Annotated in this window: 49 protein-coding genes and 2 tRNA genes (2 of these 51 running past the window's edge); 17 read left to right on the top strand and 34 right to left on the bottom strand. The window is 66.6% G+C overall.

Annotated features, from left to right (window positions below):
* From AC1G9C_RS04820 to rlmE, 8 genes are all read right to left on the bottom strand, one after another.
* Positions 1 to 32: transfer RNA gene (locus AC1G9C_RS04820), tRNA-Met, on the bottom strand (it extends 45 nt beyond the left edge of the window).
* Between the two features lie 95 nt (positions 33 to 127).
* Positions 128 to 213 (bottom strand) — tRNA-Leu (locus tag AC1G9C_RS04815).
* 7 nt (positions 214 to 220) lie between these two features.
* Positions 221 to 598 carry a preprotein translocase subunit SecG gene (secG, locus tag AC1G9C_RS04810; protein ID WP_021444604.1) on the bottom strand — a complete coding sequence of 126 codons (378 nt, stop codon included), beginning with the start codon at positions 596 to 598 and terminating at the stop codon, positions 221 to 223.
* Between the two features lie 3 nt (positions 599 to 601).
* Entirely contained in the window at positions 602 to 1357 is a 756-nt protein-coding gene (tpiA, locus tag AC1G9C_RS04805) for a triose-phosphate isomerase (protein ID WP_021444605.1), read from the bottom strand.
* A 65-nt stretch (positions 1358 to 1422) separates the two neighbouring features.
* On the bottom strand, positions 1423 to 2760 hold the full coding sequence (gene glmM, locus AC1G9C_RS04800; protein ID WP_480409586.1) for a phosphoglucosamine mutase: 1338 nt from the start codon (positions 2758 to 2760) through the stop codon (positions 1423 to 1425).
* Between the two features lie 13 nt (positions 2761 to 2773).
* Complete coding sequence (gene folP / locus AC1G9C_RS04795; protein WP_480409585.1) at positions 2774 to 3625, bottom strand: dihydropteroate synthase; 852 nt, start codon at positions 3623 to 3625, stop codon at positions 2774 to 2776.
* A gap of 6 nt (positions 3626 to 3631) precedes the next feature.
* Complete coding sequence (ftsH, locus tag AC1G9C_RS04790) at positions 3632 to 5545, bottom strand: ATP-dependent zinc metalloprotease FtsH (protein WP_021444608.1); 1914 nt, start codon at positions 5543 to 5545, stop codon at positions 3632 to 3634.
* A 173-nt stretch (positions 5546 to 5718) separates the two neighbouring features.
* Positions 5719 to 6342, bottom strand: coding sequence for a 23S rRNA (uridine(2552)-2'-O)-methyltransferase RlmE (rlmE, locus tag AC1G9C_RS04785; protein WP_021444609.1), 624 nt, complete (start codon positions 6340 to 6342; stop codon positions 5719 to 5721).
* Positions 6343 to 6433: 91 nt separating this feature from the next.
* Between rlmE and yhbY the strand changes: the two genes are divergently transcribed.
* A complete protein-coding gene (yhbY, locus tag AC1G9C_RS04780; RefSeq protein ID WP_031303274.1) occupies positions 6434 to 6745 on the top strand; it encodes a ribosome assembly RNA-binding protein YhbY in 312 nt (103 codons plus the stop codon).
* 9 nt (positions 6746 to 6754) lie between these two features.
* Here yhbY and AC1G9C_RS04775 read toward each other — a convergent pair whose 3' ends face one another.
* The 8 genes from AC1G9C_RS04775 to grpE form a co-directional block, all read right to left on the bottom strand.
* Positions 6755 to 7195 carry a DUF4149 domain-containing protein gene (locus AC1G9C_RS04775; protein ID WP_397486320.1) on the bottom strand — a complete coding sequence of 147 codons (441 nt, stop codon included), beginning with the start codon at positions 7193 to 7195 and terminating at the stop codon, positions 6755 to 6757.
* Positions 7173 to 7649 (bottom strand): transcription elongation factor GreA, encoded by a 477-nt coding sequence (greA, locus tag AC1G9C_RS04770; RefSeq protein WP_021444612.1) that lies wholly within the window; start codon positions 7647 to 7649, stop codon positions 7173 to 7175. Before greA ends, AC1G9C_RS04775 begins: the two co-directional genes overlap by 23 nt.
* Positions 7646 to 10867: a carbamoyl-phosphate synthase large subunit gene (gene carB, locus AC1G9C_RS04765; protein WP_480409584.1), complete on the bottom strand. Its 3222-nt coding sequence runs from the start codon at positions 10865 to 10867 to the stop codon at positions 7646 to 7648. The genes greA and carB overlap by 4 nt, the downstream gene beginning before the upstream one ends.
* Positions 10868 to 10898: 31 nt before the next feature.
* Positions 10899 to 12047, bottom strand: a complete 1149-nt coding sequence (gene carA / locus AC1G9C_RS04760; RefSeq protein WP_480409583.1) for a glutamine-hydrolyzing carbamoyl-phosphate synthase small subunit — start codon at positions 12045 to 12047, stop codon at positions 10899 to 10901.
* 209 nt (positions 12048 to 12256) lie between these two features.
* Entirely contained in the window at positions 12257 to 13060 is an 804-nt protein-coding gene (gene dapB / locus AC1G9C_RS04755; protein WP_457787895.1) for a 4-hydroxy-tetrahydrodipicolinate reductase, read from the bottom strand.
* A 63-nt stretch (positions 13061 to 13123) separates the two neighbouring features.
* Positions 13124 to 14251 carry a molecular chaperone DnaJ gene (gene dnaJ, locus AC1G9C_RS04750; RefSeq protein WP_031303276.1) on the bottom strand — a complete coding sequence of 376 codons (1128 nt, stop codon included), beginning with the start codon at positions 14249 to 14251 and terminating at the stop codon, positions 13124 to 13126.
* A 134-nt stretch (positions 14252 to 14385) separates the two neighbouring features.
* On the bottom strand, positions 14386 to 16302 hold the full coding sequence (dnaK, locus tag AC1G9C_RS04745; protein ID WP_480409582.1) for a molecular chaperone DnaK: 1917 nt from the start codon (positions 16300 to 16302) through the stop codon (positions 14386 to 14388).
* Positions 16303 to 16401: 99 nt separating this feature from the next.
* Complete coding sequence (gene grpE / locus AC1G9C_RS04740) at positions 16402 to 16971, bottom strand: nucleotide exchange factor GrpE (RefSeq protein WP_021444618.1); 570 nt, start codon at positions 16969 to 16971, stop codon at positions 16402 to 16404.
* A gap of 158 nt (positions 16972 to 17129) precedes the next feature.
* Between grpE and recN the strand changes: the two genes are divergently transcribed.
* Complete coding sequence (gene recN, locus AC1G9C_RS04735; RefSeq protein ID WP_021444619.1) at positions 17130 to 18806, top strand: DNA repair protein RecN; 1677 nt, start codon at positions 17130 to 17132, stop codon at positions 18804 to 18806.
* A gap of 124 nt (positions 18807 to 18930) precedes the next feature.
* Here the strand turns inward: recN and fur are convergent, their stop codons facing one another.
* Positions 18931 to 19335: a ferric iron uptake transcriptional regulator gene (gene fur / locus AC1G9C_RS04730; protein WP_031303278.1), complete on the bottom strand. Its 405-nt coding sequence runs from the start codon at positions 19333 to 19335 to the stop codon at positions 18931 to 18933.
* A 94-nt stretch (positions 19336 to 19429) separates the two neighbouring features.
* Here fur and AC1G9C_RS04725 point away from each other — a divergent pair, with 94 nt between their 5' ends.
* Positions 19430 to 19948: an outer membrane protein assembly factor BamE gene (locus AC1G9C_RS04725; RefSeq protein WP_021444621.1), complete on the top strand. Its 519-nt coding sequence runs from the start codon at positions 19430 to 19432 to the stop codon at positions 19946 to 19948.
* Between the two features lie 59 nt (positions 19949 to 20007).
* Here the strand turns inward: AC1G9C_RS04725 and AC1G9C_RS04720 are convergent, their stop codons facing one another.
* The 3 genes from AC1G9C_RS04720 to AC1G9C_RS04710 are packed head-to-tail and all read right to left on the bottom strand — an operon-like array spanning position 20008 to position 22159.
* Positions 20008 to 20328 (bottom strand): RnfH family protein, encoded by a 321-nt coding sequence (locus AC1G9C_RS04720; RefSeq protein ID WP_021444622.1) that lies wholly within the window; start codon positions 20326 to 20328, stop codon positions 20008 to 20010.
* Positions 20321 to 20755: a type II toxin-antitoxin system RatA family toxin gene (locus AC1G9C_RS04715; RefSeq protein WP_021444623.1), complete on the bottom strand. Its 435-nt coding sequence runs from the start codon at positions 20753 to 20755 to the stop codon at positions 20321 to 20323. Before AC1G9C_RS04715 ends, AC1G9C_RS04720 begins: the two co-directional genes overlap by 8 nt.
* Positions 20756 to 22159, bottom strand: a complete 1404-nt coding sequence (locus AC1G9C_RS04710) for a sodium-dependent transporter (protein ID WP_480409581.1) — start codon at positions 22157 to 22159, stop codon at positions 20756 to 20758.
* A 126-nt stretch (positions 22160 to 22285) separates the two neighbouring features.
* Between AC1G9C_RS04710 and smpB the strand changes: the two genes are divergently transcribed.
* The gene (gene smpB, locus AC1G9C_RS04705; protein ID WP_021444625.1) at positions 22286 to 22768 is read left to right on the top strand and encodes an SsrA-binding protein SmpB; all 483 of its coding nucleotides are present in this window, start codon (positions 22286 to 22288) and stop codon (positions 22766 to 22768) included.
* Positions 22769 to 22847: 79 nt separating this feature from the next.
* Here the strand turns inward: smpB and AC1G9C_RS04700 are convergent, their stop codons facing one another.
* Positions 22848 to 23621, bottom strand: a complete 774-nt coding sequence (locus AC1G9C_RS04700; RefSeq protein ID WP_021446392.1) for an FCD domain-containing protein — start codon at positions 23619 to 23621, stop codon at positions 22848 to 22850.
* Positions 23622 to 23929: 308 nt separating this feature from the next.
* On the opposite strand from AC1G9C_RS04700, the gene AC1G9C_RS04695 reads away from it, so the two are divergent.
* From AC1G9C_RS04695 to dld, 3 genes are all read left to right on the top strand, one after another.
* Entirely contained in the window at positions 23930 to 25624 is a 1695-nt protein-coding gene (locus AC1G9C_RS04695) for an L-lactate permease (protein WP_021446393.1), read from the top strand.
* A gap of 83 nt (positions 25625 to 25707) precedes the next feature.
* Complete coding sequence (gene lldD / locus AC1G9C_RS04690; protein WP_021446394.1) at positions 25708 to 26847, top strand: FMN-dependent L-lactate dehydrogenase LldD; 1140 nt, start codon at positions 25708 to 25710, stop codon at positions 26845 to 26847.
* Positions 26848 to 26850: 3 nt separating this feature from the next.
* Positions 26851 to 28584 (top strand): D-lactate dehydrogenase, encoded by a 1734-nt coding sequence (dld, locus tag AC1G9C_RS04685; RefSeq protein ID WP_480409580.1) that lies wholly within the window; start codon positions 26851 to 26853, stop codon positions 28582 to 28584.
* Between the two features lie 137 nt (positions 28585 to 28721).
* Here the strand turns inward: dld and clpB are convergent, their stop codons facing one another.
* From clpB to AC1G9C_RS04665, 4 genes are all read right to left on the bottom strand, one after another.
* Complete coding sequence (gene clpB / locus AC1G9C_RS04680) at positions 28722 to 31286, bottom strand: ATP-dependent chaperone ClpB (RefSeq protein ID WP_021446396.1); 2565 nt, start codon at positions 31284 to 31286, stop codon at positions 28722 to 28724.
* A 121-nt stretch (positions 31287 to 31407) separates the two neighbouring features.
* Positions 31408 to 32145, bottom strand: a complete 738-nt coding sequence (locus AC1G9C_RS04675; RefSeq protein WP_480409579.1) for a nitroreductase family protein — start codon at positions 32143 to 32145, stop codon at positions 31408 to 31410.
* Between the two features lie 96 nt (positions 32146 to 32241).
* Positions 32242 to 32727, bottom strand: a complete 486-nt coding sequence (locus AC1G9C_RS04670) for a glutathione peroxidase (RefSeq protein ID WP_457787903.1) — start codon at positions 32725 to 32727, stop codon at positions 32242 to 32244.
* Between the two features lie 239 nt (positions 32728 to 32966).
* Positions 32967 to 33452 (bottom strand): FKBP-type peptidyl-prolyl cis-trans isomerase, encoded by a 486-nt coding sequence (locus AC1G9C_RS04665; RefSeq protein WP_021446399.1) that lies wholly within the window; start codon positions 33450 to 33452, stop codon positions 32967 to 32969.
* A gap of 12 nt (positions 33453 to 33464) precedes the next feature.
* On the opposite strand from AC1G9C_RS04665, the gene AC1G9C_RS04660 reads away from it, so the two are divergent.
* The 4 genes from AC1G9C_RS04660 (at position 33465) to AC1G9C_RS04645 (ending at position 38230) form a co-directional block, all read left to right on the top strand.
* Entirely contained in the window at positions 33465 to 33761 is a 297-nt protein-coding gene (locus tag AC1G9C_RS04660) for a DUF3565 domain-containing protein (RefSeq protein ID WP_397497961.1), read from the top strand.
* On the top strand, positions 33762 to 34949 hold the full coding sequence (locus tag AC1G9C_RS04655) for an acetate kinase (RefSeq protein WP_122109071.1): 1188 nt from the start codon (positions 33762 to 33764) through the stop codon (positions 34947 to 34949). It begins immediately after the preceding gene.
* A gap of 56 nt (positions 34950 to 35005) precedes the next feature.
* Positions 35006 to 37099 (top strand): phosphate acetyltransferase, encoded by a 2094-nt coding sequence (gene pta, locus AC1G9C_RS04650; protein WP_397497959.1) that lies wholly within the window; start codon positions 35006 to 35008, stop codon positions 37097 to 37099.
* A gap of 234 nt (positions 37100 to 37333) precedes the next feature.
* Entirely contained in the window at positions 37334 to 38230 is an 897-nt protein-coding gene (locus tag AC1G9C_RS04645) for an acyltransferase (RefSeq protein ID WP_480409578.1), read from the top strand.
* A 33-nt stretch (positions 38231 to 38263) separates the two neighbouring features.
* On the opposite strand, the gene AC1G9C_RS04640 is transcribed toward AC1G9C_RS04645, so the two are convergent.
* The 7 genes from AC1G9C_RS04640 to AC1G9C_RS04610 all read right to left on the bottom strand — a co-directional run bounded on the left by AC1G9C_RS04640 (position 38264) and on the right by AC1G9C_RS04610 (position 50153).
* The gene (locus tag AC1G9C_RS04640; RefSeq protein ID WP_480409577.1) at positions 38264 to 40435 is read right to left on the bottom strand and encodes a putative bifunctional diguanylate cyclase/phosphodiesterase; all 2172 of its coding nucleotides are present in this window, start codon (positions 40433 to 40435) and stop codon (positions 38264 to 38266) included.
* 44 nt (positions 40436 to 40479) lie between these two features.
* On the bottom strand, positions 40480 to 44202 hold the full coding sequence (locus AC1G9C_RS04635; protein ID WP_480409576.1) for a response regulator: 3723 nt from the start codon (positions 44200 to 44202) through the stop codon (positions 40480 to 40482).
* A 199-nt stretch (positions 44203 to 44401) separates the two neighbouring features.
* Positions 44402 to 45661, bottom strand: a complete 1260-nt coding sequence (locus AC1G9C_RS04630; protein WP_397497955.1) for a cyanophycinase — start codon at positions 45659 to 45661, stop codon at positions 44402 to 44404.
* Between the two features lie 103 nt (positions 45662 to 45764).
* Positions 45765 to 46526, bottom strand: coding sequence for a transporter substrate-binding domain-containing protein (locus tag AC1G9C_RS04625; RefSeq protein ID WP_480409575.1), 762 nt, complete (start codon positions 46524 to 46526; stop codon positions 45765 to 45767).
* Positions 46527 to 46674: 148 nt separating this feature from the next.
* On the bottom strand, positions 46675 to 47955 hold the full coding sequence (locus tag AC1G9C_RS04620; RefSeq protein ID WP_480409574.1) for an OprD family porin: 1281 nt from the start codon (positions 47953 to 47955) through the stop codon (positions 46675 to 46677).
* A gap of 42 nt (positions 47956 to 47997) precedes the next feature.
* A complete protein-coding gene (locus tag AC1G9C_RS04615) occupies positions 47998 to 48321 on the bottom strand; it encodes a hypothetical protein (RefSeq protein ID WP_122109050.1) in 324 nt (107 codons plus the stop codon).
* A gap of 65 nt (positions 48322 to 48386) precedes the next feature.
* Complete coding sequence (locus tag AC1G9C_RS04610) at positions 48387 to 50153, bottom strand: cyanophycinase (protein ID WP_480409573.1); 1767 nt, start codon at positions 50151 to 50153, stop codon at positions 48387 to 48389.
* 468 nt (positions 50154 to 50621) lie between these two features.
* On the opposite strand from AC1G9C_RS04610, the gene AC1G9C_RS04605 reads away from it, so the two are divergent.
* From AC1G9C_RS04605 to AC1G9C_RS04580, 6 genes are all read left to right on the top strand, one after another.
* Positions 50622 to 51398, top strand: a complete 777-nt coding sequence (locus AC1G9C_RS04605) for an ABC transporter substrate-binding protein (RefSeq protein WP_480409572.1) — start codon at positions 50622 to 50624, stop codon at positions 51396 to 51398.
* Positions 51399 to 51490: 92 nt separating this feature from the next.
* Positions 51491 to 52180: an ABC transporter permease gene (locus tag AC1G9C_RS04600; protein WP_021442336.1), complete on the top strand. Its 690-nt coding sequence runs from the start codon at positions 51491 to 51493 to the stop codon at positions 52178 to 52180.
* Between the two features lie 12 nt (positions 52181 to 52192).
* A complete protein-coding gene (locus AC1G9C_RS04595) occupies positions 52193 to 52888 on the top strand; it encodes an ABC transporter permease (protein ID WP_480409571.1) in 696 nt (231 codons plus the stop codon).
* Between the two features lie 9 nt (positions 52889 to 52897).
* Positions 52898 to 54010 carry a succinylglutamate desuccinylase/aspartoacylase family protein gene (locus tag AC1G9C_RS04590; RefSeq protein WP_480409570.1) on the top strand — a complete coding sequence of 371 codons (1113 nt, stop codon included), beginning with the start codon at positions 52898 to 52900 and terminating at the stop codon, positions 54008 to 54010.
* An 18-nt stretch (positions 54011 to 54028) separates the two neighbouring features.
* A complete protein-coding gene (locus tag AC1G9C_RS04585) occupies positions 54029 to 54796 on the top strand; it encodes an ABC transporter ATP-binding protein (RefSeq protein ID WP_480409569.1) in 768 nt (255 codons plus the stop codon).
* An 85-nt stretch (positions 54797 to 54881) separates the two neighbouring features.
* On the top strand, positions 54882 to 55808 hold the full coding sequence (locus AC1G9C_RS04580; protein ID WP_397497947.1) for a MurR/RpiR family transcriptional regulator: 927 nt from the start codon (positions 54882 to 54884) through the stop codon (positions 55806 to 55808).
* A gap of 105 nt (positions 55809 to 55913) precedes the next feature.
* Here the strand turns inward: AC1G9C_RS04580 and AC1G9C_RS04575 are convergent, their stop codons facing one another.
* A complete protein-coding gene (locus tag AC1G9C_RS04575) occupies positions 55914 to 56570 on the bottom strand; it encodes a YiaD family glycine zipper/OmpA-like lipoprotein (protein WP_480409568.1) in 657 nt (218 codons plus the stop codon).
* A 134-nt stretch (positions 56571 to 56704) separates the two neighbouring features.
* Positions 56705 to 56783, bottom strand: partial view of a YiaD family glycine zipper/OmpA-like lipoprotein gene (locus tag AC1G9C_RS04570; protein ID WP_480409567.1) — the 3' end only. It continues 590 nt past the right edge of the window; 79 of the gene's 669 nt are visible here — the last part of the coding sequence; its start codon lies beyond the right edge, outside the window; it ends in the stop codon at positions 56705 to 56707.

Here is a 56783-nt window from a genome sequence, read left to right as displayed (position 1 = left end):
CCCGACGAGCTACCAGACTGCTCCACCCCGCGTCAAAGCTGGGCCGGAATTATACGGCTGCCCCCCTCGAGGGTCAACCGAGACTCCAGCAACAAGAAAGCCCGCGAACTGCGGGCTTTCTTGAGTATGGTACCGAGGAGGGGACTCGAACCCCTACAGCCTATGGCCACTACCACCTCAAGGTAGCGTGTCTACCAATTCCACCACCTCGGCAAAACTGTTACTGCTCGGGAGCCTCCGGCACATCCGACGAATCGGCTGCGGGCGCTTGCTCTTCGAGCACCGGCACATCTTCTGCTGCCGGCTTTTGTTGAACTTCCAGAACCGCTGGATCTGGCAGACCAACCTGGGTCATTGCATCAGCTTTTTCTTTAGCAAAGAACGCTAAGCCCAAGCTAGTAATGAAAAAACCGGTGGCGAGTATAGCAGTAAACTTACTCAGAAAGGTAGAGGAACCTTGGCTTCCGAATACGGTTGCCGAAGCCCCCGAACCGAACGATGCACCAGCATCGGCACCCTTGCCCTGCTGCAATAGCACCAGCACCACTACACCGATCGCACCCAGCAGGTGCAGAACCACAATGACTGTTTCCAGCATTCTTCAGTTTCCTGCAGCGCGACAGATCGCACCGAATTCATCCGCATTCAGAGAGGCTCCACCCACAAGCCCCCCATCGATATCCTGCATGCCGAACAACTCGGCTGCACTGGCGGCCTTCACACTGCCGCCATAAAGAATTCTCAGACCGCTCGCCACCTCGGCATCCGCCTGCGCAACCTGGGCGCGGATCGCCGCGTGCACTTGCTGGGCCTGCTCGGGCGTAGCGGTCAGCCCGGTACCTATGGCCCAAACCGGCTCGTAAGCCACCACCGCCTTTGCCAGCGACTCGACACCCAGAGCGTCGATCACGGCAGCCAACTGAGCACCCACCACATCCAGCGTCGCACCGGCCTCGCGCTGCTCGCGCGTCTCGCCGAGACAAAGCACCGGCACCAGCCCCGCGACCTGCGCCGCGGCGAACTTGCGAATCACCGCTTCGTCGCTCTCGCCCAGGATCAGGCGCCGCTCGGAGTGGCCAACCAACACCAGCTCGCATCCGGCATCGACCAACTGACTCGTCGCCAGCTCACCGGTCAAGGCGCCCTGCTCCGCCTGTACTGCACAATTCTGCGCACCCACTTTCACAGCGCCAGCAGCCAGACCGGCCACGACCTGGGCTATATGCAAGCTGCCAGGGAATACCGCGACTTCGACCTCAGCCGGAAACTCCAGCTGGCGAAGCTCTTCGATCAGCTCTGCGACGCTGGCGCGGGTACCGTGCATTTTCCAGTTACCGGCGACCAAGGGGCGACGCATGTTTTACCTCGTCGATCAAAGAGGGCGCAGATGTTACCCAAGAGCACCCTCGGTAGCAAGCTCAATCAAGCACAGACTTCGGCAACAATCTTAGCCAATTCATCGGCATAGCCGCGCACCAAGCCTTCCTCGTCGCCCTCGACCATCACCCGCACCAACGGCTCGGTTCCCGACTTGCGCAGCAGCACCCGGCCGCGACCGGCCATGCGCTCGGTCACCCGATTGCAGGCTTCCTGCACCGACGGGTGCGCGAGCGGATCGACATCGCCGCCCAGGCGCACATTGACCAGCACCTGCGGGCACTTCTTCAGCCCACCGCGCGCCTCGGCCAGGCTTTGCTCGCGACGCTTGAGCGCCATCAGCACCTGCAGCGCGGCGATGATCGCGTCGCCGGTGGTGGTGTGCTGGAAGCACACCAGGTGCCCGGAATTCTCCCCCCCCAGCTGCCAGCTGCGCGCCAGCAGCTCGGCGATCACGTAGCGATCGCCGACCTTGGCCCGCACGAAGGGGATGTTCAGTTCGGCCAGGGCCAGCTCCAGGCCCAAGTTGCTCATCAGCGTGCCGACCACGCCGCCGCGCAGACGACCGCGTTCCTGCAGATCGCGGGCGATGATGAACAACAGCTCGTCGCCGTCGACCACCGCGCCGTGCTGATCGACCATCAACACCCGGTCGGCGTCGCCGTCGAAGGCGATGCCCAGATCGGCCTGCTGCGCGACCACTTCGGCCTGCAGGGCGGCGATATGGGTCGAGCCGCAAGCGTCGTTGATGTTCAGCCCGTCGGGCTGCGCCGCCATCACCCGCACCTCGGCGCCCAGTTCGCGGAACACGCTGGGGGCGACCTTGTAGGCGGCGCCGTGGGCGCAGTCGACGACGATCTTCAGCCCCTTGAAGCTGGTGCCGCTGGGGACGCTACCCTTGCAGAACTCGATGTAGCGCCCCGAGGCATCGTTGATCCGCGAGGCCTTGCCGATGCCGGCAGACTCCACCACGGTCATCGGCTGATCGAGCAGCTCCTCGATCAACAGCTCCACATCGTCAGGCAGCTTGGTGCCCTCGCGGGAGAAGAACTTGATGCCGTTGTCGTCGTGCGGATTGTGCGAGGCGCTGATGACGATGCCGGCATCGGCCTGGAAGGTACGCGTCAGGTAGGCGATGGCCGGCGTCGGCATCGGCCCGAGCAACTGCACGTCGGCACCGGCAGCGGCCAGACCGGCCTCCAGGGCGGATTCGAACATGTAGCCGGAAATTCGCGTGTCCTTGCCGATCAGGATGCGGCACTTACCCTGCTTGCGGAAGGCCATGCCCGCCGCCCAGCCGAGCTTGAGCATGAAATCCGGAGTGATGGGGAATTGCCCGACGCGGCCACGAATGCCGTCGGTGCCGAAGTATTTTCTAGCCATACCGCTTTCCTTGTTAGTGCGCCGCTTCCACCGCGGCGATCATCCGCACCACGTCCACCGTTTCGGCGACGTCGTGCACACGCAAAATATGGGCGCCCTTGGTCAGCGCCAGGGCCGCCAGCGCCAGGCTGCCATACAGGCGCTCGCCCACCTCGTGACCGAGCACCTTGCCGATCATGCTCTTGCGCGACACGCCAACCAGCAGCGGGCGGCCGAGGACGGAGAGCTCGCCCATTCGCTTGAACAGGGCCAGATTGTGCTCCAGGGTCTTGGCGAAACCAAAGCCCGGATCGAGCACGATCCGCTCGGCGGGAATACCGGCCGTCGCGCAGGCTGCCATGCGCTCTTCGAGAAAGTCGCGCACCTCGACCAGGATATCCGGGTACTGCGGGTCGTCCTGCATATTGCCGGGCTCGCCGCGCATATGCATCAGGCACACCGGCAGGCCGCTGTCGGCGGCGGCATCCAGCGCGCCATCGCGCTGCAGCGAGCGCACGTCGTTGATCAACCCGGCACCGAGTCGCGCCGTTTCGCGCATCACCGCCGGGGTCGAGGTGTCGACCGAGATGATCACGTCCAGCTCACGGGCGATGGCCTCGACCACCGGCGCCACGCGCTCCAGCTCCTCGGTCGGCGAAACCACGCGCGCGCCAGGACGCGTCGACTCACCACCGACGTCGATCAGCGTCGCCCCTGCCGCGGCCATGGCCGCGGCATGGCGCAGCGCGGCGTCGCGCGCAGTGAAGCGGCCGCCATCGGAGAAGGAATCGGGGGTGACATTGAGGATGCCCATCACCTGCGGACGGGACAAATCAAGAAGCCGGCAGCCACAGGGCAGCCGGCTTGGGTATTGCGCGAGGGACATAGGCGATCAGTGCTCTGCCGCCGGCCCGCCGATGGGCTTCTCGGGACGATCGACCTCGTCGACCTTGGCCTGCGGCGCACCGGAGTCGCCGCCGCCATCCCAACCGCGCGGCTCACGCGGCTCGCGGCCATTCATGATGTCGTCGATCTGATCGGCGTCGATGGTTTCGTACTTCATCAGCGCCTCGGCCATGGCGTCGAGCTTGTCGCGGTTCTCCACCAGCAGCTTCTTGGCGGTGGCGTAGCACTCGTCGATGATGCGCCGCACTTCCTCGTCGATCAACTTGGCGGTTTCGCCGGACACATTGCTGTGCTGGCTGCCCATGCTGCGACCGAGGAACACCTCGCCCTCTTCCTCGGCATACATCAGCGGACCGAGTTTCTCGGACAGGCCCCACTTGGTCACCATATTCTTGGCCAGCTGGGTGGCGCGCATGATGTCGTTGGAGGCGCCGGTGGTGACACCGTCGAAGCCCAGGGTCATTTCCTCGGCGATACGGCCGCCGAACAGCGAGCAGATCTGGCTGATCAGCGCGCGCTTGGACAGGCTGTAGCGATCCTCTTCCGGCAGGAACATGGTCACGCCCAGGGCGCGACCGCGCGGAATGATCGACACCTTGTAGACCGGGTCGTGCTCGGGCACCAGACGCCCGACGATGGCGTGACCGGCCTCGTGGAACGCAGTGTTGAGCTTCTCCTTGTCGGACATGACCATGGTCTTGCGCTCGGCGCCCATCATGATCTTGTCCTTGGCCAGCTCGAACTCCTTCATTTCCACCACGCGCTTGCCAGCGCGGGCGGCGAACAGCGAGGCCTCGTTGACCAGGTTGGCCAGGTCGGCGCCGGAGAAGCCCGGGGTGCCGCGGGCGATCACCGCCGGCTGCACGTCGTCGCTCATCGGCACCTTGCGCATATGCACCTTCAGAATCTGCTCGCGGCCGCGGATGTCCGGCAGGCCGACCACCACCTGGCGGTCGAAACGACCGGGGCGCAGCAGTGCCGGGTCGAGCACGTCGGGACGGTTGGTGGCGGCGATGACGATGATGCCGTCATTCATTTCGAAGCCGTCCATCTCCACCAGCAGCTGGTTGAGGGTCTGCTCGCGCTCGTCGTGCCCGCCGCCCATGCCGGCGCCGCGATGGCGACCGACGGCGTCGATTTCGTCGATGAATATGATGCAGGGCGCGTGCTTCTTGGCCTGATCGAACATGTCGCGTACGCGGGAAGCGCCCACGCCGACGAACATCTCGACGAAATCGGAGCCGGAGATGGTGAAGAACGGCACTTTTGCTTCGCCGGCCACGGCCTTGGCCAGCAGCGTCTTACCGGTACCTGGCGAGCCGACCATCAGCACGCCACGCGGGATACGTCCGCCCAGACGCTGGAACTTGCCCGGGTCGCGGAGGAATTCCACCAGCTCGCTGACTTCTTCCTTGGCCTCGTCGCAACCGGCGACGTCGGCGAAGGTGGTCTTGACCTGGTCTTCGGAGAGCAGGCGCGCCTTGGATTTGCCGAAACTCATCGGCCCGCCCTTGCCGCCAGCGCCTCCCTGCATCTGACGCATGAAGAACATGAACACGGCGATGATCACCAGAATCGGGAAGCTGGCCACCAGCAACTGGGTCCAGATGCTCTGCTGCTCGGGCTGCTTGCCCTCGATGACCACGTTGTTGTCGATCAGGTCGCCGATCAGGCCGCCGTCCTGGATCGCCGGACGAATGGTCTTGAAGCCTTCGCCGTCGGTGCGCTTGCCGGTGATCACGAAACCGTCGACGGTGACGCGCTCGACGCGCCCCTCCTTGACCTGCTCGATGAACTGCGAGTAGCTCAGGGTCTGTGGCTCGCTCGGGCTGGAGAAGTTGTTCATCACGGTGACCAATACGGCCGCGATGATCAGCCACAGGATCAGGTTCTTTGCCATGTCGTTCAATTAGCTACCCTCTGAAGCAGGCCTCGTGGCGAAGCAGGCTTCCCATGACGACCAGTGATATACCGACCTAACTTACACCAAACGCCCGCATCTGGCAGGCACCGTCTGTAACCCTTTATTAGGTCTCTAACATTGAGACCCGCTCCGGGCGCGCCGGTTTCACCCTAGACCCCGCGAAATCCGCGGGCCAGCAGGTACTGCTCGCGGGAGCGATCGCGCGACGACAGCGGCTTGCGCATCTGCACCTTGTCGAACGTCTCACGCACCTGCTTGTGGTAGGCGTCGAAACCTTCGCCCTGGAAAATCTTGATCAGAAAATCGCCGCCCGGACGCAGCACGCGCCCGGCCAAATCCAGCGCCAGCTCGCACAGGTACATGGCGCGCGCCTGATCGGCGGTTCTCACCCCACTCATATTGGGGGCCATGTCGGAAATCACAAGGTCCACCGGGTTTTCCCCGATGGCTTCGAGAATCCGCGCGAACACCGCATCGTCGGTGAAGTCGCCCTGGATGAAGGCAACGTCGGGAATGGCGTCCATCTCCAGGATATCGGAGGCGATCAGCCGACCTTTGTCGCCGATCACCCGACTGGTCACCTGCGACCAGCCGCCCGGTGCGGCGCCCAGGTCGACCACGGTCATGCCCGGGCGCAGGATGCGGTCCTTGTCCTGGATCTCCAGCAGCTTGTAGCTGGCGCGCGAACGATAGCCGTCCTTCTGCGCCATCTTCACGTAGGGATCATCGAAATGTTCTTTCAGCCAACGCTGGCTGGTCTTGGAACGGGCCACGCAAAACCTCGGATTTAACGGGTCATGAATAACCGCGCCGGCTCGGGTAAGATAGGCGCCGTTTTTCCAGACCGAACTTAGGGGTCAGATTATGCCGCTCACTCAAGAGCAGAAGAAACAGTTCAAATCTATCGGCCACCACCTGAAACCTGTATTGATCGTGGCCGACAACGGTTTGACCGAAGGCGTGCTGGCCGAATTGGAGCGCGCCCTGAACGATCATGAACTGATCAAGGTGCAGCTGCGCGTCGCCGAGCGCGAAGACCGCCTGGCCGCCATCGAGGCGCTGTGCCAGAGCGGCCGGGCCGAACTGGTGCAGGTGATCGGCAAGATGGCCCTGCTCTATCGCAAGAACCCCAAGCCGAACCGCAACCTGTCCAACGTGATTCGTCACCAGGGCTGAGCCGCGGCATCAAGCCCCGCGCGTTTGCCCCGGCACGGGCTGCAGCACCAGCAGCAGCCCGCAGAATGCCATCACCAGGTAGCTGAAGCGTAGCCACTGCCCGGCCTCCGGCCAGTAGCGCAGCACCACGCCATAACTCAGCGCCATGACCGCCACGGTCAGCAGCAGCTGACCGCGCAAGTCGCGCCAGAGGCTGACCAACCCCTCGCCGCGCAGCAGCGCCACCACCTGCACGCCGACGCAAACGGCAGTCATCCCCACCAGCAGCGGCACCAGCCGCGTGGCGATCTCCTCGACCAGCAGCGGCGCCAGGCCAAGCTGGCCGATGGCCGGCAGGATGACGAACTGCAGCAACCACAGGCCACCGACCCAGAGCGTCTGGGCCAGCTGCCAGCTGACGGCGCCGGCCCGCGACGGCTGGCTCAGCTTATAGGTGGCGGACTTCGACAATCTCGTACTCGATCAGGCCGCTGGGCGTCTGCACGGTCACCACGTCGCCCTCTTCCTTGCCCACCAGGGCGCGGGCGATGGGCGAGCCGACGGAGATCTTGCCCTGCTTGATGTCGGCCTCGTCCTCGCCGACGATCTGGTAGGTCACGCTTTCGTCGGTCTCGACGTTGGCGATTTCCACCGTGGTGCCGAAGATCACCTTGCCGGTGTGGGCGATGCTGGTGACGTCGATGATCACCGCATTCTGCAGGCGGCCTTCGATGTCACGGATACGCGCCTCGACCATGCCCTGCTGCTCGCGCGCGGCATGGTATTCGGCGTTTTCCTTGAGGTCGCCAAGCTCGCGCGCCTCGCCGATGGCCTGACTGAGCTGCGGGCGCAGCACCTTGGTCAGGTGCGCCAGCTCCTCTTCCAGGGCGCGCGCGCCCTGGACGGTCATGGGGTATTTATTCATGCCTTGATTCCTGCATGCAGATCCTGCAGCCGGCGCACGGTCTTCTCGGGACCGAACTTGAGCGCCTCGCAGACCGCCTGCCCCGCCGCGATGGTGGTGGTGCAGTAGATCTTGTGCTGCAGAGCGTTACGACGGATCGAGTAGGAGTCAGCGATGGACTGACGCCCCTCGGTGGTGTTGATGATCAGGGTGACTTCGTCGTTCTTGATCATGTCGACCACATGCGGACGACCTTCGGTCACCTTGTTGACCCGACGCACCGGCAGCCCGGCGGCCTCGATCACCTTGGCGGTGCCGGCGGTGGCGACCACCTCGAAGCCCAGCGCCACCAGGTCGCGGGCGACCTGCACGGCTTCCGGCTTGTCGTCTTCGCGGACGCTGATAAAGGCACAGCCGGAGTTCGGCAGGATCTCGCTGGCGCCCAGCTGGGCCTTGGCGAAGGCCTCGCCGAAGCTGTCGCCGACGCCCATGACTTCACCGGTGGACTTCATTTCCGGGCCGAGGATGGGGTCGACGCCCGGGAACTTGGCGAAGGGGAACACCGCTTCCTTGACGCTGAAGAAGGGCGGGATGATTTCCTTGGTGTAGCCGACCTCGGCCAGGCTCTTGCCGGCCATGACCCGAGCGGCCACCTTGGCCAGGGACTCACCGACGCACTTGGAGACGAACGGCACGGTACGCGAGGCGCGCGGGTTCACTTCGATGACGTAGATGTCCTCGCCCTGCACGGCCATCTGCACGTTCATCAGGCCGACCACGCCGAGCTCCAGGGCCATCTTCTTGACCTGCTCGCGGATCTCGTCCTGGATGTGCGCCGGCAGCGAGTAAGGCGGCAGCGAGCAGGCGGAGTCACCGGAGTGCACGCCGGCCTGTTCGATGTGCTGCATGATGGCGCCGATCACCACGGTCTCGCCGTCGCACACCGCATCCACGTCCACCTCGATGGCGCAGTTGAGGAAGCGATCGAGCAGCACCGGGCTGTCATTCGAGACTTTGACGGCCTCGCGCATATAGCGCTTGAGCTCTTCTTCCTGGTAGACGATCTCCATCGCCCGGCCGCCCAGCACGTAGGACGGACGCACGACCATCGGGTAACCGATGCCCTTGGACAGGGCCAGGGCCTCGTCTTCGCTGCGCGCGGTGGCGTTGGCCGGCTGGCGCAGGCCGAGGCGCTGGACCATCTGCTGGAAGCGCTCGCGGTCTTCGGCGCGGTCGATGGCCTCGGGGCTGGTGCCGATGATCGGCACACCGGCCTCTTCCAGGGCGCGGCAGATCTTCAGCGGGGTCTGGCCGCCGTACTGCACGATCACGCCCTTGGGCTGCTCGACGCGGACGATTTCCAGCACGTCCTCCAGGGTTACCGGCTCGAAGTACAGGCGGTCGGAGGTGTCGTAGTCGGTGGAGACGGTTTCCGGGTTGCAGTTGACCATGATGGTCTCGTAGCCGTCTTCCCGCATGGCCAGCGCCGCATGCACGCAGCAGTAGTCGAACTCGATGCCCTGGCCGATACGGTTGGGACCGCCGCCAAGGATCATGATCTTGTCGCGGCTCGACGGCGCGGCCTCGCACTCTTCCTCGTAGGTCGAGTACATGTAGGCGGTGTCGGTGGCGAATTCGGCGGCGCAGGTGTCGACGCGCTTGTACACCGGCAGCACTTTGAGCTTGTGACGGTGGGCGCGCAGGCTCTTCTCGGAGACGCCGAGCAGCTTGGCCAGACGCGCGTCGGAGAAACCCTTGCGCTTGAGCTTGAACATCAGCTCAAAGTCGATGGCGGACAGACCGAGGGTCTTGACCTTCTCCTCTTCCCTGACCAGGTCCTCGATCTGCACCAGGAACCACTCGTCGATGCGGGTCAGCTCGAACACTTCGGCGACGCTCTTGCCGGCGCGGAAAGCATCGGCCACGTACCAGATGCGGTCGGCACTGGGCACGGTCAGCTCGCGACGCAGGGTGCTCTCGGCTTCCGGGTCATTGAGGTCGAGCTTCGGATCGAAGCCGGCAACGCCCACTTCCAGGCCGCGCAGAGCCTTCTGCACCGACTCCTGGAAGGTACGGCCGATGGCCATGACTTCACCCACGGACTTCATCTGGGTGGTCAGGCGGGCGTCGGCCTTGGGGAACTTCTCGAAGGCGAAACGCGGAATCTTGGTCACGACGTAGTCGATGGCCGGCTCGAAGGATGCCGGGGTGCGACCGCCGGTGATGTCGTTGGAGAGCTCGTCGAGGGTGTAACCCACGGCCAGCTTGGCGGCGATCTTGGCGATCGGGAAGCCGGTGGCCTTGGAGGCCAGCGCCGAGGAGCGCGACACGCGCGGGTTCATCTCGATCACCACCATGCGCCCGGTGTTCGGGCAGATGCCGAACTGCACGTTGGAGCCGCCGGTTTCCACACCGATCTCGCGCAGCACCGCGAGCGAGGCGTTGCGCATGATCTGGTATTCCTTGTCGGTCAGGGTCTGCGCCGGCGCGACGGTGATCGAGTCGCCGGTGTGCACGCCCATCGGGTCGAAGTTCTCGATGGAACAGACGATGATGCAGTTGTCCTTCTTGTCGCGGACCACCTCCATCTCGTATTCCTTCCAGCCGATCAGCGATTCGTCGATCAGCAGCTCGTTGGTCGGCGACAGATCCAGACCACGGGCGCAGATTTCCTCGAATTCCTCACGGTTGTAGGCGATGCCGCCGCCGGTGCCGCCCATGGTGAAGCTCGGGCGGATGATGCAGGGAAAGCCCACCATCTCCAGCACGCCGTAGGCTTCTTCCATGCTGTGGGCGATACCGGAGCGCGGGCAGGCCAGGCCGATGGATTTCATCGCCTTGTCGAAGCGCGAACGGTCTTCGGCCTTGTCGATGGTGTCGGCGTTGGCGCCGATCATCTCGACGCCGAACTTCTCCAGCACGCCGTGGCGCTCCAGGTCCAGGGCGCAGTTCAGCGCGGTCTGGCCGCCCATGGTCGGCAGCAGGGCGTCCGGGCGCTCCTTCTCGATGATCTTGGCCACGGTGGCCCACTTGATCGGCTCGATGTAGGTGGCGTCGGCCATCGACGGGTCGGTCATGATGGTGGCCGGGTTGGAGTTCACCAGGATGACGCGGAAACCTTCTTCCTTCAGCGCCTTGCACGCCTGGGCGCCGGAGTAGTCGAACTCGCACGCCTGGCCGATGACGATGGGGCCGGCGCCGAGGATCAGGATGCTTTTGATATCTGTACGTTTTGGCATGGGGTAACTCTCGAATTCCTGGACTCAGCGATCAGCGACGGGCCGCCATGGCGGAGATGAAGCGGTCGAACAGCGGGGCCACGTCGTGCGGGCCGGGGCTGGCTTCCGGGTGACCCTGGAAGCTGAACGCCACCTTGTCGGTACGCTCGATGCCCTGCAGGGTGCCGTCGAACAGCGACTTGTGGATCGGCCGCAGGTTGCCCGGCAGGCTGTTCTCGTCCACGGCGAAACCGTGGTTCTGGCTGGTGATCATCACCACGCCGGAATCCAGATCCTGCACCGGGTGGTTGGCGCCGTGGTGGCCGTGGCCCATCTTCAGGGTCTTGGCGCCGGAGGCCAGGGCCAGCAGCTGGTGGCCGAGGCAGATGCCGAACACCGGAATCTCGGTCTCGAGGATTTCCTTGATCGCGGCGATGGCGTAGTCGCAGGGCTCGGGGTCGCCGGGGCCGTTGGAGAGGAACACGCCGTCCGGGTTCAGCGCCAGCACGTCCTTGGCCGGGGTCTGCGCCGGCACCACGGTCAGGCGGCAGCCGCGGGCGACCAGCATGCGCAGGATGTTCAGCTTGACGCCGTAGTCGTAGGCGACCACGTGGTACGGCAGTTCGGCCGCGGCGATTTCCGGGTGGCTGTCGCTGTCCAGGTTCCACACGCTGGAGCGCCACTCGTAGGGCTGCTCGCAGCTGACCACCTTGGCCAGGTCCATGCCCTTGAGGCCCGGGAAGCTGCGCGCCAGCTCCAGCGCCTTTTCCTCGGTGGCGCCTTCGCCCACCAGGATGCAGCCGTTCTGCGAGCCCTTCTCACGCAGGATGCGGGTCAGGCGGCGGGTGTCGATGCCGGCGATGGCGACGGTGCCGTTTTCCTTGAGGTATTCGTCCAGCGGCTGCTTGTCGCGCCAGTTGCTGGAGATCAGCGGCAGATCGCGGATGATCAGGCCGGCGGCCCAGACGCGGTTGGACTCGGCGTCCTCCGGCGTGGTGCCGGTGTTGCCGATATGCGGGTAGGTCAGGGTGACGATCTGCTGGGCATAGGAAGGATCGGTGAGGATTTCCTGATAGCCGGTCATGGCGGTGTTGAACACCACCTCTCCGATGGTCTGGCCATCGGCCCCGATGGATTCGCCGCGAAAGATGCTGCCGTCAGCGAGGGCCAGAATGGCGGGTTTAGGGGCTGGCTTAGTCAAGAAGACCTCCGTCTCGATCAAGGCTTGAAGCAAACGCAGATTGTAAAAAAGCGGGATGACGTGTGAAGGTCATCCCGCTTTTTTATCAGAGCCATTTCTGCGTAACTTTTAGTGGACACACTAAAGCGGGAAGCTTACAGGAAAAGGCCTTTTCGGTCCACCGCAAGATGGCGAGCGGACATAAATCCACTGCCATGCGACATCCTGCCTCAGCGCAGCTCCAGCACATCCTGCATGTCATACAGCCCTGGCTGGCGCTTTTGCAGCCACAGCGCCGAACGCACCGCCCCCTTGGCGAAGGTCATGCGGCTGGAGGCCTTGTGGGTGATCTCCACCCGCTCGCCGTCGGCGGCGAACAGCACGGTGTGGTCGCCGACCACGTCGCCGGCACGCACGGTGGCGAAGCCGATGGTTTCGCGCGCCCGGGCGCCGGTCTGGCCTTCGCGACCGTACACCGCGACCTTCTGCAGGTCGCGGCCGAGGGCATCGGCCACCACTTCACCCATGCGCAGCGCGGTGCCGGACGGCGCGTCGACCTTGTGCCGGTGGTGGGCCTCGATGATCTCGATATCGACATCGTCGCCCAGCACGCGAGCGGCGGTGTCCAGCAGCTTCAGGCAGAGGTTGACGCCGACGCTGAAGTTGGCGGCGAAGACGATGGGAATCTGCTTGGCCGCCTCGCTCAGCAGCTGCTTCTCTTCCGCGGTGAAGCCGGTGGTGCCGATCACCATGGCCTTGCCGGCGGCGCGGCAGATTTCCAGGTTCTTCAGGGTCACCGAGGGGTGGGTGAAGTCGATCAACACGTCGAACTCGGCGGTCGCGGCGGCGAGATCGCCGACCAGCGCCACGCCGATCTTGCCCAGGCCGACCAGTTCGCCGGCATCGGCGCCGATCAGGCTGCTGTCCGGGCGGTCGATGGCGGCGGTCAGCTGCGCGCCCTCGGCCTGGCGCACGGCTTCGATCAGGGTCTTGCCCATGCGCCCGGCGGCGCCCATCACTGCAATACGTTGCATAGCATCAGCTCCAAGCTGCAAACCTCAAGCTGCAAGCCATGCCTGCAGCCTGAGGCCAGGGTTTTATACGTCGCCGAAGAAGCGCTTGACGCCTTCGAACCAGCCACTGGCCTTGGGCGAGTGGGAGTCGTCGCCCTGCAGCGACTTGCGGAACTCGTCGAGCAGCTCGCGCTGGCGCTTGTTCAGGTTGACCGGGGTTTCCACCGCCACCCGGCACATCAGGTCGCCCGCCGCACCGCCGCGTACCGGCGCCACGCCCTTGCCGCGCAGACGGAACAGCTTGCCGGTCTGGGTGCCTTCGGGGATCTTCAGCTTGACCCGACCGTCGAGGGTCGGCACTTCCAGCTCGCCGCCCAGCGCTGCATCGGCGAAGCTGATCGGCACCTCGCAGTACAGGTGCTTGCCGTCGCGCTGGAAGATCGCGTGCTCGCGCACGTTGACCACCACGTAGAGGTCGCCGGCCGGCCCGCCATGGGAGCCCGCCTCGCCCTCGCCGGACAGGCGGATGCGGTCGCCGGTGTCGACGCCCGGCGGCACCTTGACCGACAGGGTCTTGCTCTCTTCCACCCGACCCTGGCCGTGGCAGCTGCCGCAGGGGTCGGTGATCATCTTGCCGCTGCCGTGGCAGCGCGGGCAGGTCTGCTGCACCGAGAAGAAGCCCTGCTGCATGCGCACCTGGCCGATACCGCCGCAGGTGGTACAGGTCACCGGACTGGTGCCCTTCTTCGCACCCGAACCATCGCAGGTCTTGCAGCCGACCAGGGTCGGCACGCGGATGGTCACGGTGGTGCCGCGCACCGCCTCTTCCAGGTCCAGCTCCAGGGTGTAGCGCAGATCCGAGCCGCGCTGGGCGCCACCGCGCGAACCGCCGCGGGCGCCGCCGAAGAAGTCGCTGAACACGTCGCCGAAGATGTCGGAGAAGTTGGCGCCGCCGAAACCGGCGCCACCGCCGCCGCCCATCTGCGGGTCGACGCCGGCATGACCGTACTGGTCATAGGCCGAACGCTTGCCGGCGTCGGAGAGCACTTCGTAGGCCTCGTTGGCCTCCTTGAATTTCTCCTCGGCGCCCTTGTCGTCCGGGTTGCGGTCCGGGTGGTACTTCATCGCCAGGCGCCGGTAGGCCTTCTTCAGCTCGGCCTCGCTGGCGCCGCGCTCCACACCCAGGACTTCGTAATAGTCTCGTTTTGCCATAGTCGTGCTGCACTCTCAGATTCGTGAGCTCCAGATACGCCGACGCGGGAGAGGGCTCCCGCGCGGCGAATCCTGCCCGTCGCCAGGCGACGGTGGAGCGAAAGCAGGGGCGGTTCGCGTGCGAACCGCAGCCCTTACTTGTTCTCCTTGACCTCTTCGAACTCGGCGTCGACCACGTCGTCGGCGGCGCCTTTGGCATCGCCGTCACCCGGCTGGGCGGCGCCGGCCTGCGGCTGCTCGGCGTACATCTTCTGCGCCAGCGGCGTGGTGGCCTCGGACAGGGCGTTCATCTTGGCTTCGATGGCGGCCTTGTCGTCGCCCTTGAGCGCGACTTCCAGATCGCCGATGGCTTTCTCGATGGCCGCCTTCTCGGAGGCGTCAGCCTTGTCGCCGGCCTCGGTGAGCATCTTGCGGGTGGCGTGCACCAGCTGATCGCCCTGGTTGCGCGCAGTGGCCAGCTCCTCGAACTTGCGGTCTTCCTCGGCGTTGGCCTCGGCGTCGCGGATCATCTGCTCGATCTCGTCCTCGGACAGGCCGGAGTTAGCCTTGATCACGATGGACTGCTGCTTGCCGGTGGCCTTGTCCTTGGCGGACACGTGGAGGATGCCGTTGGCGTCGATGTCGAAGGTCACTTCGATCTGCGGCACACCGCGCGGGGCCGGCGGAATCTCGGCCAGGTCGAACTTGCCCAGCGACTTGTTCTGCGCGGCCTGCTTGCGCTCGCCCTGCAGCACGTGGATGGTCACCGCGCTCTGGTTGTCGTCGGCGGTGGAGAACACCTGCGACTTCTTGGTCGGGATGGTGGTGTTCTTCTCGATCAGCGCGGTCATCACCCCGCCCATGGTCTCGATACCCAGGGTCAGCGGGCTGACGTCGAGCAGCAGCACGTCCTTGACGTCGCCGGCCAGTACCGCGCCCTGAATGGCGGCACCCATGGCCACGGCTTCGTCCGGGTTGACGTCCTTGCGCGCTTCCTTGCCAAAGAATTCGGCGACGGTCTTCTGCACCAGCGGCATGCGGGTCTGACCGCCGACCAGGATCACGTCGTCGATCTTGGCCACGTCGATGCCGGCGTCCTTCAGCGCGATGCGGCACGGCTCGATGGTGCGCTGCACCAGGTCCTCGACCAGCGACTCCAGCTTGGCGCGGGAGATCTTCACGTTGAGGTGCTTGGGCCCCGAGGCATCGGCGGTGATATACGGCAGGTTGACGTCGGTCGACTGACTGGAGGACAGCTCGATCTTGGCCTTCTCCGCGGCTTCCTTCAGGCGCTGCATGGCCAGCGGGTCGCCCTTGAGGTTCATGCCGGTTTCTTTCTTGAACTCGTCGACCAGGTAGTCGATCAGGCGAATGTCGAAGTCCTCGCCACCGAGGAAGGTGTCGCCGTTGGTGGCCAGCACCTCGAACTGGTGCTCGCCATCGACTTCGGCGATCTCGATCACCGACACGTCGAAGGTACCGCCGCCCAGGTCATAGACGATCACGGTGTGGTCGCCCTTGGCCTTGTCCATACCGTAAGCCAGCGCCGCCGCGGTCGGCTCGTTGATGATGCGCTTGACGTCGAGCCCGGCGATGCGGCCGGCGTCCTTGGTGGCCTGGCGCTGGCTGTCGTTGAAATAGGCCGGAACGGTGATGACGGCCTCGGTGACCGGCTCGCCCAGGTAGTCCTCGGCGGTCTTCTTCATCTTCTTCAGCACTTCGGCGCTGATCTGCGGCGGCGCCATCTTCTGGCCGTTGACCTCGACCCAGGCGTCGTTGTTGTCGGCCTTGACGATCTTGTACGGCACCATCTGGATGTCTTTCTGCACCACTTCTTCGTCGAAGCGACGGCCGATCAGACGCTTCACCGCGTACAGGGTGTTGTGCGGGTTGGTCACCGCCTGGCGCTTGGCCGACTGGCCGACGAGGATTTCGCCATCGTTGGCGTAAGCGATGATCGACGGCGTGGTGCGCGCGCCTTCGGCGTTCTCGATCACCTTGACGTTGCCGTTTTCCAGAATGGAGACGCAGGAGTTGGTGGTCCCCAGGTCGATACCGATGATTTTGCCCATGAATGTTCTCCCGAAACTTTGATTTTTCCGCTGCCTGGTTTCGCCGGCGGCGGTAGCACTAAAACGCTTGACTTAGAAATGGGGACGGCGCGGCGGATTTCAAGCCTGCTCGTCGATGGACGGCGGCGGCGTCAGCGGCGCCTTGCTAACCACGACCATGGCCGGACGCAGCAGGCGACCGTTGAGCAGATAGCCCTTCTGGAACACCTTGAGCACCGAGTTGGGCTCGGCGTGGATGCTCTCCTCCATGGCCATGGCCTGGTGGTGTTCCGGGTTGAACGGCGCACCGTGCGGATCGATGGCTTCCAGCTGGTAGCGCGCCAGGGTGTCGTGGAACAGCTTGAGGGTCAGCTGCATGCCTTCGCGCACCGCCTTGATCGCCTCGTCGTCCGGGCTGGACAGCTCCAGGCCGCGCTCCAGACTGTCGACCACCGGCAGCAGGTCGTTGGCGAATTTTTCCAGGGCGAACTTGTGCGCCTTCTCCACGTCCTGCTCGGCGCGGCGGCGCACGTTCTGCAGGTCGGCAGCCATGCGCAGCGACTGATCCTGCGCAGCGGCCAGTTGCTCTTCCAGCGTTTGCACGCGAGCAGCCAGGTCGTCGCCCGCCGCCGCGGCCTCAGCCGCCTGCGCCTCGGGGTTCTGCGTATCCAGGGTCTGTTCGTCAGCCATGCCTCTCTCCTCTCGAATAAACCGGCGCGAACTCGACTCGCGCACCTGCCCGCCTATATGGAGCCAAATCCCCAGCTTTCAAGGGGCGATAGGGAGGATTGTCAGGAAAAGAAAAAACACTGTATAAATAACCAGACTTCACTTCGGGAGCGTTCGCCATGCTGGTGCACCTGTCCATTCATAACTACGCCATCGTCGACCACCTCGATCTCGAGCTGGACCGCGGCATGAGCGCCATCAGCGGCGAGACCGGCGCCGGCAAGTCGATCATGCTCGACGCCCTCGGCCTGTGCCTGGGCGACCGCGCCGACAGCGGCGTGGTGCGCCCCGGCAGCGACAAGGCGGACATCCTCGCCAGCTTCGACCTGAGCGACATCGCCGAAGCCCGCGCCTGGCTCGCCGAACGCGACCTGGACCACGACGGCCCGTGCATCCTGCGCCGAGTGATCACCGCCGAGGGCCGCTCGCGCGGCTATATCAACGGCACGCCCTGCCCACTGGGCGACCTCAAGGCCCTCGGCGAGCTGCTGATCGATATCCACAGCCAGCACGAGCACCAGTCGCTGCTGAAGACCGACACCCATCGCCGCCTGCTCGACGAATACGCCGCCAGCCAGGAGCTGGCGCGCCAGGTACAACTGGCCGCGCAGCGCTGGAAGCAGACGCGCAACGAGCTGCAGCGCGTTTCCAGCCAGGGCGACGAGCAGCGCGCTCGCCATCAATTGCTCAGCTACCAGCTGGAAGAACTGGACAACCTGGCCCTGGGCGAGCACGAACTGGAACAGTTGGAACAGGAGCACAAGGCCCTGAGCAACGCCGAAGCCCTGCTCGGCGCCTGCCGTCAGGTGCTGGAGCTGTGCAGCGAGAGCGATGCCGGCAACGTGCTGTCGGCACTGACCGCCAGCCTCAATCGTCTCGGCGGCTTCGCCGGCCAGGGCGGCGCCCTCGGCGAAGCCAGCAACCTGCTGGCCAGCGCACAGATCCAGGTGGAAGAAGCGGTCGGCGAGCTGAACCGCTTCCTCGATCACTTCGACGCCGACCCCGAGCGCCAGCAATACCTGGAAGAACGCCTGGACAGCATCTACACCCTGGCGCGCAAGCACCGCATCCAGCCCGGCGAACTGGCCGCCCTGCAGCAGCAACTGTTCGAGGAGCTGGAAGGGCTGAACGCCGACGACCAGGCCGGCGAGCGCCTGGCCGAGGAGCTGGCCGCCTACGCCCGCCACTACCGGGAAAAGGCCGAAGAACTCAGCGCCCTGCGCGCCCAGGCCGCCGCGCGCCTGAGCGCCGCGGTGGAGCAGGAGATGCAGGCGCTGGGCATGCCCGGCGGGCGTTTCAGCATCCAGCTGCAACCGCTGGACAGCGACGAGCCGCAGGCCGGTGGTCTGGAGAGCGTGGAGTTCCTGGTCAGCGCCAACCCCGGCCAGCCGCTGCGTGCGCTGGCCAAGGTGGCCTCGGGCGGCGAACTGTCGCGCATCAGCCTGGCAATCCAGGTGATCACCGCGCAGACCTCGCGCGTGCCGACCCTGGTGTTCGACGAAGTGGACGTCGGTATCGGCGGCCCCACCGCCGAAGTGGTCGGCCAGTTGCTGCGTCGCCTCGGCGAACGCGGCCAGGTGCTGTGCGTCACCCACCTGCCGCAGGTGGCCGCGCAGGGCCATCAGCACCTGTTCGTGCACAAGCGCCGCGACGAGGACGCCACTGCCACGGCGGTGAGCAAGCTGGACAACGACGGCCGTATCGAGGAAATCGCGCGCATGCTCGGCGGCGTCGATCTGACCAAGGAATCCCTGGCCCACGCGCGCAAGATGGTGAGCAAGGCCCAGGCCGCCTAAGCGGAGCCTGGCCCGGATGCGATCCGGCAATGCTCGGCATGCCCGCTGGCCTTCATCCGGGCAACGGAAAACCGAAAAACAAAAAGGCGACCCTCGGGTCGCCTTTTTCATTGCAGCAGAAGCATCAGCTCTTCTTGCGCACGTACAGCACCAGATTGTGATCCACCAGCTCGAAGCCGTGCTCCTTGACGATCTCCTTCTGGCGCTTCTCGATCTCCGCATCGAAGAACTCGATCACTTCGCCGGAATCCACGCAGACCATATGGTCGTGGTGGCCGCTGTCGGCCAGCTCGAACACCGCGTGACCGCCGTCGAAGTTGTGGCGCACCACCAGGCCGGCCGCTTCGAACTGGGTCAGCACGCGGTACACGGTGGCCAGGCCGACGTCTTCGCCGGCTTCCATCAGTGCCTTGTAGACGTCTTCCGCACTCATGTGACGGTGCTCGGCGTTGTCGAGCATCTGCAGGATTTTCACCCGTGGCAGAGTCACTTTCAGTCCAGCTTTGCGCAGTTCGCTATTTTCAACCATGGTCTGCTTTCTCATGGATGCTGCTTCGCAGCACCCTTCAATACGGGTATGATCCGGGGTTCAAGTTGCCCAAGATAGTGGAAGTCACCCTCCGATGCAAAAAACCAAGCTCTTGCTGACCAGCCTGTCGCTGACCGGGCTCTTCGCACTCGCCGGTTGTTCATTCCCCGGGGTTTACAAGATCGACATCCAACAGGGCAATGTCGTGACACAGGACATGATAGACCAGCTGCGCCCGGGAATGACCCGACGCCAAGTGCGGTTTATCATGGGCAATCCGCTGATCACCGACACCTTCCACGCCGACCGCTGGGACTACCTCTACAGCATCCAGCCGGGTGGCACTCAGCGCCTGCAGGAGCGCGTCAGCCTGGTGTTCGACGGCAACGATCAACTGGTCGGCCTGGCCGGCGACTTCATGCCCGGCGTCAGCCGCGACCAGGCGATTCTCGGCGAGGACAGCGGCGTGACCACCCCGCAAGCCCAGCCGCAGCAGCAGGACGACACCCCGCCCGCACCGGGCTCGCTGCTGGAGCAGATCCAGCGCGAAGTGGACCAGGTGGAGACCGTACCGGTACCGGTACCGGAGCCACTGGATACCGATCCGCAGTAACACCCAGACATAAAAAAGCCCGGAGCGATCCGGGCTTTTTTATGTCTGGCGGGCGCTTCTCAGACCTGCTCTCCGCCTTCTTCTTTCGCCTTGGCCTTGGCCGCACGCTGTTTGCGCACTTCCTTGGGGTCGGCGATCAGCGGCCGGTAGATTTCCACCCGTTCGCCCTCCTCCAGCACCCGCTCCTCGGGCTTGGCCACCGCCTTGCCGAAGATGCCCAGCGGCGCCTGCTGCAGGTCCAGGCCGGGAAAATGCTGCTGCATGCCCGAGAGCAGCGCCGCCTCGCGCACCGTGGTGCCGGCCGGCACCGACAGGCGCAACAGCTTCTGCTTGTCGGCCAGGGCGTAGACCACTTCGATGGCGATGTTGCGCTTATCCATACAGCTGCTTGGCCCTTTGGCAGAAGGCGTCGACCAGGGTGTTGGTCGCCTGGTTGAACAGAGGCCCCAGGGTAGCGCGCACCAGCGGGCCGGCATAGTCGAAGGAGAGGTCCAGGCTGATCTTGCAGGCCTTGTCGCCGAGCGCCTTGAACTCCCACACGCCGTGCAGGCGGGTGAACGGGCCCTCCTGCAGGTTCATCTCGATGCGCTGCCCGGGCTGCAGCGTGTTGCGGGTGACGAAGCGCTGGCTGAGGCTGCCCTTGGCCACCTCCAGGCTGGCCAGCATATGGACCTCGCTGACCTCCAGCACCTGGCTGGCGCGGCACCAGGGCAGGAACTCGGGATAGCTGGCCACGTCGTTGACCAGGTCGAACAGTGCCTGCGCCGGATAGGGCAGCAGCGCCGAGCGTTGGATGCGCGTGGTCATTTATTTGCTCAGCTCCGCGACAAAGACGATCAGCACGCCGATCGGCGCCACCACGCGAATCAGCCAGAGGGCCAGATTGAACAGCAGTGGGCTGCTGATCGCCAACTCTTCACGCACCGCATCACGGCTCAGCACCCAGCCGGCGAACAGGGCGAAGGACAGCCCGCCCAGCGGCAGCAGGATGCGGCTGGTGAGGTAGTCGATGCTGTCGAAGAAGGTCTTGCCGCCCTCGGCGCCCCACTGCAGCAGGTGGAAACCGTCATCGGCGAAGACGAAGAACTTGGCCTCGGCCCAGAGGTTGAACGACAGCACGGTGCCCATGCCCACCAGCCAGCACAGCAGCGCCAGCACGGCGGTCACCTGCGCGCGGCTGCGCGCGGTCTTCTCGACGAAATAGGCCACCGCCGGCTCGAGCATGGAGATCGACGAACTCCAGGCCGCCACCGCCACCAGCACGAAGAAGATCAGCCCCATGACCTGGCCGAAGGCGATATTGCCGAAGGCAATGGGCAGGGTGACGAACATCAGGCCCGGACCGCCGCCCGGCTCCAGGCCGGCGGCGAAGACGATGGGAAACAGCGCCAGCCCGGCGGTCAGCGCCACCAGGGTGTCGAGCAGGCCGACGGTGAGCACCGTGGCACCGATCGAGGCCCGCTTCGGCATGTAGGCGCCGTAGACCATGATCGAACCGACGCCGACGCTGAGGGTGAAGAAGGCGTGGCCCATGGCGGCGAGGATGCCGTCCTGCACCTTGCTCGGATCGAAATGGAAGAGGAAGTCGAAGCCCTGCCAGAAGTGCCCAGTGGTGAAGCTGTACCCCAGCAGCACCAGCAGCAGGACGAACAGCAGCGGCATCATGATGCGCAGGCTGCGCTCCAGGCCGGCGACCACGCCCTTGGCGATGACCACGGCAGTCAGCAGCATGAACAGGCTATGCCACAGGGTCAGGCGCCAGGGATCGCCGGTCAGGCCACCGAAGGCGGCGCCGGCGCCGTCGGCCGTGACCCCGGTAAAATCGCCGCGGCCCATGCCCAGGATGTAGTCCAGCGACCAGCCGGCCACCACGCTGTAGAACGACAGGATCAGCAACGCGGCGACCATGCCCACCAGCGCCGCCAGCGACCAGTGCTTCGAGGCGCCGGCCTCGACGGCCAGGCTCTTCATGGCGTTGACCGGACTCTGCCGGCCGCGGCGGCCGATCAGGGTCTCGGCCAGCATGATCGGCACGCCGACCAGGGCGATGCAGAACAGGTACATGACGACGAAGGCCCCGCCGCCGTAGACCCCGGTCATATAGGGAAACTTCCAGATATTGCCGAGGCCGACCGCCGAGCCGGTGGCCGCCAGGATGAACACCCAGCGACTGGCCCAGGCACCGTGAATCGAGACTTTGTCGTTCGCCATATGCGGCCAAACCCATGCTGCGGGAAAAAAGATCGCGCATTGTCGGAGATTCGCCGCATGGGCTCAAGTTCGGCGCCGGCTACGCCCATAGCGCAGGCGTTGGCGACTCCCTATAATGCGCGCCCTATGGCTAAGCAAAAGAAACATCCCCAAGGCACCATCGCGCTGAACAAGAAGGCGCTGCACGACTACTTCATCGAACACAAGTTCGAGGCCGGCCTGGTGCTGTCCGGCTGGGAAGTGAAAAGCCTGCGCGCCGGCAAGGCGCAGCTGGTGGACAGCTACGTGCTGCTCAAGGACGACGAGGCCTGGCTGATGGGGGCGCACATCACCCCGCTGCAGACCGCCAGCACCCACGTCATCGCCGACCCGACCCGCACCCGCAAGCTGCTGCTGAACAAGCGCGAGCTGGACAAGCTGTTCGGCTCGGTGCAGCAGAAGGGCTACACCTGCGTGGCGCTGTCGCTGTACTGGAAGCAGCACCTTGTCAAGTGCGAGATCGCCCTGGCCAAGGGCAAGAAGGACTTCGACAAGCGCCATGTCGAGAAGGAACGCGACGCCGACCGCGAAGTGCAGCGCGCCATGCGCAGCAAGGGCAAGGACGACTGAACACTCGGTAAGGTGTCGCGGCGCCGCCCAGGCCGCGCACCCCTGAACGCCCGCAGCGCCAGGGCGGTGCGCTGGCGTCCTAGGGCCTGACCGCGCCGCGCCGCTGCGCCCGCTCCACCCGCCGAGCCTCCAGCTGCACTTCCGCCAGCACTTCCTGCACGTAGTCGATATGCCGATCCGACAGCGCCCGGGCGTCCTCGGCGCGGCCCTCGACTATCGCCTCGTACAGCGCGCGGTGCTGGCTGATCAGCATGTCGCGGGTCTCCTCGCGCTGGGCGTACATGCCGCCGATATTGGTCACCACGTTGCGTTTGAGCAGGTCGAACAGGCCGCGGATAGTGTGCAGCAGCACGGCGTTGTGGCTGGCCTCGGCGATGGCCAGGTGGAAGCGCGCATCGGCGGCGCCCTCCTCGGCGCGGGTGACCTTGCCGACCCGCGTGTAGCAGTCCTGCAGCGCCTGGAACGCCTCGGTCAGGCGCTGGCGGTCGATATCGGTGGCGCGCTTGGCAGCGTAGTAGGCGCAGGAGCCTTCCAGGGTGTGGCGGAACTCCAGCAGGTCGCGCTGGGCGTCCTCCTTGTTTTCCAGCAGCTGCATCAGCGGGTCGCTGAAGGTGGAGCCGAGCGATTCGGCGACGTAGTTGCCGCCGCCCTGGCGGCTGACCAGCAGGCCCTTGGCCACCAGCTTCTGGATCGCCTCGCGCAGCGACGGGCGCGACACGCCGAACTGTTCGGCCAGGGTGCGCTCGGCAGGCAGGCGCTCGCCGGCACGCAGGGTGCCTTCGAGGATCATGGTTTCCAGTTGCGCGACGATATCGTCCGATAAACGGCGCTGCCGCACCTGCCCTACTTCCATCCCGAACTTCTCCATTGGTTTGACCAGGCCACCAGCAGGCCTGGCCCTGAGGCGCAAGCCTATCGCCCAGGCCGAACGCGGACAAGACGAGCCTCTACGACCAAAGTCTTAGCCCGACGATTTGACAGGTCATTGATCGACTTTTAACCTGAGCCGGCAACTTTGTAAATTGGTCTTACCAATTAATCCATGCCGATAACAAGAACGAGTCGTCGAGGTCACGCCATGAACCCCCATAGCGCCGCACGTCTGCCCGCCACCGCTTCGTCCCCACTGCGCCGCGTGCGCCTCGCCGCGGAGTGAGCCCCATGTCCAACGGAATTCTCGCCCTGCTGGCGTTCTCCCCCATCCTGCTGGCCGCCGTGCTGCTGATCGGCCTGCGCTGGCCGGCCAAGCACGCCATGCCGCTGGTCTACCTGATCACTGCCGCGGTCGGCCTGTTCGCCTGGGACATGAGCTTCAACCGCGTGCTGGCCTCGACCCTGCAGGGCCTGCTGATCACCCTCGGCCTGCTGTGGATCATCTTCGGCGCCATCCTGCTGCTCAACACCCTCAAGCATTCCGGCGGCATCACCGCGATCCGCGCCGGGTTCGCCACCATCAGCCCCGACCGGCGCATCCAGGCGATCATCATCGCCTGGCTGTTCGGCTGCTTCATCGAGGGCGCCTCCGGCTTCGGCACCCCGGCCGCCATCGCCGCGCCGCTGCTGGTGGCCATCGGCTTCCCGGCCATGGCCGCGGTGCTGATGGGCATGCTGGTGCAGAGCACGCCAGTGTCCTTCGGCGCGGTCGGCACGCCGATCATCGTCGGCGTCAACACCGGCCTGGACACCGCCAGCATCGGCGCGCAGCTGCTCGAGCAGGGCTCGAGCTGGGCGCAGTTCCTGCAGCTGATCACCAGCCAGGTGGCGATCATCCATGCCACCGTCGGCGTGGTCATGCCGCTGGTGATGGCGATGATGCTGACCCGCTTCTTCGGTCAGGAGAAAAGCTGGAAGGCCGGCCTGGAAGTGCTGCCGTTCGCGATCTTCGCCGGCCTCGCCTTCGTCCTGCCCTACGCCGCCACCGGCGTGTTCCTCGGCCCGGAATTCCCCTCGCTGCTCGGCGGACTGATCGGCTTGGCCATCGTCACCAGCGCCGCCCGCTTCGGCTTCCTGGTACCTAAGACCACCTGGGATTTCGCCCCGGCCGACAAGTGGCCGAGCGAATGGCTGGGCAGCGTCGAGATGAAGCTGGACGAGCTCACCGCCAAGCCGATGAGCGCCCTGCGCGCCTGGTTGCCCTACGTGCTGGTCGGCGTGCTGCTGGTGATCAGCCGGGTGTTCCCGGAGGTCGGCAATGCGCTCAAGGCGGTGGTGGTGAACTTCCCCGACCTGCTCGGCGAGGCCGGCATCGGCGCCAACTTCCAACCGCTGTACCTGCCGGGCGGCATTCTGGTCGCCGTGGTGCTGGCCACCTTCTTCCTGCACGGCATGAAGCTGCGCGAACTCACCGCCGCGGTGAAGGAGTCGTCCAGCGTGCTGCTCAGCGCCGGCTTCGTGCTGCTGTTCACCGTGCCGATGGTGCGCATCCTGATCAACTCCGGAGTCAATGGCGCCGAGCTGGCCAGCATGCCGATCCTCATGGCGCGCTGGGTGGCCGACAGCGTCGGCGGCATCTACCCGCTGCTGGCGCCGAGCATCGGTGCCCTGGGCGCCTTCATCGCCGGTTCCAACACGGTGAGCAACATGATGTTCAGCCAGTTCCAGTTCGGCGTGGCCAGCAGCCTGGGCATCTCCGGCGCGCTGATCGTCGCCGTGCAGGCCATCGGCGCCGCCGCCGGCAACATGGTGGCGATCCACAACGTGGTGGCGGCCTCGGCCACGGTCGGCCTGCTCGGCCGCGAGGGCAGCACCCTGCGCAAGACCATCTGGCCGACCCTGTACTACGTGTTCTTTACTGGAGTCATCGCGATGGTGGCGATCTATGCCCTGGGCGTCAGCGACCCGCTGATCGCCCACTGACCGCCGCCGCCCCGCGCGCCCCGACCCTTCGGGGCGCGCGTATTACGGCCCCACGCCCCCCCTTTTCAGCACAGGATGAGTTCATGATCATTTCTGCCTCCACCGACTACCGCGCCGCCGCGCAGCGCAAGCTGCCGCCCTTCCTGTTCCACTACCTCGACGGCGGCGCCTACGCCGAGCACACCCTGCGGCGCAACGTCGCCGACCTGGCCGACATCGCCCTGCGCCAGCGGGTGCTCAAGGACATGTCGGCGCTGGATCTGTCCACCGAGCTGTTCGGCGAGCAGCTGGCAATGCCGGTGGCCCTGGCCCCGGTCGGCCTGACCGGCATGTACGCGCGGCGCGGCGAGGTGCAGGCGGCCAAGGCGGCGGCGGCCAAGGGCATTCCCTTCACGATGTCCACCGTGTCGGTGTGCCCGATCGAGGAGGTGGCGCCGGCCATCGACCGGCCCATGTGGTTCCAGCTCTACGTGCTGAAGGACCGCGGCTTCATGAAGAACGTGCTGGAGCGGGCCAAGGCCGCCGGCGTCAGCACCCTGGTGTTCACCGTCGACATGCCGGTGCCCGGGGCGCGCTACCGCGACGCCCACTCCGGCATGAGCGGCCCCAACGCGCCGCTGCGGCGCATGCTGCAGGCCATGACCCACCCGAGCTGGGCGCTCGACGTCGGCCTGCTGGGCAAGCCGCACGACCTGGGCAATATCTCCGCCTACCGCGGCAACCCCACCGGCCTGGCCGACTACATCGGCTGGCTGGGCGCCAACTTCGACCCGTCGATTTCCTGGAAGGATCTGCAGTGGATCCGCGACTTCTGGGAAGGGCCGATGGTGATCAAGGGCATCCTCGACGCCGACGACGCCCGCGATGCAGTCAAGTTCGGCGCCGACGGCATAGTGGTGTCCAACCACGGTGGTCGCCAGCTCGACGGCGTGCTGTCCAGCGCCCGCGCCCTGCCGGCCATCGCCGATGCGGTCAAGGGCGAGCTGAAGATCCTCGCCGACTCCGGCATCCGCACCGGTCTGGACGTGGTGCGCATGCTCGCCCTCGGCGCCGACAGCGTGCTGCTCGGCCGCGCCTTCGTCTACGCCCTGGCCACCGCCGGCGGCGCCGGGGTGAGCAACCTGCTGGAGCTGATCGAGAAGGAAATGCGCGTGGCCATGGTGCTCACCGGTGCCAAGTCGATCGCCGAGATCAACCGCGACTCGCTGGTCAGGGAGCGCTAGGCCATGGGCGCCGCACAGGGGATCGCAAGCGTCGCCTCGGCCACCCTGCTGGCACAGCTGCGCCAGGTGGTGGGCGAGGCCCACGTGCTGACCGACGAGCAGGCCACCCGGCGCTTTCGCAAGGGCCACCGCAGCGGCCAGGGCGCCGTCCTGGCGGTGGTGCGCCCCGGCTCGCTGCTGGAGCAATGGCGGGTGCTGCAGGCGGCGGTGGCGGCCGACCGCATCGTCATCATGCAGGCGGCCAACACCGGCCTGACCGGCGGCTCGACCCCGGACGGCGACGACTACGACCGCGAGATCGTGCTGATCAGCACCCTGCGCATCGCCGGCGTGCAGCTGATCAACGACGGCGCGCAGGTGGTGTGCCTGCCCGGCGCCACCCTCGACCGCCTGGAACAAGCGCTGGCGCCGCTCAACCGCGAGCCGCATTCGGTGATCGGCTCGTCCTGCATCGGCGCCTCGGTGCTCGGCGGCATCTGCAACAACTCCGGCGGCGCCCTGGTGCGCCGCGGCCCGGCCTATACCGAGCTGGCGCTGTACGCCCAGGTGCGGGACGACGGCACGCTGCAGCTGGTCAATCACCTGGGCATCGAGCTGGGCGACAACCCCGAGGAAATCCTCACCCGCCTGCAGAACGGCGACTACGGTCCGCAACAGATCCGCAACGAGGCGACTGCCAAGGCTTCCGACGCGCGCTACGGCGAACACGTGCGCGACGTCGATGCCGACACCCCGGCACGCTTCAACGCCGACCCCTCGCGGCTGTTCGAGGCCTCCGGCTCGGCCGGCAAGCTGTGCCTGTTCGCCGTGCGCCTGGACACCTTCCCCAAGGAGCCGAGCACGGTGTTCTATATCGGCAGCAACGACCCGCAGGATCTCACCGAAGTGCGCCGCCACCTGCTCACCCACCTGCCGCGCCTGCCGATCGCCGGCGAGTACATCCACCGCACCGCCTTCGATATCGGCGAGAAGTACGGCAAGGACAGCTTCCTGGTGATCGACAAGTTCGGCACCGCCAGGGTGCCGGCCGCCTTCGCTCTGAAGAGCCGCATCGACGGCTTCTTCGAACGCTTCGGCCTGCGCGGGGTGACCGATCGCGTGCTGCAGGCGGCGATGAACCTGCTGCCCAGCCACCTGCCCAAGCGCATGCGCGAATACCGCGAGCGCTACGAGCATCACCTGCTGCTGCGGGTGTCCAACGACACCCTGGAGCAGACCCGCGCCTTTCTCGCCGAGTACTTCGCCGGCAGCACCAGCGGCGCCTACTTCGAGTGCGACGCCGAGGAGGGGCGCAAGGCCTTCCTCCACCGCTTCGCCATAGCCGGCGCGGCGATCCGCTACCGCGAGGCGCACCGCGGCAGCGTGGAAGACATAGTCGCGCTGGATATCGCCCTGCGCCGCAACGACCGCGACTGGGTCGAAAAATTGCCCGCCGAGCTGGAACAGCAGATCGTGCACAAGCTCTACTACGGGCATTTCTTCTGCCACGTGTTCCACCAGGACTACATCGTCAAGAAGGGCGTCGACCCGCTGGCGATGGAGCACCGCATGTGGGCGCTGCTGGACGAGCGCCGTGCCGAGTACCCGGCCGAGCACAACGTCGGCCACCTGTACGTGGCCAAACCGGCGCTGGCCGGCTTCTACCGCGAACTCGACCCGACCAACAGCTTCAACCCCGGCATCGGCCATACCTCGAAGCAGAAGCACTGGGGTGGCTGCTGCGGAAAGGAGCATTGAGCCTAGGGTGGATCACGCTTCATCGATCCACCATTTCGGCGGACGCAAAAGGCGACATCCGCTCCTACATAAGATCGTGCCCCCCGAAACGACAAGGCCCGCCAATTTGGCGGGCCTTGTTTTTACATCGAGCGCAATCAGGCGAAGACGATCTCCTCGCCCTCCACCTTGGCATGCACCAGCGCACCCGGAGCGAAGGCGCCGGCGAGGATCTGCTGCGCCAGCGGGTTCTCGATCCAGCGCTGGATCGCCCGCTTCAGCGGCCGCGCACCGTAGACCGGGTCGTAGCCGACGGCGATCAGCTTGTCGAGCGCCTCCGGCGTCAGTTCCAGGCTCAGCTCACGCTCGGCCAGGCGGCCACGCAGGCGTTTGAGCTGGATCTCGGCGATGCCGGCGATCTGCTCGCGGCCCAGCGGCTCGAACACCACCACCTCGTCGATACGGTTGATGAACTCGGGGCGGAAATGGCTGCTCACCGCATCCATCACCGCCGCGCGCTGCGCCTCGCGGTCGCCGACCAGCTCCTGGATCTGCGCCGAGCCGAGGTTGGAGGTCATGACTATCACGGTGTTCTTGAAGTCCACGGTGCGCCCGTGGCTGTCGGTCAGGCGGCCGTCTTCGAGCACCTGCAGCAGCACGTTGAACACGTCCGGGTGGGCCTTCTCCACCTCGTCCATCAGCACCACCGAGTAAGGTTTGCGGCGCACCGCCTCGGTCAGGTAACCGCCCTCTTCATAGCCGACATAGCCGGGCGGCGCACCGATCAACCGCGCCACGCTGTGCTTCTCCATGAACTCGGACATGTCGATGCGCACCAGCGCCTCCTCGGTGTCGAAGAGAAACTCGGCCAGCGCCTTGCACAGCTCGGTCTTGCCCACCCCGGTGGGGCCGAGGAAGAGGAAGGAGCCGCTCGGCCGGTTGGGGTCGGCCAGCCCCGCACGGGAACGGCGCACGGCGTTGGCCACGGCCACCACGGCCTCGTCCTGGCCGATCACCCGCTGGTGCAGCAGGCCTTCCATCTTCAGCAGTTTCTCGCGCTCGCCCTCGAGCATCTTGCTCACCGGGATGCCGGTCCACTTCGACACCACCTCGGCGATTTCTTCGTCGGTGACCTTGTTGCGCAGCAGCTGGTTCTCGCTCTTGCCGTGCTGATCGACCATCTGCAGGCTGCGCTCCAGGTCGGGGATGATGCCGTACTGCAGCTCGGCCATGCGCTGCAGGTCGGACTTGCGCCGCGCCGCCTCGAGGTCGGCCTTGGCCTGCTCGATCTTCTGCTGGATCTGCGCCGAGCCCTGCACCTCGGCCTTCTCCGACTTCCAGATTTCCTCCAGGTCGGCGTATTCGCGCTCCAGCTTGGCGATGTCCTCCTCCAGCTTGACGAAGCGCTTCTTGGTGGCCTCGTCCTCTTCCTTCTTCAGCGCCTCGCGCTCGATCTTCAGCTGGATCAGGCGGCGATCCAGACGGTCGAGGGCCTCCGGCTTGGAGTCGATCTCCATGCGGATGCGGCTGGCGGCCTCATCCACCAGGTCGATGGCCTTGTCCGGCAGCTGGCGGTCGGTGATATAGCGATGGCTGAGCTTGGCCGCGGCGATGATCGCGCCGTCGGTGATGGTCACGCCGTGGTGCACCTCGTAGCGCTCCTTGAGGCCACGCAGGATGGCGATGGTGTCCTCCTCGGAGGGCTCGTCCACCAGCACCTTCTGGAAGCGCCGTTCCAGCGCGGCGTCTTTCTCGATGAACTGGCGGTACTCGTCCAGGGTGGTGGCGCCGACGCAGTGCAGCTCGCCGCGCGCCAGCGCCGGCTTGAGCATGTTGCCGGCGTCCATGGCGCCCTCGGCCTTGCCGGCGCCGACCATGGTGTGCAGCTCGTCGATAAACAGGATGATCCGCCCTTCCTGCTTGGACAGCTCGCCCAGCACCGCCTTGAGGCGCTCCTCGAACTCGCCGCGGAACTTGGCCCCGGCGATCAGCGAGCCCATGTCCAGCGACAGCAGGCGCTTGTCCTTGAGCCCGTCGGGCACTTCACCGTTGATGATGCGCTGGGCCAGGCCCTCGGCGATGGCGGTCTTGCCCACGCCGGGCTCGCCGATCAGCACCGGGTTGTTCTTGGTGCGGCGCTGCAGCACCTGGATGGTGCGGCGGATCTCGTCGTCGCGGCCGATCACCGGATCGAGCTTGCCCTCCTCGGCACGCTTGGTCAGGTCGACGGTGTACTTGTCCAGCGCCTGGCGCGACTCCTCGACGTTGGGGTCGTTGACCGCCTGGCCGCCGCGCAGGTTGGCGATGGCGTTCTCCAGGGCCTTCTTCGACACGCCCTGGGCCAGCAGCAGCTTGCCCAGCTTGGTGTTCTCGTCCATCGCCGCGAGCAGCACCAGCTCGCTGGAGATGAACTGGTCGCCGCGCTGCTGCGACAGGCGGTCGGCCTGGTTGAGCAGGCGCGCCAGGTCCTGCGACAGGTTGATGTCGCCGGTGGGGTTCTGCAGCTTGCCCAGGTGGTCGAGTTCGCGGGTCAGACCCTGGCGCAGGCTGGCGATGTCGAAGCCCACCTGCATCAGCAGCGGCTTGATCGAACCGCCCTGCTGCTCCAGCAGCGCCTGCAGCAGGTGCAGCGGCTCGATGGCGGCGTGATCCATGCCCACGGCCAGGGACTGGGCATCGGAGAGGGCAAGTTGCAACTTGCTGGTCAAACGATCGATACGCATAGATGTCCTTCCTTCTAGAAAAGCGGGCCGGGACCACAATCCCCGAATACAGAAACCCGCCGAGATGAAGACTAGATGAGGACGATTACGCCGTATTCAAGCCGGGACGCCTTGATCCAGGTCAGCGCCAGGTCACCTGCTGCTCCAGCGGAAAGCGCAGGCGCGGGTTGTACACGCCCTTCTCGCCCTGGCGACCTACCGCCAGCAGCATGATCGGAATGGCCTGGCGCGGAATCTCCAGCACCCGGCGCAGGCGCACCTCGTCGAAGCCCTCCATCGGGCAGGTGCCGTAGCCGTGACTGTGGAACGCCAGCATCAGATTCTGCGCCGCCAGGGCGGTGGACTTGGCCGCCCACAGGCGCATCTCGGCGCGGCTGTTGGGCCTGCGCATCAGCGGCTTGCGCAGCGCCAGCAGGCGCACCAGCTGGCGCTTGAACAGGCCGAGCAGGCCCAGCGGGCCCTGGTTGTACTGGAACGGCGCGGTTTTGCCGTAGAAGTGGCGGATGCGCGCCGGCACCTCGGCTTCCGGCCAGTGCTCGACGATCTGCCGGCAGGCCTGGCGCCAGGTATCCGGGCGCGCCAGCACGGCGACGATCAGCGGCGCGCGGGCGGCGTGCTGGCTCATGCACACCGGGTGCAGCTGCGCCAGCAGCGCCGGCTCGCGGATCACCTGAAAACTCCAGGGCTGCAGGTTGCAGGAGTTCGGCGCCAGCATCGCCAGCTCCAGGCAGTCGCGGATCACCGCCTCCGGCACCGGCTCGGCGGTGAAACGGCGCACCGCGCGACGGCTTTCGATCAGCGCGCGCAGGGCGGCCGGCGAGGCCATGGCCTCGTCGGGGTCGCGGGGGAAACTGGTCATGGACGGACTCCTCGGCAGATCGCTCGATTAAGCCGCCGGGAGGAGCGGGGAACAAGGCTGGCCGTCGAAACGGCCGGCGGATTGGCCGATTCGCCGTTACAGGCCGAGTGCCTTCTCGATGGCCTGCATCAGCGCCGGATCGTCCGGCGCGGTGCGCGGCGAGAAGCGCGCCAGCACCCGGCCGTCCTGGCCGACCAGGAACTTCTCGAAATTCCAGGTGATGTCGCCGGGAAACTCCGCGCCTTCGCCGGCCAGCAGGCGATACAGTGGGTGGCGGCCGGGGCCGTTGACCTCCAGCTTGCTGCCCAGGGGAAAGGTCACCCCGTAGTTGAGGCTGCAGAATTCGCGGATCGCCTCCTCGCTGCCCGGCTCCTGCCCGGCGAACTGGTTGCACGGCAGGCCGAGCACGGTGAAGCCCTTGCCCTTGTACTGCTGATGGAGCTTTTCCAGCCCGGCGTACTGCGGAGTCAGGCCGCACTTGGAAGCGACGTTGACCACCAGCACCACCTGGCCCTTGTACGGCGCCAGCGGCAGGTCCTGGCCATCCAGCGCACGCAGGTTGAGATCGTGAAAAGCACTCATGATGGACTTCCTCGACAGATTCGGCGCGACGGCCCACAAGGCGACCAGCGATGGCCTGCGAGCACAAAACACCTGGTGCGTTTTTCGACGCGCCGGCGACGGCCCGCGTGTGGCAGGCAACGCTGGCCTGCGACAAAAAAGGCGCCTATCGGCGCCTTCTTCGCAAGATTCAGCTTAGCAGCGGATCGCCATGATGGAACGACCGGAGGTCGTTTCGGACGATCCGCACGCCCTGCCGATCAGTGGTGGTGACCGCCTTCGCCGTGGATATGGCCGTGGGCCACTTCCTCGGCGCTGGCGTCGCGCACATTGACCACCTTGACCTTGAAGTTCAGGCGCTGGCCGGCCAGCGGGTGGTTGCCGTCGACGGTCACGTCGTCGCCGTCCAGATCGCGAATGGTGACGATCTGCATGCTGCCGTCCGGGCCGGAGGCGTGGAACTGCATGCCCACTTCCAGCTCGTCGACGCCTTCGAACATGGCGCGGCTGAGGGTGGCGACCAGTTCGGCGCTGTATTCGCCGTAGGCCTCTTCCGGCTCGACCGAGACGTCCAGCTCGTCGCCGACCTGCTTGCCGACCAGGGCCTTTTCCAGACCGGCGATGATGTTGCCCGCACCATGCAGATAGACCAGCGGCGCGCCGCCAGCCGAGCTGTCGATCACCTCACCGGCATCGTTGGTCAGGGTATAGTCGATGGAGACGGCCTTGTTGGCGGCGATCAGCATGGGTGAGACCTTTTGCAGAAGAATGATGAACGAGCGAGTTTAACCAAGGCCGCAGGCGAATGCGACCCGAGCCCGGACAAACGGCCGGCGGCAGGGGCGCCGCGCCTGCTTGACTTCCGTCAGGACGAGCACGGCGACTGGGTGGCAGTCTTGTCCTGCGGCCATACTCAGCACCTGCGTCACCGCCCGCCCTGGCAGAATCGCCCCTGGGTGCTCGACCCCGAACAGCGCCAGGCCCGCCTGGGCAGCGCCTTTCCCTGCGGCTGGTGCGCCACGGAGCGGTCGAACGATGATTTCAAGGAAGCCTAAATGCCTGCACGCAATATTCTGGTGATCAACTGCGGCAGTTCGTCGATCAAGTTCGCCCTGGTCAACGAAGCCCAGGAGCCATTCCCCCTGAGCGGCCTGGCCGAGCGCCTGGGCAGCCCGGAGGCGGCCCTGCACTGGCAGCAGGGCGAAACTCGGGACAGCCTGATGATCCCCGGCGCCGACCACCGCCTGGCGCTCTCCCAGCTGCTGCCGCTGGTGCAGCGCGCCGCCGGCGGCGAGCTGCACGGCATCGGCCATCGCGTGGTGCACGGCGGCGAGCGCTTCACCGCCGCCAGCCGGCTGGACGAGATCAGCCTGCTGGCCATCCGCCAGACGGCGCCGCTGGCGCCGCTGCACAACCCGGCCAACCTGCTGGGCATCGAGGCGGCGATGAAGCTGTTCCCCAACCTGGTGCAGGTCGCGGTGTTCGACACCGCCTTCCACCAGACCCTGCCCGAGTACGCCTATCGCTACGCCGTGCCGGAGGCGCTGTACCGCGAGCACGGCGTGCGCCGCTACGGCTTCCACGGCACCAGCCACCGCTACGTCAGCCGCCGCGCCGCGGAACTGGCCGGCCTGGCCGTGGGCGACAGCAGCTGGCTGGTGGCGCACCTGGGCAACGGCTGCTCCACCTGCGCCATAGTCGACGGCCAGAGCCGCGACACCAGCATGGGCCTGACCCCGCTGGAAGGCCTGGTGATGGGCACCCGCAGCGGCGACGTCGATCCCAACCTGCACAGCCACCTGGCGCGCGCCCTGGGCTGGAGCCTGGAGCAGATCGACAGCATGCTCAACAAGGACAGCGGCCTGCTCGGCCTGTCCGGCCTGTCCAACGACATGCGCGCCCTGGAGCAGGCGCGCGAGCAGGGCCATGCCGGCGCCAGCCTGGCCATCGAGGTGTTCTGCTACCGCCTAGCCAAGTCGCTGGCGGCCATGAGCTGCGCCCTGCCGCGGCTGGACGGCCTGGTGTTCACCGGCGGCATCGGCGAGAACTCGCCGCTGATCCGCAGCAAGACCGTCGACCACCTGCGTCTGCTCGGGCTGCACCTGGACCAGCCGGCCAACGCCCGCTGCGTGCGCGGCGCCGCCGGCGCCATCCAAGCCGACGGCAGTCCGCGGGTGCTGGTGGTGCCGACCAACGAGGAACGGCAGATCGCCCTGGACACCCTGGCCCTGCTCGACGCCTGAGCCCGAATCGCCCGTAGGGTTTCGCTGCGCTCAGCGCCCCCATATCTGGAGAGACCATGCATACCTTCTTTATCGCCCCCACCGGTTTCGGCGTCGGCCTCACCTCCATCAGCCTCGGCCTGGTCGGCGCCCTGGAACGCAGCGGCCTCAAGGTCGGCTTCTTCAAGCCGATCGCCCAGCCGCATGCCGGCGACGAGGGCCCGGAGCGCTCCAGCGAGCTGATCGCCCGCACCCATGGCCTCAACTCGCCCAAGCCGCTGTCGCTCGGCCATGTCGAACGCATGCTCGGCGACGGCCAGCTCGACGAATTGCTCGAGGAGATCATCAGCCTCTACCAACGGGCCGCAGTGGACAAGGACGTGGTCATAGTCGAGGGCATGGTGCCGACCCGTCACGCCAGCTACGCCGCGCGGGTCAACTTCCACCTGGCCAAGAGCCTGGACGCCGACGTGATCCTGGTCAGCGCGCCGGAGGACGAGAGCCTCACCGAGCTGTCCGACCGCATCGAGATCCAGGCCCAGCTGTTCGGCGGGCCGAAGGACCCCAAGGTGCTCGGCGTGATCCTCAACAAGGTACGCAGCGAACAGGGCGTGGCGGCCTTCGCCGAACGCCTGCAGGAACTCTCGCCGCTGCTCAAGACCGCCGACTTCCGCCTGCTCGGCTGCATCCCCTGGCAGGAGGAGCTCAACGCGCCGCGCACCAAGGACGTCGCCGAACTGCTCGGCGCGCGCATCCTCAACGCCGGCGAGTACGAGCAGCGGCGCATGCTGAAGATCGTGCTCTGTGCCCGCGCCGTGGCCAACAGCGTGCAGCTGCTCAAGCCCGGCACCCTGGTGGTGACCCCGGGCGACCGCGACGACATCATCCTCTCCGCCGCGCTGGCGGCGATGAACGGCGTGCCACTGGCCGGCCTGCTGCTGTGCAGCGACTTCGCCCCCGACCCGCGCATCATGGAGCTGTGCCGCGGCGCCCTGGCCAGCGGCCTGCCGGTGATGACGGTGGGCACCGGCTCCTATGACACCGCCACCAACCTCAACCGCCTGAACAAGGAAATCCCGGTGGACGACCGCGAGCGCGCGGAGAAGGTCGCCGACTTCGTCGCCGGGCATATCGACCACGACTGGCTGGCCACCCGCTGCGGCACGCCGCGCGAGCTGCGCCTGTCGCCGCCGGCGTTCCGCTACCAGCTGGTGCAGCGGGCCAAGGCCGCGGCCAAGCGCATCGTCCTGCCCGAGGGCAGCGAGCCGCGCACCGTGCAGGCGGCGGCGATCTGCCAGGCGCGCGGCATCGCCCGCTGCGTGCTGCTGGCCAAGCCCGACGCCGTCCATGCCGTCGCCCGCGCTCAGGGCATCGAGCTGCCGGCGGGCCTGGAGATTCTCGACCCGGACCTGATCCGCGGGCGCTACGTCGAACCCATGGTCGAGCTGCGCAAGGGCAAGGGCCTCAACGCGCCGATGGCCGAGGCGCAACTGGAGGATACGGTGGTGCTGGGCACCATGATGCTGGCCCTGGACGAGGTGGACGGCCTGGTCTCCGGCGCCATCCACACCACCGCCAACACCATCCGCCCGGCGCTGCAGCTGATCAAGACCGCGCCGGGCTACAACCTGGTGTCCTCGGTGTTCTTCATGCTGCTGCCGGATCAGGTGCTGGTCTACGGCGACTGCGCGGTGAACCCCGACCCCAACGCCGAACAACTGGCCGAGATCGCCCTGCAGAGCGCCGACTCGGCGCAGGCCTTCGGCATCACCCCGCGGGTGGCCATGCTCAGCTACTCCACCGGCGACTCCGGCAGCGGCGAGGAGGTGGAGAAGGTGCGCGCCGCCACCCGCCTGGCCCGCGAGATGCGCCCCGACCTGCTGCTCGACGGCCCCTTGCAGTACGACGCCGCCGCCATCGACAGCGTCGGCCGGCAGAAGGCACCGAACAGCCCGGTGGCCGGGCGTGCCACGGTGTTCGTGTTTCCCGACCTGAACACCGGCAACACCACCTACAAGGCGGTGCAGCGCAGCGCCGACTGCATCAGCGTCGGCCCCATGCTGCAGGGTCTGCGCAAGCCGGTGAACGACCTGTCGCGCGGCGCCCTGGTCGACGACATCGTCTACACCATCGCGCTAACCGCGATCCAGGCGGCTAACCTGCCGAACTGAAGCGCCAGGCACGGACACAAGGGTGCGCCGGAATGGATGGCAGGCATCGGCCGGTACAGCCGGTGCGCGCGGCGCACCCTGCGAACCGACGCAACCTGCCGGCCACCACTGGCACTTGCAGGTCAGTGTACAGACGTTAACCTTGTCAGCCGATACACCTGCGCAGGGATAGTCGCAGCCGTTTCGTACCGCCCCGGGGCCGACAGAAGCCCCTTGTCAGAAGGCCTCCTTTGCATGCTGCACTTCCTCCCCGCGCCGCTTCGCGGCCTGCTCGCCGGCCTGCTGCTGGCGCTCAACACCCTGTTCTGGTGCTGGCCCTTGTTCTTTGTAGCCCTGCTCAAGCTGTTGCTGCCCTTCGCCCCGCTACAACGCGCGCTGCGCTTCGTCATGCACGGCATCGCCGAGGCCTGGATCGGCGTCAACAAGTGGTGGATGCGCCTGGTCGGCCGCATCCACTGGGACGTGCAAGGCCTGGAGCGCTTCGACACCCGCCACTCCTACCTGGTGACCAGCAACCACCAGAGCTGGGTCGACATCCTGGTGCTGCAGTACATCCTCAACCGCCGCCTGCCGCTGCTGAAGTTCTTCCTCAAGCAGGAGCTGATCTGGGTGCCAGTGATCGGCCTGTGTTGGTGGGCGCTGGAATTCCCCTTCATGAAGCGCTTCAGCAAGGAATACCTGGCCAAGCACCCGGAGAAGCGCGGCCAGGACCTGGCCACCACCCGCCGTGCCTGCGAACGCTACAAGAGCAACCCGGTGGCGGTGTTCAACTTCCTCGAGGGCACCCGCCTGACCGCAGCCAAGCATGCCCAGCAGAACTCGCCGTTCCGCCACCTGCTCAAGCCCAAGGCCGGCGGCATCGCCTTCGTCCTCGACGCCATGGGCGAGCAGCTGCACAGCATCGTCAACGTCACCATCCACTACCCGCACGGCGTGCCCGGCTTCTGGGACCTGCTCTGCGGCCGTCTCGACGCGGTGCACGTGCGCTTCCAGCAGGTGCAGATCCCGCGCGAGTTCATCGGCCGCAACTACGACCAGGACGAGGCCTACCGCCTGGCGTTCCAGCAGTGGGTCAACCAGCTGTGGGAAGAAAAGGACGCCGAACTGGCGAGCCTGCACCAAGCGACTTGAAGTCACGCCAGCCCCTGAGGTTCGCGGCGCCCCCTACAGGCCATCGTCCGCTGCGGGCGGGGCGCCGCGCGACAGCGGCAGGCTGGCCCAGTCCAGCTGCGCCGGCACCTGCAGCGCGGCCTCGGCGGCGATACCCGGCGCCACCAGAAAGCCCTGCATGATGCTGCAGCGGTGGCGCACCAGCCAGTCGCGCTGGGCCTGGGTTTCCACCCCTTCGGCGATCACCTCCAGACCGAGGTGATGGCCGAGGTCGATGATGGTGCTGACCACCGCGGCGTCGCGCGGCGAATCGAGCATGTTGGCGACGAACAGGCGGTCGATCTTCAGCGTATCCAGCTCGAAATGGCGCAGGTAGGCCAGCGACGAATAGCCGGTGCCGAAGTCGTCGATGGCGATCTTCACCCCCAGCTGGCGCAGCTGGCGCAGCTGCGCCTGGGTCAGCTCCAGGTCCTGCATCAGCGCGCTCTCGGTCACCTCCACTTCCAGCTGGCGCGGCTGCAGGCCGTGGGCTTCGAGCACCCGCTGCAGGTCGTTGACCAGCTGCGGCATGCCGAACTGCACCGGACTGACGTTGATGCTGAGCACCAGTTCGTCGCCGAACTGGCGACTGAAGCCAGCCAGCTGGCGCGCCCCTTCGCGGAAGATCCAGTCGCCCAGGCGATTGATCAGGCGGGTCTCTTCCAGCAGCGGGATGAACACGTTGGGCGCCACGGTGCCGGCGACCCGGTGCTGCCAGCGCAGTAGCGCCTCGAAGCCGCGCAGCCGGCCGGTCTCCAGATACACCTGGGGCTGGTAGACCAGCACGAAATCGTCGTTCTCGATGGCGTGGCGCAGGCTCTCCTCGAGCATCAGCCGCGAGCGCGCGCGACCGTTCATCTCCGGGGAGAAGAAGCGGTACTGCTGACGCCCGGCACGCTTGGCCTCGTACATGGCCATGTCGGCGGCGCGCAGCAGGCCCTCGACGCTCTGCCCGCACTCGGGAAAGCAGGCGATGCCGACGCTGGCGCCAAGGGTGAAGTCGACGCCGTCGAGGTGATGGCGCACCGAGACCAGCTCGATCAGCTTCTCCGCGACCCGCGCCGCATCCTCGGGGTGGCCGAGGTTGTCGAGCAGCGCGGTGAACTCGTCGCCGCCGATGCGCGCCAGGCTGTCGTAGGGGCGCAGGCAGGCCTTGAGCTGTTCGCCGACGCGGCGCAGCAGCTGGTCACCGGCGTCGTGGCCGAGCGAATCGTTGATCCGTTTGAAGCCGTCCAGGTCGAGGTAGAGCACGGCGAGGCGCTGGCCGCTGCGCTCGATACGCGCCAGCGCCGACTCCAGCGCGCGGTGGAAGCCGCGGCGGTTGAGCAGGCCGGTCAGCGCGTCGGTGACTGCCTGCGACTCCAGCTGCGCGTGCAGGTTGCGCACCACCGACATGTCCAGGGCGATCACCACCATGGCGTGCTGCAGGCGCGGCAGCGGCGAACAGGACAGCGCCACCGGCAGCACGCCGCCGGCGAGGGTGCGCAGGCTGGCCTCGTGCACCCGGTAGGTGGCCTCGCGCTTCCAGTGGCGGTAGAACTCCGACTGCTGCCAGTCGCCCTCGACCTGCGGGCTGTGCAGGAAGGCCAGCAGTTCGGAGCCCTCCAGGTCGGCGACCTCGCCCTGGAGCATCTGCGCCATGGCCGGGTTGGCGAACTGGATGCGGCCGTCCTCGCCGACCACCATGATGCCCTCGGCGGCGTTGTTCAGCACCGAGGCGTTGAATGCCCGCGCGCGGTCGAGCTGCTGGCTCAGTTGCTGCAGCTCGCTGCGGTTGCGCTCGTGATCCAGCAGACTGTGGATCTTGTGCCGCAGCACCGTGGGGTCGAACGGTTTGAGCACGAAATCCACTGCGCCACTGTTGTAGCCGCGTAGCACCGCGTCCTGGGTCTGGGCGATGGCGGAGACGAAGATGATCGGGGTGAAACGGGTGCGCGGGTTGCCGCGCATCAGCCGGGCCACCTCGAAGCCGTCCATCCGCGGCATCTGCACGTCGAGCAGCACCAGGCCGACGTCCTCTTCCAGCAGGCAGAGCAGCGCCTGCTCGCCCGAGTTCACGCAACGCAGCTGCCAGTCGCCGTCGTCGAGCAGGGCCTGCATGGCCTCGAGATTCTCCGCGCGGTCGTCCACCACCAGCAGGATCTGCGTTCCCTGCTCGGCGTCGATCTTGGTCTGCGCCTTGGCCATGCTACCTCCTGTGTCCTTTTGGCCTTGCACTGAACTCCTGCCTCTCAGGTTAGATCATTGCCGGCCAGCGGCAGTGCGATAGGCGTGAGCCAGCGCTCCAGCAGGGCCAGCAGCTCGTCGCGCTTGATCGGCTTGGCCATGTAGTCGTCGGCTCCGGCGGTGATGCATTTCTCGCGGTCGCCCTTCATCGCGTGGGCGGTCAGGGCGATGATCGGCAGGCTGCAGCCGTGCTCCTGCTTGAGCAGGCGGGTGGCGGTGTAGCCATCCATGGTCGGCATGGCCATGTCCATCAGGATCAGGTCGAACGGCTCGCGCTGGTAGCAGGCGATGGCTTCGACGCCGTCCTTGGCCGCGGTCACGCGCAGGCCGACTTCATCGAGCAGCGCGCTTAAGGCGTAGACGTTGCGCATGTCGTCGTCGACCAGCAGGATGCGCCGCCCCTCCAGTGGATTGACGCGGCGCCGGCCCTGGTCGGGGCCGCGCACCTCGTCGAGAAAGCCCTGCACGGCCTGATCCAGCGCGGCGGTGTCGTCGCCGTGCTTGCGCACCACCACCGCGCTGTAACGGCGCAGGCGCTGCAGGCTCTGCAGGGTGACGTCGACCCCGGTGTTGATCACCACCCGCAGGCCCTGCAGCGGGCGCAGCTGGTTGAGGCTGTCGAGCAGGGCGAAGCCGTCCTGGTCGGGCAGGTCCAGGTCGATCACCAGGGCACTGAACTGGCCGCCGGCATAGGCGGCGCGGGCCTGCTCGGCGCTGGCGCAGGCGGTCACCGCGAAGCCCAGCTGGCTCAGGTGCTCGCGGTAGTGTTCGCGCTCGATCTCGACGTCCTCTACCAGCAGCAGCGCCTGATCCGCCGACTGGCCGTGCTGCAGGTCGAGGAACACCTGCTCCAGCTCTTCGCGGTCGATCGGCTTGACCAGGTAGCGCGTGCCATCGTCGTTCCAGCCAGCCGGCTGCGGCACGCAGGAGATGATGTGCACCGGCGTGTGGCGATGGCCGACCTGGCCGCGCAGGCGGCGGAACAGCTGCCAGCCGCTGATGTCCGGCAGCAGGATGTCGAGGATCACCGCGTTGAACGGTTCATGCTGTAGCAGGTTCAGCGCCTGCAGGCCGGTGCGGCAGTGCACGCTGGAAAAGCCGTGGCCGTGGGCCGCCTCGGCGATCACCGCGGCGAAGTTGGCGTCGTCCTCGACGATCAGCAGCGGCGGCCCTTCGCCGCCGCGCTGCGGCCCCTCGAGCGGCGCTTCGGCGCTGGCCGGCGCGCTCTGCACCGGCAGGCGCACGCTGAACACCGAGCCCTGCCCCGGCGCGCTGTGCAGGCTGATGTCGCCGTCCATCGCCAGCACCAGCTGGCGGGTGATGGCCAGGCCCAGGCCGGTGCCGCCGAAGCGCCGGCTGGTGGAGCCGTCGATCTGCTGGAAGGCCTGGAAGATCTGCTCGTGCTGCGCCGGGTCGATGCCGATGCCGGTGTCGCGCACGCTGAAGCTGAGCAGCTCGCGACCGTCGTCCAGGCGTTCCTCCCAGCTCACGGTGAGGCTGACCTCGCCCTGCTCGGTGAACTTCAGCGCGTTGGACAGCAGGTTGCGCAGGATCTGGTGCAGGCGCACGCGGTCGGTGTGAATCACCCGCGGCACCCCAGCGTCGAGCTGGGTATGCAGGCGCAGGCCCTTGAGCTCGGCCATCGGCCGCAGGCTGGCGTCCAGTTCGACCAGCACGTCCTGCATGTTCAGCGGCTCCAGTTTGAGCTGCATGCGCCCGGACTCGACCTTGGCCAGGTCCAGCACGTCGTTGATCAGCTGCAGCAGGTCGCTGCCGGCGCGGTGGACGATATCGGCGTGCTTGGCCTGCTTCTCGGTAAGGTTGCCGGCCAGGTTCTGCCGCAGCTGGTCGCTCAGGATCAGGATGCTGTTGAGCGGCGTGCGCAGCTCGTGGGACATGTTGGCGAGGAACTCGGACTTGTAGCGGTTGGCCAGCAGCAGCTGCTCGGCCTGCTCGCGCAACTTGTGCTCGGCCGCCTTGCGCTCGCTGATGTCGATGATCACCGCCTGCACCAGGGTCTCGCTGCCGCTGCGGATCGGCGACAGGCCCACCTCCAGGGGGATCATCCGCCCTTCGCGGTGCTGGCCGAACAGCTCGCGGTTGCCGCCCATGCGCCGCGGTTCCGGCAGCGCCTGGTAGCCGCGACGCATGGCCACGTGACTGCCGCGCAGGGCGCTGGGCAGGAGCATCTCCACCGGCTCGCCGAGCAGCAGCTGCCGCTCGTAGCCGAACAGCAGTTCGGTCTGGCGGTTGACCATGGCGATGCGACCCAGGCTGTCGACCAGCAGGATGGCGTTGGGCGAGGCCTCGACCACCAGGCGGAAACGTTCCTCGGCGCCCTTGCGCGCGCGCAGGTCGACCAGGTTGAGCAGGTAGTCGGCGTCGCCGCCCTCGCGCAGGCGGCTGAGGCTGAGGCTGACCGGAATCGTCTCGCCGCGCTGGCTGCGCGCCTGCAGCTCGTCGCCCTCGGCCAGCTGCGCCTGCAGCGTCGGCAGCGCATCGACCGCCGGCAGAAAACGCGCCACCGGCTCGCCGAGCAGCGCCGGCGCGGCGCAGTCGAGCAGCTCGGCGGCGCTGCGGTTGGCCATCTCGATGCGCCCGTCGGCGGTGCACAGCAGGGTGGCCACCGGCAGACGTTCGACCAGCAGGCGGAAGCGCTCCTCGCGCTCCTGCAACTTGGCCGCCACCTGCTGGCTGGCGTGCAGCTTGCGGTCGCGCTGATACAGGTAACCACCCACCAGCAGCGCCAGCAGGGCCACCGCCGCCAACCCCAGCCACAGGCCGAGGGTGCTGCCGCGGCCGGCCAGGCCGCGCTCGTACTCGGCGGTGCTGCTGACCTGCAGGCCCCAGGTGCGGCCGTACAGCGACAGCTCCAGGCTGCGCTGGAAGCGCGGTTGCCAGTCGGCGCGCGGCGCATCGCCGCTGAGCAGCATGGCGTCCGGCTCCTGCAGGTCCTTGAGGGCGATATCGAAGCGGCGGCTCTGCGGGCCGAGGATGCCTTCCATCAGATCCTGGCTGCGGAAGGCGCCATGGACCGTGCCGAGCAGGGCCTCGCGACGCTCCTGCGGCGTGCTCAAGGGCATGCCCGGGCGGAACACCGGAAGAAACAGCAGCACCCCGCCCTGCACGTCGACCTGGGTTTCCTGACGCAGGATCAGCGGCGCGCTGAGGGTCGCCTCGCCGCTGTCGATGGCGCGCTCGATGGTGCTCAGGCGCGCCGGCTCGGTGAGCATGTCGAAGCCCAGCACCCGGCGGTTGCGCCAGTCCAGCGGGCTGACGTAGCCGATCAGCAGGTACTGCTCGCGTTCGCCGGCGGGGAACATCTGGTAGTCGAGGCGCTGCTGTGCCTGCAGTTCGGCCAGGTAGTCGGCCAGTTGCGCGCGGCCCAGGTAGCGCGACCAGGCCAGGGCCTGGATGCCGGGATAGCGATCCTGCAGCTGCAGCTGGTCGAGGGCGCGATCCCACTCCACCTGCGACACCGCATCGCTGCCGGTCATCAGCCCGGAGACGCCGCGCAGCACCATCTCGTAGGCCTGCATTCGCGCCAGTACACGCTGGCCGACGTCCTGCGCCTCGAGCAAGAAGCGCTGCTCGCTGTCCTCGCGCTCGCGGCTCTGCATCAGCTGCCACTGCCAGACGATCAGCGCGCCGAGGCCGAGTAGCAGGCTCAGTGCCACGGCCAGCGGCAGCCAGGGTTTAGGCGCAGGCAAGACAGCTCTGTCGTCCATAGATTCTCCCTCGGTCATCCCGAACCAACGCGCACCAGCAGGCCGACGCGCGGACTTCACAGAACCACAGCAAGCATTCTAGTCAGGTTTTGAATGGCTGGCCTTTTGCCAGAAGAGACACGACAGGCGGTCAGAAAAAGCCCCCGGTCAGGGGGGCTGGATCAGGGCAGAAGATGCCGCCGCTACAGCGGCGCCCGCGTCAGTTCGGGCGCATGTCCATCAGCATGCGCAGGTAGGAGGTCAGGCGCTTGCCGCCGATCACGCCCTGGTAGCCGTGGCTGTCGTACTGCGCGCTCTTGACCAGGTCGACGCGAAAGCGCGGGGTGCGCTCATAGGTGCGGCCCAGGGTGCTGGTGGACTGGCTGTCGAACAGGTCGACGCTGACCTTGACGAACTCCCGCGGATTGCGCCGGCCGTTGGCGCCGCTGTTGTTCGGGCTGCTGAAGATGTCGCCGCTGGCGGTCATGGCCGAACTGTAGTATTCGCGGCCGCGCAGGCTGGTCTTGCCGCTGCCGATGACGAACTGCTGGGTGGCCGGACGGTAGCGGTCGCCGGCGGTCAGGTAGCTGGCCAGCACGTCATACAGGGCATAGCTGCTGCCGCTGCCGCGCTCCTTGTTGCGCAGGTCGAAGACGAACACGCCATTGCTGCCGATCACTTCCATCTCGACCTGGCCCAGGCTGGGGTTGTCCTGCACCAGCAGGGCGGTGTCCTCGTCCACGCCGAAGGCGAACGGCACGTTGCTGTAGTCGGCCAGACGCAGGATCCGGCCCTGGCGGCCGCGCTCGCTGAAGTGGGTGTCGAGCAGGCCATGACCGAAGAAACCGAAGCCGCCCTGCATGTCGTAGGACAGGTCATCGCCGCCCGGGCTGGTATAGACGCCATTGCGCAGCGCGTCATAGCTCTCGCCACCGGTGATCATCGGCCCCTGCACCATGATCGCGGTGCCGGCGCTGGTACCGGCCAGCACGGCGCCATTGGCATGCCGGGCACGGATGGCGGCCAGCGCCGGGCTGTCCTGGCGAGTGCTGGTCTGCAGGGTCTGGGTCAGTCGGCCCTGGTCGCCGCCGCCGAAGAAGAAGCCGGTCATGCCGTTGATCTGCTCGAGCACCTGGGGATTGCTGTTGTTGCCGATGCTGTCCAGGTCGATGGGAATCCACTGGGCATCCTGGGCGCCGTAGGTTTTCAGCAGCGCGGCGTAGAACTCGCCGTTGGCCTGGGAGTTGCGCGCATTGGCGGTGCCGGCATCCGGGTCCTGACTGGGTGGAATGGACGCGGCGGTGATAATGCCGATGCGCGCCTGGCTGCCGCCGGCCAGCTGGATCAGGCGTTGATAGATCGCCGCGTTGTCATCCTTGATGGCGCCACCGATCAACACCAGCGGGCCGCCGGCATGGCCGACCAGGGGTAACAGGGCGAGCAGCAGCAGGGTGCAGCGTAAGACTTTGCCAAGCATCATTGTCGAGTTCTCCGAGACGTGCGCCAGGCGCACTCTTGTTGTGGGTGTTGTGAAACGGGAACTGCCGCAGCGTGGATTTTTTTGTCGAGTGGTGACCTCCAGCTCAGTAAACCGAGAAGTGTTTGAAGTAACGCTGTTCGATGCGCTTGTAGACCCCATTGCTGAGGATCACCGCCAGGGCGCGGTCCAGGCGCTCGCGCAGGGCCGTGTCGCCCTTGCGCACGGCGATGCCCTGGCCCTGACCGAAGTACTTGGGTGACACCACCTGGTTGCCGACCTGTTCGAAACCCTGGCCCTGGGGCGTGTCGAGAAAGCCGAAGAAGCCGGAGACGGCATCGTCGAGCACCAGATCGATCTGGCCGGCGGCCAGGGCCTGGTACATCAGCGCGGCGGAGTCGAAACGCTGCAACTGGACGTGGGCGGCGTACTTGTCGTCCAGCAGGCGCTCGTAGGTGGTGCCCTGCTGCACGCCAACCCGTTTGCCGGCGATGCGCCGCGGGGTGACGATCACCTCATGGATCAGGCCCTTGCGGGCGAAGAAGTAGGCCGGGGTCTGGGCGTACTTGGCGGTGAAGTCGACCCGTTGCTGGCGCGCCTCGGTGATCGACATGGAAGCCAGAATCAGATCGGCGCGCTGCGCCTCCAGCGCCGGGATCAGATCGTCCCAGGCAAAGCGCAGCAGCTGACACTCCTGCGCCATGGCCTGGCACAGGGCCTGGGCGATATCGACGTTGGAGCCCTTGAGCTGGCCGCTCTCGTCCAGGGTCTCGAAGGGCGGGAACTGGCCTTCCATGGCGATGCGCAAGGGTTGCGCCTGCACACCGAAGGCCAGCCCACAGAACATCAGGAGCAGAACGATACGCATGCTGTAAGTCTCCGCAATGAGCGCTGCACAGGGCCGCTGGAAAAAACGGCACCCGCGGGTGCCGTCAGGTCAAAGGAGCGTGGAGAAGACCTAAAACCTCGGGATTCGCCTGCCCCCGAGATGCAATCGGAGGCGGGCGGCAGCGCCGTTAAAGCAGGCTCAGCGGGTACTCGACGATCAGCCGCACTTCGTTGAGGTCGTTGTCGAATGCAGTGGCGCGGTGGGTGGCCTGACGCAGGCGCAGGGACAGGTCCTTGGCGGCACCGGACTGCACCACGTACTTGGCCTCGAGGTCGCGCTCCCAGTGCTTCTCGTCCTTGCCGGCCCAGCCGGCGAAGGCGCCATTGGGGTCGGCCTTGGTGCCGTCGATCTGGTCGCCCTTGATGTAGCGGGCCATGAAACTCAGGCCCGGCACGCCGAAGCTGGCCATGTTGAGGTCGTAGCGCACCTGGAAGGAACGCTCGTTGGGGGCGTTGAAGTCGGAGTACTGCACCGAGTTGGCCAGCCAGATGGAGTCGCCGCCGATGTAGTCGAAGAACTCGTCGCCGTTGACCTTCTGATAAGCCAGGCTGAGCTTGTGCGCGCCGAAACCGTAGGCGCCCTTGAGCGAGTAGGTCAGGGTGTCCAGCTCGCCGGCCAGGGCCTTGCCCTGGTCATCGGTCTTGTAGGCCACCAGGTCGAAGCTCAGCGACTGCTGGTCGGCCAGGGGAATGTTGTAGTAGAGGTTGCCGAAGTACTGGCGCCAGACATCCTCGGCTTCGCTGCCATACAACGAGATGCTGAGGTTGTCGTGGAAGTTGTAGGTGCCGCCGACGAAGTCGACGCTGCGCGCCTCCACTTCGGCGTATTCGCTGGTCAGTTCGCCGTCGGAGTTGCTCGAGTTGCGGCGGTTGATGGCGGTGAAGTGCCCGGCTTCGAGGAACAGGTTGTCGATTTCGCTGCTGGACAGCTGCAGACCGGTAGCGGTTTCCGGCAGCAGGCGCGAGTCGCCGGTGGCGAATACCGGGGCGGTGGGACGCTGCTCGCCGAACTTCAATTGGGTGGAGGAAATGCGCGCCTTGACCACGCCGCCGATTTCACCGGTGTTGTCCTCGATGCGGCCATCGCCGTCGACCGGCAGGATGCCGTTGCCCACGCTGCCGCGGCCGCCGTCGAGCTTGATGCCGCCGTAGGCATGGGCATCCACACCCACGCCCAGGGTGCCCTGGGTAAAGCCCGAGGCATAGTTCAGGTGCATGCCATGGGCCCACTCCTCGCGGGTGTTGCGCTGGCTGTTAACGAAGTTGCGCTGCATGTAGAAGTTGCGGTTGAGCAGCTTCAGCGTGCTGTCTTCGATAAAGCCCTTGGCCTGCTGCTGATCCCCGGCCAGGGCGAACGACGAGCCGGCGGCGACCGCCAGGGCGATCAGGCTCAGTTTTACCAGTTTCATCACTTACTCCATTGTTGTTATTGAACAGCTCAGCGTCCGCCGCTAGGCGAACAATTCCGGTGCCAGCTCGGGCGGACACTCGCCCTTGCTGATCACCGCCTCCAGGCACAGGGTCGACGCCGACTCGGCCCAGCAGACGAAATACCCCTTGGCGCGCAGGCGCTTGAGGCGAAACGGCCACTCCAGCTCGTTGCCCGGCTGCAGGGCGGCCAGGTGGGCGGGCAGCTGGATGATCGAGTAGAAGCCGGCGCGGGTTTGCACCCGTTCCAGCACCCGCAGATCGGGCTTGCCGGCCAGCAGTCGCTCGCGCTGCGGGGCGTGCCAGAGTTTTTCCAGGGCGAAGGCTTCCAACCTGTTCAGTTGCATACAGGGCTCTCGGGGTATCGGGGGGTGATTCAGAGCGGCGCCAGTCGGGCGCCGCCTGGTGCGCGTTAGCCTTTACTCAGGCCGGCGACCCGGGCCAGGGTCTGCGCCACTTCGCCGCGGCTGACCGGCGCATCGGGCTCGAAGCGCCCCTGCGCGGCCTTGAGCCAGCCCTCGCCCACGGTCAGGCGCGCCGCCTCGGCCAGTTCGGCATCCAGCTCGCCCAGGTCGCTCAACGCGGCGCTCTTTTCCAGGCGCGTGTTGTGGAAACGCTCGACCAGCGCCTTGCAGGCCAGGGCCCAGTCCTTGCGGGTGACCGGCTGCTGCCCGGCAAAAGTCTCGCCGGCGCGCATCCAGCCGTTGGACAGCACCACCTGCAGCTGCTCGCGCACCGGGTCGTCGGCGTCGATATCGCCGAGCGTCGGCAGCGCATCCAGCTTGGGCTCGGCGGCCAGGGTCATCTGCAGGGCATTGGCCAGTTCCAGGCGGCTGATGGGGCGCTGCGGCTCGAAGGCGTTCTGCCCGTTGAGGGTCATCAGGCCGCGGAAGCTCACCGCGCGGATGGCATCGCCGAGGGCGCCGTTGCCGGCATCGACCGGCGCACTGGCGGCCGGATCGCCCAGGTTGGCGTTGACCGGACGAATATCCAGGCGCACGCCGCTGACGCTGTAGTTGGTCAGCGAATCGTAGAACTGGCTGTAGGCGCTGAATTCCGGGGTCTTGCTGAACGCGAAGCGGTAACCGTAGTGGTAGCCGTTGAGCGGGTTGTAGCGGGTCATCAGGCCCAGCTGGCGGCTGGCGCTATTGTCGGCCAGGCCATAGAGCACGGCGCGGCCCATGGCCGAGACGGCGGCCAGGTCGGTGATCAGCTGGTTGCCCAGCAGGTACTGATTGCCGGCCTCGATGGCCGCCTTGCCCGCCGCCGGCTGCAGCGTGCCGCTGCGCAGATCGTAGCGGTCGCCATGACCGAGCATGGCCAGGCGCACATTGCTCAACCGGGTGCCGTAGAGGCCGAAGCCCTTCTCGGCCTGGCTGGCATCCATCACCGTCAGGTAGCCCTCGCCCAGCACCTCCAGCTGGCCGCCGGGCTTGACCCACATGGCGGTGTTGGTATCCAGGCCGAAGCCCTTGCTGGCCTTGCGCTCGGCCAGGTAGGCGGCCATGCGCGCGGCGCGGCCGGTGCTGGTTTCCTCGATCTGGTCCAGGTGCTGGTCGATGATCCCGGCGAACAGCCCCGCCCCCTTGAGGATGGCCGTGCCGCGCTGATCGGTCTTGGCGGCGACGCCGAAATCCAGGGTATCCATGACCACGCCGTAGGCGGTGGGCATCTCGGCACCGAGAATGCTGGCCCCGGCGCTGGTGCCGGCCACCACGCCACCCCGGTCGAACACCTGGCGCACCCCCTGCATCAGCAGCGAGGGACTGCCATCGGCATTGAACAGGGCGCGGGCGATGCGGGCCTGGTCGCCACCGACGAACCACACGGCACTGGCGTCAGCCAGGGGCTTGACCACCTCGGCGTCGTTCATGGTCTCCAGATAGTTGTGACGGTCGATACCGACGATGCTGATGCGCTCGGCCGGCACCCCCTGGGCGATCAGCTCGGCCATGAAGCGCTTGCTGGAGCCCTGACTGCCGCTGGCAGTGGGCAGGATGACGATGCGCGCGCCTTGCTGGCCGCCGGCCAGTTCGACGAACTTGGCGTAGACCGGGACGTTGCTGGCGCGCAGCATGCCCCCCACGGCCAGCAGGTGGCCTTCGGCCTGCGCCACGGAGCTGGCACAGGAGAGGATCAGGGCGACGAACAGACGGCGAGGCTGGAACGGCTTTTTCATTCTTATTGCTCTTGTTATGAAAATTCTGACGCGGATTGACCTCCCTGTGGCGGCTGCAAGCCGCGCCAGTCCTGGCGCCCAGCATGTGAATAATAATTTTCACAATGCAGCTTTGTGAAATTTTATATACCACAACGACCCCCTGTTCAAGCGCCCGCGGCGACCCTGGGCCTCCTGGTGCGGCCTGAAAAAGCCCGCTCGCGGCGCGGCAGACAGCGCGCTAGAGCGGCTGAGGCGAGCGCTCGGCGACACCCGGAATGACATAAATATTTCTAAATAGTAGATTTATGAAAATAAACGTGTCATAGATAGTGCCCACAGGACCCGAGCCGGCCCACTTCGCCGACTCTCCGCAACCCGGCCCACCCGCCTCGGTTGCCGGCTGCGCCCAGGCGCTGCCAGTGCACAGCCAGCGCCGCGCCGCCGGCTGTGCAGCGAACCCCAAACCACCACCCAGGAGTCAATAAGATGAACAAGATCGCACTTCTCGGCGCACTGGCACTGTCCGTCGCCAGCAGCTTCAGCCACGCCAGCCAGGACAGCCTGCGCATCGGCATCGAGGCGGCCTACCCGCCCTTCGCCTTCAAGACCCCGGACGGCGCCATCAGCGGCTTCGACTACGACATCGGCCAGGCCCTGTGCGCCGAGATGAAGGTCAAGTGCCAGTGGGTCGAGCAGGAGTTCGACGGCCTGATCCCCTCGCTGAAGGTGCGCAAGGTCGACGCCGTGCTGTCGTCCATGTCGATCACCGAGGATCGCCTGAAATCGGTGGACTTCAGCAAAAAGTACTACCACACCCCCGGCAAGCTGGCGATGAAGGCCGGCACCCAGATCAACGACCCGCTGCTCGACCTCAAAGGCAAGAAGGTCGGCGTGCAGCGCGCCTCCACCTACGATCGCTACGCCAGCGACAAATTCGAGAAGGCCGGCATCGAAGTGGTGCGCTATGCCTCGCAGAACGAAGCCTTCCTCGACCTGGCCGCAGGCCGTCTGGACGCCACCCTGGCCGACATCGTCAATATCGACGAGGGCTTTATCAAGACCCCAACCGGCAGGGGTTTCGCCCTGGTCGGCCCGGACTTCAACGACCCGCAGTACTTCGGCCGCGGTGCCGGCATCGCCGTGCGCAAGGGCGATGAGGCCAATGCCGCGCGCATCAGCGCCGCCATCGACGCCATCCGCGCCAACGGCAAGTACCAGGAAGTGCAGGCCAAGTACTTCGATTACGACATCTACGGCCAGTAACCCTGCCCTGTCCGCAGAGGCATCCGCCCACCGGCGCGATGCCTCTTTCTCGTATTCGCGCAGCGCCTGTCGCGGCGCGTGAGGACCCCATCATGCTCCACGGCTACGGCTCGACCATCCTCGATGGCGCCTGGCTCACCCTGAGCCTGGCGCTGACCTCCATGGCCCTGGCCATCAGCCTCGGCCTGCTCGGCGCGGCCCTGCGCCTGTCGCCGATGCGCTGGCTGGCGCTGCTCGGCGAGGGTTATGCCACGCTGATTCGCGGCATTCCCGACCTGGTGCTGATCCTGCTGATCTTCTACGGCGGCCAGGACCTGGTGAACCGTGTCGCGCCGCTGCTCGGCTACGACCACTACATCGACATCAATCCCTTCGTCGCCGGCGTGTTCACCATGGGCTTCATCTTCGGTGCCTACCTGTCGGAGACCTTCCGCGGCGCCTTTATGGCCATCCCCAAGGGTCAGGCGGAAGCCGGCGCGGCCTACGGCATGAGCGGGGTGCAGGTGTTCGTGCGCATCCTGGTGCCGCAGATGATCCGCCTCGCCATTCCCGGCTTCACCAACAACTGGCTGGTGCTGACCAAGGCCACCGCGCTGATCTCGGTGGTCGGCCTGCAGGACATGATGTTCAAGGCCAAGAATGCCGCCGACGCCACCCGCGAACCCTTCACCTTCTTCCTCGCCGTGGCCGCCCTGTATCTGCTGCTGACCAGCGTCTCGCTGCTCGCCCTGCGCCTGCTGGAGCGGCGCTACAGCGTGGGCGCGCGCCTGGCCGACATCTAGAGGACCCGCTCCATGCTCGATTTGCATTTGATCGCCGAGCACCTGCCGCTCTATGGGCGCGGCCTGCTGGTGACCTTCCAGTTGCTGCTGATCGCCCTGGCCCTGGGGCTGGCCCTGGCCATTCCCTTGGGCCTGATGCGGGTATCGCGCTCGCCCTGGCTCAACGCCCCGGCCTGGCTCTACACCTACGTGATCCGCGGCACGCCGATGCTGGTGCAGCTGTTTCTGATCTACTACGGCTTGGCCCAGTTCGCGGCCATCCGCGACAGCTTCCTGTGGCCGTATTTTTCCAGCGCCACCTTCTGCGCCTGCCTGGCCTTCGCCATCAACACCAGCGCCTACACCGCGGAAATCCTCGCCGGCAGCCTTAAGGCCACGCCGCACGGCGAGATCGAGGCGGCCAAGGCCATGGGCATGTCGCGCGCCAAGCTGTACCGGCGCATCCTGCTGCCCTCGGCCCTGCGCCGGGCGCTGCCGCAGTACAGCAACGAGGTGATCATGATGCTGCACACCACCTCGCTGGCGTCGATCGTCACCCTGATCGACATCACCGGCGCGGCGCGTACCCTCAGCTCGCGCTACTACATGCCATTCGAGGCCTTTATCACCGCCGGGGTCTTCTACCTGGTGCTGACCTTCGCCCTGGTCCAGCTGTTCAAGGGCGCCGAGCGCCGCTGGCTGGCCTACCTGACCCCGCGCAAGGCCTGAGGAGAAACCATGGAGTCGATTCGTCATTCCCTGCCCTGGAGCCCCAGCGGCAGCGACCATCACCTGACGGTGCTGCGCTTCGGCAGCGGCCCGCGCAAGGCCTATATCCAGGCCAGCCTGCATGCCGACGAACTGCCGGGCATGCGCGTGGCGGTGGAGCTCAAGCGCCGGCTGGCTGAACTGGAGAAGCAGGGGCGGTTGACCGGCGTGGTGGAGCTGGTGCCGGTGGCCAACCCCATCGGCCTGGGGCAGATGTTCCAGGCCACCCACCAGGGGCGCTTCGACTTCGCCAGCGGGGCGAACTTCAACCGCGATTTCGTCGACCTGGCCGCGCTGCTCGCCCCGCAGCTGGAAGGCCACCTGGGCCGCGATGGCGAGGCCAATATGCGGCTGATCCGCAGCGCCATGCTGACCGCCCTCGCCCAGTTGCCCCCAGCCAAATCGGCCCTTGAGGGGCTGCGCCGCCTGCTGCTGCGCCAGGCCTGCGATGCCGATCTGGTACTCGACCTGCACTGCGACTTCGAGTCGATCCTGCTGCTCTATGCCCAGCCCCAGCACTGGCCGCGCCTGCAGCCGCTGGCCGCGCGCCTGGGCGCCGGCGCCGTGCTGCTGGCCGAGGACAGCGGCGGCCAGTCCTTCGACGAAGCCTGCGCCGGGCCCTGGCTGAAACTCGCCGCGCAGTTCCCCGACGCCGCCATTCCAGCCGCCTGCCTGGCCAGCACCATCGAGCTGCGCGGCATGGCCGATACCGAGGCGCCGCAGGCCCGGGACGATGCCGAGGCCATCCTCGGCTTTCTCGCCGACCAGGGCCTGCTCGCCGGCGACTGGCCGGCGGCGCCCGCGACCTGCTGCGAGGCCACCCCCTTTGCCGGCGCGCAGTACGCCTATGCCCCGCACCCCGGGGTGGTCAGCTATCTGCAACCGCTGGGGGCCTGGGTCGAGCCCGGCGATGCGCTGTTCGAGGTGATCGACCCGCTGAGCGATCGCCATTCCGTGATCCTCGCCGAAACCCGCGGCGTGCTCTACGCCCGCGAACGCCTGCGCTATGCCCAGCCCGGCCTGTGGCTGGCCAAGGTCGCCGGCGCCCAGCCCATCCGCCAGGGCCGCCTGCTGACCGACTGACAACAAGAGAACCCCACCATGTACACCCTGGAAATCGACAACCTGCACAAACGCTACGGCAACCACGAGGTGCTCAAGGGCGTCTCGCTCAAGGCCAGGGCCGGCGACGTCACCAGCATCATCGGCTCCAGCGGCTCGGGCAAGAGCACCTTCCTGCGCTGCATCAACCTGCTGGAGCGGCCGCACAGCGGGCGCATCCTGCTCAATGACGAAGAACTGCGGCTCAAGCCGCACAAAGTCACCGGCGACCTGCACGCCAGCGATCCCCAGCAGCTGCAGCGCATGCGCTCGCGTCTGGCCATGGTCTTTCAGCACTTCAACCTGTGGTCGCACATGAGCGCCCTGGACAACGTCATGGAAGCACCGGTGCAGGTACAGGGCATCAGCAAGAAGGAGGCGCTGGAGAAAGCCGAGCACTACCTGGCCAAGGTCGGCGTGGGCCATCGCAAGAACGCCTATCCGGCGCACATGAGTGGTGGCGAGCAGCAGCGCGTGGCCATCGCCCGCGCCCTGGCCATGGAGCCGGAGGTGATGCTGTTCGACGAACCCACCTCGGCCCTGGACCCGGAGCTGGTCGGCGAAGTGCTCAAGGTGATGCAGGATCTGGCCAGCGAAGGCCGCACCATGCTGGTGGTGACCCACGAGATGGGCTTCGCCCGCGAGGTGTCCAACCAGCTGGTATTCCTCCACCAGGGCCGGGTGGAGGAAAGCGGCTGCCCGAAAGAGGTGCTGGCCAACCCGCGCTCCGAACGCCTGCAGCAGTTTCTCGCCGGCAGCCTGAAGTAGCCCGGGTGCACCTGGCGCGGCCGGCTGGGATAGACTGCGCCCACTCCGGCCTGCGCCGCCTCTCACTCACCCGTGCCGAATCACCATGCCGACCTCCGCGAAGAACGCCACCGTCTACGCCGCCCCCGTGATGCGCAAGCTGGCCGAGCGCATCCCCACGCTGCAACCCTCGCTGCGCAAGGTGGCCGAATTCATCCTGCGCCACCCGCTCAAGGCCGCGACCCTGAACATCGAGGAGATGGCCGTGGCCACCGCCACCTCGCCGGCGGCGGTCAACCGCCTGGCCAAGGCCCTCGACCTGGGCGGCTATACCGGGCTCAAGGCCGAGCTGGTCAGCACCCTGCAACAGATGGTGTCGCCGGTGGACAAGCTGCGCAGCGAGCTGGAGAGCCGCCCGGACGGCAGCTTCGGCCTGCACGAACAGATCCAGATCGCCAGCAGCAACCTGGCCACCGCCGGGGCCAACAACGTCCCGGCCAGCTTCGACGCCTTTGTCGACGGCCTGATCCAGGCACGCAAGATCTACATCCTGGGCTTCGGCAACAGCGCCTATATGGCCGGCCTGGCCGCCGCCAACCTGGTGCCCTTCTGCGCCGACGCCACGGCCATCAGCATGGAAGGCGGCAACGAGAACGCCGCCTACCGCCTGGCCGCCATCACCGAACAGGACGTGCTGCTGGCCATCGCCATGCCGCGCTACAGCCTGGACACCCTGCAGCTGGCGCGCTTTGCCCGCGAGCGCGGCGCCGGCGTACTGGCCATCACCGATTCGCCGGCATCGCCCCTGGCCGGCATCGCCCGCCACACCCTGTTCGCCCCGGCCGACCACCCGGTGCTGATCAGCTCCAACACCGCCGTGCTGGCCCTGATCGAAGCGCTGGTGGCCGGGGTCATGGCGCGCAACAAGGAGGCTGTGCAGCTGGCCGCCGAGCTGACCGAAAGCGTGATGTCCTACCTGCACGTGCCCAACGGCGAGAAGCCGTCGCGCCGGCCAGGCAAGCTGCGCGGCTGAGCGCTCGCCGGCCCAGAGCCAAGCCCGCCAACGACTCGGCAGACACGACGGCCGCGCAGAAAAAAGCCCCCGCAAGCGGGGGCTCTGTCGCGCCATGACTGCGGCTCAGAGCGGCCGCAGGTTGATCTCGACGCGGCGGTTCTGCGCCCGCCCGGCTTCGTTGGCGTTGCTGGCGATCGGCTGGCTGGGGCCGGCACCGTAGGAGGAGATGCGCTGGCCCGGCACGCCGTTGGCGCTCAGGTAGTTGGCCACGCTCAGGGCACGGCGGTTGGACAGGTTCTGGTTGAGCTCCAGCGAGCCGGTGCTGTCGGTGTGACCGACGATGTTCACGCCGTTCTTGTCGAACTCCTTGAACACCAGCACCAGGGAATTGAGGGTCGGGTAGAAGCCGCTGGAGATATCCGCCGAGTTGCTGGCGAAGGTGATGTTGCCCGGCATGATCAGCTTGAGATCGTCGCCGTTGCGCTGCACCTGCACGCCGGTGCCCTGCAGGGTCTGGCGCAGCTTGGCTTCCTGGGTGTCGACGTAGTAGCCGTAGCCACCGCCGGCTGCACCGCCCACCGCGGCGCCGATCAGCGCGCCCTTGCCGCGATCCTTCTTGCTCGAGGTGGCGGCGCCGATCACCGCCCCGGTGACCGCGCCGATGCCGCCGTAGATGCCGGCCTTGCCGGCCTGCTGCTCGCCGGTGTAGGGGTTGGTGGTACAGCCGGCCAGCAAGGCCATGACCGCGGTGGCCGCGATCAGATTACGCCTGGTCTTCATAGGGACTTCCTTAGGATTGGTTCTGGTGTCGGCAGCATGCCGGAGCCTTCGAGCCGCCACGGCGGGACAAAGTTCCGCGCCAGCTTACCAGCCGCCCGGCGCGCAGGCTGCGACCCAGACCAAATCCGCGGGCGTTACTGCACGCCCGGCAGCGGCCGCAGGGTCACCTCGACGCGACGGTTCTGCGCGCGGCCCTCGGCCGTGGCGTTGCTC

Source organism: Pseudomonas sp. ABa2 (genome assembly GCF_056676075.1).
Note: the sequence above shows the minus strand (reverse complement) of the source record. Positions and strands in the feature narration are given on the sequence as shown.

Excerpts from the sequence above, each read along its gene's own strand:
- secG (WP_021444604.1), bottom strand. The coding sequence starts at position 598 with ATGCTGGAAACAGTCATTGTGGTTCTGCACCTGCTGGGTGCGATCGGT.
- tpiA (WP_021444605.1), bottom strand. The coding sequence starts at position 1,357 with ATGCGTCGCCCCTTGGTCGCCGGTAACTGGAAAATGCACGGTACCCGC.
- glmM (WP_480409586.1), bottom strand. The coding sequence starts at position 2,760 with ATGGCTAGAAAATACTTCGGCACCGACGGCATTCGTGGCCGCGTCGGG.
- folP (WP_480409585.1), bottom strand. The coding sequence starts at position 3,625 with ATGTCCCTCGCGCAATACCCAAGCCGGCTGCCCTGTGGCTGCCGGCTT.
- ftsH (WP_021444608.1), bottom strand. The coding sequence starts at position 5,545 with ATGGCAAAGAACCTGATCCTGTGGCTGATCATCGCGGCCGTATTGGTC.
- yhbY (WP_031303274.1), top strand. The coding sequence starts at position 6,434 with ATGCCGCTCACTCAAGAGCAGAAGAAACAGTTCAAATCTATCGGCCAC.
- greA (WP_021444612.1), bottom strand. The coding sequence starts at position 7,649 with ATGAATAAATACCCCATGACCGTCCAGGGCGCGCGCGCCCTGGAAGAG.
- carB (WP_480409584.1), bottom strand. The coding sequence starts at position 10,867 with ATGCCAAAACGTACAGATATCAAAAGCATCCTGATCCTCGGCGCCGGC.
- dapB (WP_457787895.1), bottom strand. The coding sequence starts at position 13,060 with ATGCAACGTATTGCAGTGATGGGCGCCGCCGGGCGCATGGGCAAGACC.
- dnaJ (WP_031303276.1), bottom strand. The coding sequence starts at position 14,251 with ATGGCAAAACGAGACTATTACGAAGTCCTGGGTGTGGAGCGCGGCGCC.
- dnaK (WP_480409582.1), bottom strand. The coding sequence starts at position 16,302 with ATGGGCAAAATCATCGGTATCGACCTGGGGACCACCAACTCCTGCGTC.
- grpE (WP_021444618.1), bottom strand. The coding sequence starts at position 16,971 with ATGGCTGACGAACAGACCCTGGATACGCAGAACCCCGAGGCGCAGGCG.
- recN (WP_021444619.1), top strand. The coding sequence starts at position 17,130 with ATGCTGGTGCACCTGTCCATTCATAACTACGCCATCGTCGACCACCTC.
- fur (WP_031303278.1), bottom strand. The coding sequence starts at position 19,335 with ATGGTTGAAAATAGCGAACTGCGCAAAGCTGGACTGAAAGTGACTCTG.
- AC1G9C_RS04725 (WP_021444621.1), top strand. The coding sequence starts at position 19,430 with ATGCAAAAAACCAAGCTCTTGCTGACCAGCCTGTCGCTGACCGGGCTC.
- AC1G9C_RS04720 (WP_021444622.1), bottom strand. The coding sequence starts at position 20,328 with ATGGATAAGCGCAACATCGCCATCGAAGTGGTCTACGCCCTGGCCGAC.
- AC1G9C_RS04715 (WP_021444623.1), bottom strand. The coding sequence starts at position 20,755 with ATGACCACGCGCATCCAACGCTCGGCGCTGCTGCCCTATCCGGCGCAG.
- AC1G9C_RS04710 (WP_480409581.1), bottom strand. The coding sequence starts at position 22,159 with ATGGCGAACGACAAAGTCTCGATTCACGGTGCCTGGGCCAGTCGCTGG.
- smpB (WP_021444625.1), top strand. The coding sequence starts at position 22,286 with ATGGCTAAGCAAAAGAAACATCCCCAAGGCACCATCGCGCTGAACAAG.
- AC1G9C_RS04700 (WP_021446392.1), bottom strand. The coding sequence starts at position 23,621 with ATGGAAGTAGGGCAGGTGCGGCAGCGCCGTTTATCGGACGATATCGTC.
- AC1G9C_RS04695 (WP_021446393.1), top strand. The coding sequence starts at position 23,930 with ATGTCCAACGGAATTCTCGCCCTGCTGGCGTTCTCCCCCATCCTGCTG.
- lldD (WP_021446394.1), top strand. The coding sequence starts at position 25,708 with ATGATCATTTCTGCCTCCACCGACTACCGCGCCGCCGCGCAGCGCAAG.
- dld (WP_480409580.1), top strand. The coding sequence starts at position 26,851 with ATGGGCGCCGCACAGGGGATCGCAAGCGTCGCCTCGGCCACCCTGCTG.
- clpB (WP_021446396.1), bottom strand. The coding sequence starts at position 31,286 with ATGCGTATCGATCGTTTGACCAGCAAGTTGCAACTTGCCCTCTCCGAT.
- AC1G9C_RS04675 (WP_480409579.1), bottom strand. The coding sequence starts at position 32,145 with ATGACCAGTTTCCCCCGCGACCCCGACGAGGCCATGGCCTCGCCGGCC.
- AC1G9C_RS04670 (WP_457787903.1), bottom strand. The coding sequence starts at position 32,727 with ATGAGTGCTTTTCACGATCTCAACCTGCGTGCGCTGGATGGCCAGGAC.
- AC1G9C_RS04665 (WP_021446399.1), bottom strand. The coding sequence starts at position 33,452 with ATGCTGATCGCCGCCAACAAGGCCGTCTCCATCGACTATACCCTGACC.
- AC1G9C_RS04655 (WP_122109071.1), top strand. The coding sequence starts at position 33,762 with ATGCCTGCACGCAATATTCTGGTGATCAACTGCGGCAGTTCGTCGATC.
- pta (WP_397497959.1), top strand. The coding sequence starts at position 35,006 with ATGCATACCTTCTTTATCGCCCCCACCGGTTTCGGCGTCGGCCTCACC.
- AC1G9C_RS04645 (WP_480409578.1), top strand. The coding sequence starts at position 37,334 with ATGCTGCACTTCCTCCCCGCGCCGCTTCGCGGCCTGCTCGCCGGCCTG.
- AC1G9C_RS04640 (WP_480409577.1), bottom strand. The coding sequence starts at position 40,435 with ATGGCCAAGGCGCAGACCAAGATCGACGCCGAGCAGGGAACGCAGATC.
- AC1G9C_RS04635 (WP_480409576.1), bottom strand. The coding sequence starts at position 44,202 with ATGGACGACAGAGCTGTCTTGCCTGCGCCTAAACCCTGGCTGCCGCTG.
- AC1G9C_RS04630 (WP_397497955.1), bottom strand. The coding sequence starts at position 45,661 with ATGATGCTTGGCAAAGTCTTACGCTGCACCCTGCTGCTGCTCGCCCTG.
- AC1G9C_RS04625 (WP_480409575.1), bottom strand. The coding sequence starts at position 46,526 with ATGCGTATCGTTCTGCTCCTGATGTTCTGTGGGCTGGCCTTCGGTGTG.
- AC1G9C_RS04620 (WP_480409574.1), bottom strand. The coding sequence starts at position 47,955 with ATGAAACTGGTAAAACTGAGCCTGATCGCCCTGGCGGTCGCCGCCGGC.
- AC1G9C_RS04615 (WP_122109050.1), bottom strand. The coding sequence starts at position 48,321 with ATGCAACTGAACAGGTTGGAAGCCTTCGCCCTGGAAAAACTCTGGCAC.
- AC1G9C_RS04610 (WP_480409573.1), bottom strand. The coding sequence starts at position 50,153 with ATGAAAAAGCCGTTCCAGCCTCGCCGTCTGTTCGTCGCCCTGATCCTC.
- AC1G9C_RS04605 (WP_480409572.1), top strand. The coding sequence starts at position 50,622 with ATGAACAAGATCGCACTTCTCGGCGCACTGGCACTGTCCGTCGCCAGC.
- AC1G9C_RS04600 (WP_021442336.1), top strand. The coding sequence starts at position 51,491 with ATGCTCCACGGCTACGGCTCGACCATCCTCGATGGCGCCTGGCTCACC.
- AC1G9C_RS04595 (WP_480409571.1), top strand. The coding sequence starts at position 52,193 with ATGCTCGATTTGCATTTGATCGCCGAGCACCTGCCGCTCTATGGGCGC.
- AC1G9C_RS04590 (WP_480409570.1), top strand. The coding sequence starts at position 52,898 with ATGGAGTCGATTCGTCATTCCCTGCCCTGGAGCCCCAGCGGCAGCGAC.
- AC1G9C_RS04585 (WP_480409569.1), top strand. The coding sequence starts at position 54,029 with ATGTACACCCTGGAAATCGACAACCTGCACAAACGCTACGGCAACCAC.
- AC1G9C_RS04580 (WP_397497947.1), top strand. The coding sequence starts at position 54,882 with ATGCCGACCTCCGCGAAGAACGCCACCGTCTACGCCGCCCCCGTGATG.
- AC1G9C_RS04575 (WP_480409568.1), bottom strand. The coding sequence starts at position 56,570 with ATGAAGACCAGGCGTAATCTGATCGCGGCCACCGCGGTCATGGCCTTG.